The sequence below is a fragment of the Pseudomonas sp. P5_B3 genome (assembly GCF_056400405.1).
Window position 1 is genome coordinate 1 of the sequence record NZ_JBFULI010000016.1, and the last position, 56,018, is coordinate 56,018.

Sequence of the window (56,018 nt, forward strand, 5' to 3'; positions counted from 1 at the left end):
ACCCTGGCCTTGCTGGAGGTCTGGAACCTGAAGCTGAAGGCAGAAAAGGCGGACAAAGGCACGCGCGAGTACATCGAGCTGACGGCCGCCATGCTCGCGGTGTCGGCGGTCGGGCTGGAGTTGGGGGCGGTGGCGGTGGGGTTGGCCGAGCGAAGTCATAACACGGCGATTCGCCAGGCCGGGCGGGTGATGGGGAGTCAGTTGAAGTTGATGGCGGGGGTGTTGGCGGGGGGGGCGGCAGCAGCCGGGATGGTTTTTGATTTATCCGACGCCAAAAAAGCCCATCTTCGAGAAAACCACTCTTTATCCCTAGTATATTTCATGCGTGCTGCTGCCCAAGCTGGATCCGCCCTCTTTTCAATAGCCATCGGATTGGCAGCTGCTGCCCCGTATTTGGAACGACTAATCCAGATACATGGACGAAATCGTTTTTTGGTATATGCMCATCAGACGTCCACACAACTCGCATTGAAAATGGCTTTTATGCTGCGTTGGTGCATACGAATCAACCTGGTGATTTTCGCCGCTTCCGTCGCGTTAGAAATGCTGCTCCCCAATGAGCTTCAGAATTACTTGAACCACTGTACTTTTCGAAAAGATCGAGACAATGGAACCCCCAAATCCGTAGAGCAAGAACTAAAAAATTTCCACAAAGCTATCGAGGCAACCCTCTAATGTATTTTTTTGAATGGCTCATGTATGACGGACGTGCGACGACTGATTACGAAGCATTAGGAAGAGAAGCCGACCTACAAAAAGAGACCAATGAAAAGCTGCCTCCCATTCGTGTAACACAAACAATTTCGAAAGCTATTACAGATAATGAGTCACTGTATAATTACAATCCAACTTACATTGATGTCCGCACTCCAAACGATGAGAAGCGCGGACTGATAACCTTAATAGTGGGCGGAGTCGGCGCAGGACTACTATGGATGTTCTTCCTTGCATTTTATTTCCTCGCCACGTATTACTATAACGAACACAAAGGTTCCGAGAGTACTCCGCTTAGCATTATTGATTTTATTTCGCTGCATATCATTCCATTAATTCCTATAACTTCTCTGTATCTTTACATAAAATACGTCTTTCGCTACTTACGACTCGAAGCATTCACCGCCCGGCGCCTGATCGTCCGCTTCAACCGCATCACCCGCAAGATCTACCTGCTTCGCCCCAAACACCTGGGAGGCATTGTCGCCTTGGACTGGGACACCGCCGAAGTCTGTATCAACCCGAAGATGTCCGAACTGGACGGCACCGGAGGCTTCGTCATGCTGGGATGGGACAAAGAAACCCACTCCGTCCGTGACGCCGACGGCCATCTCAAGGACGACTTCGAAATCACCTTCGTGGGCAAGCCAACCCGTAACGCCTCCGAACTGTTGGCGTTCTGGGAATACATCCGGCGCTACATGGAAGAGGGGCCGGAAGCGGCGCCCAAACCCAAAAAACTCATCGGCAAATTTCCCTGGCCGTGGCGCTCTTTCATGGCCGTGTGGCAACTGGACAGCCGGTTCGTGAAAATTCCTCAGCTGTGGATCTTCGTGCCGATCTATGGCCTGTTACTGCCGTTGATCCTTGTGCATGCCTGTGGCCATTGGGTCTCCCTGCTGTTGTGTTACGAGCCAAGGTTTCCTCGTTCCATTGAGGATGCAGGCCGCTGATCCCATGAAATATTGCGTCACGCGCTGGTGCCACGCTCACCCTGACAAAAAGGTGACGGATTTATTTTCGTCACGAGGGCTATGCGGCGCTCACCCTGACTACCTACTCCAACCTCTAACCCTTCCGGAGGTCAATGATGTTCTTCACCGAACCTTTGCTCGACCCACCGGCCCCCGGCTGGAAGCGCGATCTGCCAAAACCAAACGAGGCACCTAACCTCAAGCCTTATCCACCAGTACTGTCAAACTCACCCAATCATGTAGACCACACTTACCTTGAATTGCGGCGCTCTACAGTCCGAACACGAGGGGCCGGACCATGGCTTGCAGCATTATTTTTCGCATTGTCCTGTGCTCCATTCACGATCTTCTTTCCACTTGAAACATGGGAATCTCCCTCCTTAATCGTCACTCTTACCATCCCGATATTGTTCATTATTGGAATTTGGGGTGGTGTGTACGCTTGGCGAATGGACGTGCAAGCCCCCCGCGACGAACCCATCCGCTTCAACCGCCTGCGCCGCAAAGTCTACGTCTATCGTTTCCACCACGATGGGCTACGGCCCTTTAGCCGCAGTGGCTGGGGAGTGCGCACGGAAGTCTACGACTGGGATGACCTGCGCGCCGAGGTATGCAGCGTTTATGGTCCCATGGGCACCGGCGGCTTGATCGAATCGGTCAGCATTGCCGTGGTGAAACCCGGCACACATCAGGTCATCGACCGCTTCCATTTCGCCCACGGAACCATGCAAGGCGAGATGTACTGGGCCATGGCCCTGTTGTTCATGCAGCAAGGCCCTCAGGCGCTACCTCAATTCCCTCGCCCACCTCGCGACTGGAACAACGAAGGTGTGAACTTCAATCTCGCACGCCACCTGGCCCCCAAAGTGCGGTGGCCGACGGAAATAGACCTGGAATCACGCTCCGCACCCTAATGTCGCCGTAGCAGGGCGGACAATGCGGACTTGTGATCAGTTCCGAGTCTTCCCGAAAGGGAATAGCTGCCATGATGCGCCGCTCGTGGGAAAAAACGCCCCGTCCACCGACAGCCCCGGACAAGCATGAACGTCCATTGAATGGCGCACATCGTTTGATGGTCGATTTGATAGTCGCGTGATTTTTCAGCAGGCAAAAAAAATCCCGCAGAGCGTCTAACTCGCGGGATTTCTTAAGTATTTATGGCGGAGAGATAGGGATTCGAACCCTAGGTACCGGTGAAGGTACAACGGATTTCGAATCCGTCCCATTCGGCCACTCTGGCATCTCTCCAACGGCGCGCATCATAACAACACTTTCGCAGGAAGCGAACCCCCTAAGCGAAATATTTCTGTGCTATCAGATGCTTGCGTCGGTTAAAGCGGTACGCCAAGACGATTGGCGACTTCTTCGTAGGCTTCGATAACGTCACCGAGGCCCTGACGGAAGCGGTCCTTGTCCATTTTCTTACCGGTCGCCTTGTCCCACAGGCGGCAGCCGTCCGGGCTGAATTCGTCGCCCAGCACGATGGAGCCATCGTGGAACACGCCGAATTCCAGCTTGAAGTCGACCAGCAGYAGGCCGGCGTCGTCGAACAGTTTGCTCAGGACTTCGTTGACCTTGAGCGACAGCTCTTTCATGCGAACCAGTTGCTCGGCGGTGCCCCAACCGAAAGCCACGACGTGGGATTCGTTGATGAACGGGTCGCCCTTGGCGTCGTCCTTCAGGAACAGTTCGAAGGTGTAAGGATTGAGCTTCATGCCCTCCTCGACACCCAGACGCTTGACCAGGCTGCCCGCAGCGTAGTTACGCACGACGCATTCGACCGGGATCATGTCGAGTTTTTTCACCAGGCATTCATTGTCGCCCAGCAATTTGTCGAATTGGGTCGGCACGCCAGCAGCTTCGAGCTTCTGCATGATGAAGGCGTTGAACTTGTTGTTCACCATGCCTTTGYGGTCGAGCTGCTCGATGCGCTTGCCGTCGAACGCCGAGGTGTCGTTGCGAAACAGCAGGATCAAACGGTTAGCGTCGTCGGTCTTGTAAACCGACTTGGCTTTGCCGCGGTAGAGTTCTTCACGTTTTTCCATGATGGGCTCCGCTTGCTAAGTAGATGGGCTAGGCGATGTGGCGCCAGTCGAGCCCTGAATCTTGATCGGCCAGTTGCAGCCAGTCCGGGTCGCACCCGAGGGTGTCGACAAAACATTGCCGGGCCAGCTGCGGCAGGTTGTTCTTGCTGCTCAGATGGGCCAGGACCAGGTGTTGCAGGTCTTTCCAGCCCAACTCGGCCACCAGGAATGCCGCCTGATGGTTATTCAAATGTCCCAGTTCACCGCCCACCCGTTGCTTGAGAAAGTACGGGTAATGACCGCGAGCCAGCATGTCACGACAGTGATTGGACTCGATCATCAACGCATCGAGGTCCCGATAGCCGTCCAGCACCTTGTCGCAATACGAACCCAGGTCGGTCAACAGGCCGAAGCGCCGCTCACCGTCACTGAAGACATACTGCGTCGGTTCCTGTGCATCGTGGGCCACGGCAATGACACCGATGCTCAAGTCGCCGATTTGCAGTTGCTCGCCGCCGGCCAGAAAGCCTGCGGGTTCAATCGGTTTGCGCATCCCGCGCAAGGTCCCGCGACTGAGGTAGACAGGCAGATTGTAGCGCCGAGACAGCAAACCCACGCCATGCACGTGGTCGGCATGTTCGTGGGTCACGAGTATCGCGCTCAGCTGCGCAGGGTTCACACCCAGGCGCAGCAGGCGTTTTTCGGTTTCCCGCAGGGAAAAACCACAATCCACCAATACGTACGTATCAGCGCTGGATATCAGCGTGCCATTCCCTTGACTGCCGCTGCCGAGAACGGCAAAACGCATAGGATCAGCCCAGGTTGTCCTGAATCTTGCTCAACACTTTACGCGCTACCTCTGGCGGCGCCACGGTGTTGATGTTTTTCTCGACGGTGACCTGGACGTTCTCGCCAACCTTGCTCAGGCGAACCTGATAACGCTCGGCGCGGGCATCCAGCTCTTCCTTGCTCGGCGCGCTGCCGAACAGGCTGCTCAAGAAGCCTGGCTTGTCGTCTTTCTTCTCGGCTTTTTCGGCCAGGTTGATGTAGTACAGGCCCAGGCTGCGGTTGATGTCTTCAACACGCCATTCGCCTTGTTCCAGCGCACGACCGACGCTCGACCAGGCACGATCCAGGTCGGTACCGACGTTCAGCACAGGGTTGCCGCTGCCGTCTTCGCTTAGGCTGACACGGCTTGGCGCGTCGAAATCACGTGAAGCCAGCATGGAAACCGAACCGCCCTTCTCCGAGATACGGCTCATGCTCGCGAGCATGTCGTCGACCAGTGCCGCGTCCAGGCCAGTGTTGACCGAACGGTTGGTGAAAGCCACGTCAGCGGTACTGCCGGCAGGACGCTCGGCGCTGACCACATAGACTTCACTGGTGTTGCGCTGCACGCCCGGCTCGATGCGCACCCGCACGCGGGTTTCGCTGTCCGTGCTGACGCCGGCCGCGCTCAGGCGTTTGCCCATGGCGGCGGACAGTTCGTCGGAATGCTGCCAGGTGGTGGTGAATTCGCCGGTTTGCGGACGTTGTTCATCCAGACGAAAGCCGTTGTCCTGAAAGAACTGAACGGCCACAGGCCAGACTTCGGCCGGCGGGTTCTGCGCCAGGATGGAGCTGGAGCCGCCGCTCTTCTGCAGGGTGTAGGGGCTGGCGTCCGCAGCCGCCGTCAGTGGCTGCGGACGAGGCACGGTGTACTCGCCCTTCTCAGTGTCATCAGCCACGTTGCGCGGGATCGGCAACAGCGGATCCAGACGCTTGGCGGTACGGACATCCTGCGGTATTTGCATCGGTGCAGTCTGTTGCGCTTGCAGGTAATCGCTACCACGGTCACGGAAATAACCTTCCGGGCCCCAGACCCATCCACAGCCACTGGTGCTGGAGATAATCAAGGCAAGTGCGGAAAGTCCGGCCATTCGCTTCATGCGTTGTACTTCCTCAATTAAACCAGGACGCTGCACTGGCGCAGGGCCGTGCGCAGCGTTTCGTGACAAGGTGCGCTCAGCCAGGTCAACGGCAGGCGAATGCCTTCGTGCATCAGGCCCATTTCAACCAAAGCCCACTTCACCGGAATCGGGTTGGCTTCGATGAACAGGTCCTTGTGCAACGGCATCAGTTTTTCGTTGATTGCCCGTGCAGTCACGGCATCACCCTTGAGGGCGGCCTCGCACAGATCGGCCATTTCCCGCGGAGCGACGTTGGCGGTGACGGAGATGTTGCCCTTGCCGCCCATCAGGATCAGCTCGACCGCGGTCGGATCATCGCCGGACAGGACGATGAAGTCCTTGCTTACGCCATCGAGGATGGCTTTGGCGCGCTTGAGGTCGCCAGTCGCTTCCTTGATACCGATGATGTTCGGCACGGTGGACAGGCGGATCACGGTCTCGGCCTGCATGTCGCAGGAGGTGCGGCCGGGAACGTTATAGAGAATCTGCGGAATGTCGACCGCTTCGGCGATGTGCTTGAAGTGCAGGTACAGGCCTTCCTGGGTCGGCTTGTTGTAGTACGGCACGACCAGCAGGCAGGCGTCGGCGCCGGCTTCCTTGGCATTGCGGGTCAACTCGACGGCTTCGCGGGTCGAATTGGCGCCGGTACCGGCGATCACCGGAATGCGGCCATTGACCTGCTTGACCACGGCGCGGATGACTGCGATGTGCTCGTTGACGTCGAGGGTTGCCGATTCGCCGGTGGTACCGACGGCGACAATGGCATGGGTGCCGTTTTCAAGGTGGAAGTCCACGAGTTTGCTGAGGCTGTCCCAGTCAAGACGCCCCTGTGCATCCATGGGTGTGACCAGTGCCACCATACTGCCCGCAATCATGAAACCGCTCCTGCCGGAAAAAGAGAGCCGTAATGGTACTGGCGCCAAGATGCTTGCACAAGCGAAGTACTGTGCTGCCGCCATTCCCCTTGGCGCCGGTTTTCGCTACCCTTCAGACTTTGATCGATACAGACAAGCTCGTCCGTCGGGTTTCAGCCTCCATTTTCGGCATCACAAGCCCTGGTCCAGCGTTGCCACGCCTCGCTCCCGCCCTGCCGGAGCACGTCGCAACCTGTCACTTGGGGCTTTCTGAGTTCGCATCCGCAGGCTCGCTCCCGATAATTCAGCCCTTTGACGTATCGACCGCTCATCGCTTTAGGAATGCTGCATGTCCACCCCCACAGTTCGCGAACAATTCCTTGTCATCAGTGCCCTCGGCGCCAACCCCATGGAGCTGACCAACGTCCTGTGCCGCGCCAGCCATGAAAACCGCTGCGCCGTGGTCACTTCTCGCCTGACCCGTCATGGCGAATGCAGTGCGCTGGTGCTGGAAATCTCCGGTAGCTGGGATGCCCTGGCACGCCTGGAAGGCAGCCTGCCAGTGCTGGCCAAGCGGCATGCGTTCACGGTCAACGTGGTGCGCAGCGCCGCCCTGGAAAACCGCCCCCAGGCCCTGCCGTACGTCGCTTATGTCAGCTCGGCCTACCGCTCGGACATCATCAACGAGCTGTGCCAGTTCTTCATGGACCACAATGTCGAGCTGGAAAACCTGACCTGCGACACCTATCAGGCTCCGCAGACCGGCGGCACCATGCTCAACGCCACGTTTACCGTGACCTTGCCGGCCGGCGTGCAAATCAGCTGGCTGCGCGATCAGTTCCTGGATTTTGCCGACGCGCTGAACCTCGATGCCCTGATCGAACCCTGGCGCCCACAGAACCCAATGTAAGGAAGCTTTCATGGCCGTTGCCATCGACCAACCGGTAGCCGATTTCCAAGCCCCCGCCACCAGCGGGCACACCGTCAGCCTCGCTGGCCTGAAAGGCAAGCAGGTGCTGATCTACTTCTACCCCAAGGACAGCACGCCGGGTTGCACGACCGAGGGGCAAGGCTTTCGTGATCAGTACGCAGCGTTCAAGGCCGCCAATACCGAAGTGTTCGGTGTGTCTCGCGACAGCCTGAAATCCCACGAGAACTTCAAATGCAAGCAGGAATTCCCCTTTGAGCTGATCAGCGACAAGGACGAAGCCATCTGCCAGCTGTTCGACGTGATCAAGCTGAAAAAGCTCTACGGCAAGGAATACATGGGCGTGGATCGCAGCACCTTCCTGATCGACGCCAAAGGCGTGCTGCGCCAGGAATGGCGCGGCGTGAAGGTGCCGGGGCATGTTGATGCGGTGCTGGTTGCTGCTCAGGCCCTCAACAAAGCCTGATTTCTTCGAGGCCTGTTCCGACGCTATCGCGAGCAGGCTCGCTCCCACAGTTGACCGAGTTGTTTTGACTGACGCGATCTGATGTGGGAGCGAGCCTGCTCGCGAAGAGGCAATCAGCCTCACTGAAGAATTAAAGCAGCGGCGCCACCTCCGGCTCCTTGCGCGGCCACGCATCCAGCACGGCCTTGAACAGCGTCGCCAGGGGAATCGCGAAGAACACACCCCAGAACCCCCACAAGCCACCAAACAGCAACACCGCGCAGATGATCGCCACCGGGTGCAGGTTGACCGCCTCCGAGAACAGCAATGGCACCAGCACGTTGCCGTCCAGCGTCTGAATGATCCCGTAGACCGCCATCAGATAAATGAACTGATCGCTCCAGCCCCACTGGAACAGCGCAATCAGAAACACGGGCACGGTCACCACCACGGCGCCGACATAAGGCACCACCACCGAAATTCCCACCAGCAGAGCCAGCAGCGCCGCGTAGTTCAGTTCAAGAACAACAAAGGCGATGTAGGTCACGCCACCGCAAATGATGATTTCGATGACCTTGCCGCGAATGTAATTGGCGATCTGCCGGTTCATTTCATGGGCCACCCGGGTGATCAACGCCCGCTCACGGGGCAGGTAACCGCGCACCCACTGGCCGATCATGGCCCGATCCTTGAGGAAGAAAAACACCAGGATCGGCACCAGCACCAGGTAGATCATGATGTTCACCAGCAAAGGCAGGCTCGACAGCGAGAACGTCAGTGCCCACTGACCAAACTTGCCGATTTCGCCCCGCGCCACTTCGATGGCCCGCAATACTTGCTCATCGGATACCAGGTGCGGATAACGCTCGGGCAGCAGCAACAACAGCGACTGCCACTTGGCAAGCATGCCGGGCAACTCGTTGAACAACGTGATCAGTTGGTGCCACAGCAACGGCACGACAACCACGATGAATACCAGCAACAGCCCCATGAATAACGCAAAGACCAGCCCCACCGCGGCCCAACCCGGCACGCGCAGGCGCTCGAGGGCCACCACCAGCCCCTGCATCAGGTACGCCAGCACCATCCCGGCGAGTACCGGCGCCAGCATACCGCCCAAGGTCAGTACGACGGTGAATGCCAGAAACAGCAGGACAGCCAGCACCACCGCTTCTTCATCGGAGAAATAGCGCTGAATCCAGTCGCGTAACACTTTGAACATCAATAATCCTTAGGGGCAAACGCAGCCGAATTCAGGCTTTTTTCAACCAGTAGCGGTAAACACCCGCATCTTCTTCTTCAAGAAGCAGGGTATGACCGGCCAATCGGGCAAAGGTGCGAAAGTCGCGCTGCGAACCTGCATCGGTGGCGATGACCTTGAGCACCGCACCACTGGCCAGCCGGTTGAGCTCCATCTTGGCCTTGAGCAACGGCAACGGGCAATTCAGGCCGCTGGCGTCGAGTTCAACGTCATGCTCTACAGCGTCGGTCATTGCATCACTCCGGGTCAGGTGGTTGAGTTGCCTAGAATATCTGGTCGCAACGCCTGTGTCCGGCTACAGTAAGGTCTTTGTCGACTAAGGCTTTGTGCATGACATTTTTGCGCCCTACCCTGCTGACGCTCGCTTGCCTGCTCGCCTCACCGGGCTTTGCCGACGACCTGCCGTCACTCGGCGACGCCAGTTCTGCCATTGTCTCGCCGCAACAGGAATACCAGCTCGGCCGCGCCTGGCTGGCCATGTTGCGCAGCCAGGTTTCACAGCTCAACGATCCGCAACTCAAGAATTACGTGGAATCCAGCGTCTACCGACTGGTGGAGACCAGCCAGGTCACTGACCGGCGCCTGGAGTTCATCCTGATCAACAGCCCGCAGCTCAACGCCTTTGCGGCACCCGGCGGGATCGTCGGGGTCAACGGTGGCCTGTTCCTCTACGCCCAGACCGAAGGCGAATACGCTTCGGTACTGGCGCACGAACTGGCTCACTTGTCGCAACGCCACTTTGCCCGGGGCGTCGAAGCGCAACAACGCATGCAAGTACCGATGATGGCTGCATTGCTGGCCGGCATCGTGGTTGCAGCCGCAGGTGGCGGTAACGCCGGGATTGCAGCCATTGCCGGCACACAGGCCGCAGCCATCCAGGAACAGCGGCGATTCTCCCGCCAGAACGAGCAGGAAGCCGACCGTATCGGCATCCTCAATCTGGAAAAGGCCGGTTACGATCCCCGCTCGATGCCCAGCATGTTCGAGCGCCTGGGGCGTCAGTACCGCTACGATGCCAAGCCACCGGAATTTCTGCTGACTCACCCGGTCACCGAATCGCGTATCGCCGACACCCGCAACCGCGCCGAACAGTTTCCAAAGGGAGGTATCGAAGACAGCATGCGCTACCAACTGATCCGCGCACGCGTTCAACTGATCTATGAAGAAACCCCGGGACTTGGCGCCAAGCGCTTCCGCGCCCAGCTCGACGAGAACCCGAAAAACGACGTAGCACGCTACGGCCTGGCGATCGCCCAGATCAAGGGCGGCCAACTGAACGAAGCACGGGAAAACCTCAAGCAGTTGCTGGCCAAGGCACCCAACGAAATCATCTACAACCTGGCTCAGGTGGATCTGGACATCACCAACAATCGCCTGCCCGATGCCCAGTCCCGGGTTGACCGGTTGATGGGCCAATACGCTGGCAACTACCCGCTGAACCAGATTCGAGTCGACCTGCTGCTCAAGCAGAACCGTACTGCGGATGCGGAGAAAGCCCTCGAAGGCCTGCTCAAGTCCCGCCCGGATGATCCGGACGTGTGGTATCAGGTTGCCGAGACACGCGGCCTGTCAGGCAATATCATCGGCTTGCATCAGGCTCGCGCCGAATACTTTGCACTGGTCGGGGACTATAAACAGGCCATTCAGCAACTGGACTTCGCCAAACGCAAGGCCGGCACGAACTTCCCGCTGTCTTCGCGGATCGACGCACGGCAACGTGAGCTGATGGAACAAGAGCGCATGATCAAGGACATGATGGGCTGACGCCCTCGCAGACAAAAAGTCCGGACACAAAAAAACCGCCTCTTTCGAGGCGGTTTTTTATTCAACCAACTACCGGGTTATTCAGCCAGTTTGAAGGTGATGAAGCTCGCTCGACCCTGACGCAGTACCCGCATCGACACCGAGCGGTTCTTTGGCAGCGCCTTGGCGATGTCCGCGAACTCCTTGGTGGAACCGATGGCCTGGTTGTTCAGGTGGGTGATCACATCACCCGGCTGCAAGCCGATCATGGCGGCAGGACCGTCCTGCACTTCCTTGATCATCACACCGCCTTTGAGGTCATAGGTTTTCTTCTGGTCGTCAGTCAACTCGACCACAGAAACACCGAGGCGATTGCTACTGCGCTCGATGCTGGATTTTGGCTCGGCATCCAGCTCTTTAGCTTCTTCCGGAATGGCACCGACGGTCAGCTCGACTTTCTTGCGCTTGCCGTCACGAATCACTTCCAGATTGGCTTTTGCGCCAGCCTTCAACGCACCAACGAGATGCGGCAGGTCGGCCGACATGACGATTGGCTGACCGTTCATGCTCAGGATCACGTCGCCGACTTGCAGGCCACCCTTGGCAGCCGGGCCATCATCCTGAATCTGAGCAACCAGCGCACCCGCCGGCTTCTCCAGACCGAACGACTCGGCCAGGTCCTTGCTGACTTCCTGAATCACGACACCCAGCCAGCCTCGGCTGACTTTTCCACCGGATTTCAGCTGATTGGAAACATCCATGGCCACGTCGATCGGGATCGCAAACGACACACCCATGAAGCCACCGGAGCGGGTGTAGATCTGCGAGTTGATCCCGACCACCTCACCGTTCAGGTTGAACAGCGGGCCGCCCGAGTTACCCGGGTTGATCGGTACGTCGGTCTGGATGAACGGTACATAGTTTTCGTTCGGCAGGCTGCGACCGACGGCACTGACGATGCCCTGGGTCACCGTGTGGTCAAAGCCGAATGGCGAACCAATCGCGACAACCCATTGGCCAGCCTTCAGGTCCTGGGATTTACCGAGCTTCAGCACTGGCAGATCCTTGCCTTCGATTTTCAGCAGCGCCACGTCGGAACGTGGATCGGTACCGATCAGCTTGGCTTTCATTTCGCTGCGATCAGCCAGGCGGACGAGGATTTCGTCAGCATCGGCGATCACGTGGTTGTTGGTCAGGATATAGCCATCAGTAGAGATGATGAAACCCGACCCCAGGGAAGTTGCCTCGCGCTGACGGTCGCGAGGTGAACGCGATTGCGGCGGCATGCCTCGCTCGAAGAATTCGCGCAGCATAGGCGGCAAGCCTTCGAGGTCGGGCATTTGCTGGCTGACTTGGCGATCCGGCAGCTTTTGCGTGGTACTGATGTTCACGACCGCAGGCGAGGCCTGTTCGACCAGTTGCGTAAAGTCAGGCAATTCGACCGCTTGGGCGGTGACCGCCTGACCAAGCACCAGTACGGTGGCAATAATGGAAAGGTAGGACTTCAAGCGTGGTATCGACATACGGCTCCCGTTACGACGAGCATGGTTAAGCGATATGGAGCAAGAAACACCGGGAACAATACGCCGGTATTTTTGTTCCGGGAACAACAAACAAGGCCAGAGCCGAGGGACTCTGACCTATATGAAATTTACGGGATTTTAGCAAATTGAAATGCTCACGAAACATTTCGAATTCAGCTCACTGCTTGGTCGCAGCGGCGTCGGTACGCATCGAAAGCGCTATCCGCTCAGCGGTACCGACCGGTATCTCACCGACGACGGTCACCATCATCTCACCCTGTGCCGTGGTCAAGCGCCGGGAAACCGCAACGGTCGGCCCCAACTGAGTGCGGGTATCGGTGACTGTTGCGCCATTGAGCGGCTCGAGGAATACCGAAAAGCGCGTCAGACCATCGTCATACATCAGGCTATTGACCTGGGTTTTGGTCTCCGGATCCTTGCGAGCGGTGCTGCTGGTCAGCTCGAAGCCGGGCGGCAACCAGTCGGAACGCCAGACCTGGGCAGCCTTGACGGCAGAAGCCTTGTCACTTTCGAGATTGACGGGCTTGCAATCATTACTGGCCTGCAGGTCTTTTTCGGAAGGAACGTCAGCGGTATCCAGTTGCGTAAACTGGAAACGCTCCAACAACCGTCCCTTGTCGTCCAATAGCAAAGACTTCAGAGGCAGGCCGGTTTCTTTATCCAGATGCAGTTCAAAACCGTAGCGGTGTTGATCGCGGGGTGTCAGCGATACGATCACCGCCGAACGCCCGGCGACACGCGACTTGCCGATGACAGCGAGGTCATACCAATTCTTGAGCTTTTGAGGATCAAGTGCACGGGCCGCGGAGTTCGGGGAGTCCCCAAGCCCTGCTATCAGCGTGCCACTGACGCATTGGGTTTGCCCATCAATGCGAACGACTTCCTGAGCGGAGCCGTCGAGCTGGATCAAACGCTCGCGGACTTTTCCATCCTGGACACGGTGCCAGATGTTATGGGTAGAAAAACTACCGTTACGCTCGTAGACGAAAGTACCCTGAAAGCTTTGCTGTTGCTCTGCCTGGCCCAGGCGGGTCAACCAGTCCTGGGCATCATCGGCTTGGGCTGGAACGATGAACCAGCCGCTGAGCAGAAGCGAAAGTAGAGGTATGGCGCGCATGATCCTCCTTAACGGTTTTCCAGACTTGCGGCACGAGCGTACGGCAGAGCGCTCTCAGTACCTTTCAGTGCAGCCTGTTGTGCATGTTGGCGCAAGTAGCCTGGCAGACGCTGATCGTGCCACCCTGGCTGACCTTGCAAAACGCCGTTGGCCATTGGGCCAGTAGCTTGCGAACTCTCATTGTAGCCTGCGAGAACAGCAGGGCCTTTTACTTGAGGAACGGCCAGTCCGGGTTGACTGGATTGCTGGGCCAATTCGACACCGGCGATCTCGTCCTGGTTGTACAGACGCACACCGGCCAGTACCGCCAGGGTCACGGAAGCTGCGACCGCCAGACGACCCAGGCTGCGCCATGGACCACGGGAAGGTTTTGCCGGCACGGCTTCGTCAGCCAGAGCAGCAGAAACAGCCGCCGCGATGTCCAGACGTGGAAGCAGCAGATCCTTGTGCATCACTGCCCGAGCGATCTGATAACGAGCCCAGGTTTCACGGGTTTCAACATCGTCACAGGCATTCAATACCCGACGCAATTCAAGTTCGTCCGCTTCGTTATCCATCACTGCGGACAGCGATTCCTGCAGGGCTTCACGACTCATGGCGTTCCTCTCTTGGCTGTCGCCGCTGTCTTTAGTTTTCCTGCAACAACGGCTGCAGGGCTTTATCGATGGCCTCCCGGGCGCGGAAGATCCGGGAGCGCACGGTGCCTACCGGACATTGCATGACGCTCGCAATGTCCTCGTAACTCAGACCATCAAACTCACGTAAAGTTAAAGCCGTACGTAAATCTTCCGGCAGTTGCTGAATGGTTCGATGGACGGTGCCTTCGATCTCATCCCGCAGCAAAGCCCGTTCTGGCGACTCGAGATCCTTGAGGCCATGATCGCCATCGTAGAACTCTGCATCCTCGGAACTGACATCGCTATCCGGCGGCCGACGGCCGCGTGAAACCAGATAGTTTTTCGCCGTGTTGATGGCGATGCGGTAAAGCCACGTATAAAACGCGCTGTCTCCGCGAAAATTTCCAAGTGCACGGTACGCCTTGATAAAGGCTTCTTGTGCCACATCCTGGGCTTCATGGGTGTCGTGCACAAAACGCACGATCAACCCGAGAATTTTGTGCTGGTATTTCAGCACTAGCAGATCGAAAGCACGCTTGTCGCCGCGCTGAACGCGCTCGACCAGTTGCTGATCCTCTTCCTGGGTTAGCATGAACACTCCTCGATGAGCTCGGAGGAGGCTTGCAGAAGTAATCCACCAGACTTGCAAACATAGACTCGGGCTTTTCGCAAAAGTTCTCCCCCTCCAGGCAAGTTTCCTGCGGGCTCTGATTTGGCACGCACGAAAAGCGCAGCACGAGTTGACCCGGCTGCGCGGATAATCTTGTCATCGGACTCTTCAGCAAGGATCAAACCGCAATCCCGCACTGAAGCCGACGCTGTCCCTTGTTTCAGGCAACCGTCTATTGATCTTGGCCCTTTGGCAAAAGTTCCAAATATTTATAGCGGCGCCGCCCCGACATTGTGCAACCGTGAAGGGAAAAACACTGTTAAATCGGCGATACAGTCATTCTCGCGCCCAACGGGCAGAAAAACATCCGACGAAGCGTCCGATGTTTTGCGTCACAGTAGTTTCACAATGCCATGCCAGCTCGGGTATTGTGCCGCTCCCCCCCTCTATATACTAGTAGGCTGTGCGGCTGCCTTGACTCGCCTGTCCAGCTGCGCCACCCCCGACCCGGGTCGCTTTGAGCGGAATCCTGAAATGAGCCAACAGTTTCAACACGATGTTCTGGTAATTGGCAGCGGTGCTGCCGGTTTGAGCCTTGCGCTGACCTTGCCCGGTCATTTGCGCATTGCCGTACTGAGCAAGGGCAACCTCGCCAATGGCTCGACGTTCTGGGCCCAGGGCGGCGTTGCGGCCGTGCTGGATGACACCGATACCGTTGAATCCCATGTCGATGACACGCTCAATGCGGGCGGCGGCCTGTGCCATGAGGACGCCGTGCGCTTTACCGTCGAGCACAGCAAGGAAGCCATTCAGTGGCTGATCGACCAGGGCGTGCCCTTTACCCGCGATGAACAGTCGGGTAACGAAGATGGCGGCTTTGAGTTCCACCTGACCCGCGAGGGCGGCCACAGCCATCGGCGCATCATCCACGCCGCCGATGCCACGGGTGCAGCCATTTTCACTACCCTGCTCGACCAGGCCAGGAAACGACCCAACATCGAACTGCTGGAACAGCGAGTGGCGGTTGACCTGATTACGGAGAAACGCCTGGGACTCGAAGGCGATCGCTGCCTCGGTGCTTATGTGCTCAATCGCGCCACCGGCGAAGTCGACACCTACGGCGCCCGTTTCGTGATCCTCGCCTCCGGTGGTGCGGCCAAGGTTTACCTGTACACCAGTAACCCCGACGGCGCCTGCGGCGATGGCATCGCCATGGCCTGGCGCTCGGGCTGCCGGGTGGCGAACCTGGAATTCAACCAGTTCCACCCCACTTGCCTGTATCACCCGCAAGCCAAGAGCTTCCTGATCACCGAAGCCCTGCGAGGCGAAGGCGCCCACCTGAAGCTGCCCAACGGCGAGCGCTTCATGCAACGCTTCGATCCACGGGCAGAGTTGGCTCCACGGGACATCGTCGCCCGGGCCATCGACCATGAAATGAAGCGCCTGGGCGTCGATTGCGTCTATCTGGACATCAGCCACAAGCCCGAAGCTTTCATCAAGACGCACTTCCCGACGGTGTACGAACGCTGCCTGGAATTTTCCATCGACATCACCAAGCAACCGATTCCAGTGGTCCCGGCAGCACACTACACCTGCGGTGGTGTGATGGTCGATCAACAGGGCCGCACCGACGTGCCGGGTCTGTACGCCATTGGCGAAACCAGTTTCACCGGCCTGCACGGCGCCAATCGCATGGCCAGCAACTCGTTGCTGGAATGTTTCGTTTATGCCCGCTCGGCGGCCGCGGACATTCTCGAACAGTTGCCCCGGATTCCGATGCCAGTCCCCCTTCCCGCCTGGGATGCGAGCCAGGTCACCGATTCCGATGAAGACGTGATCATTGCGCACAACTGGGATGAGTTGCGGCGATTCATGTGGGACTACGTCGGCATCGTGCGCACCAACAAGCGTCTGCAGCGGGCGCAACACCGCGTGCAATTGCTGCTGGATGAAATCGACGAGTTCTACAGCAACTACAAGGTCAGCCGGGATTTGATCGAGCTGCGCAACCTGGCTCAAGTGGCCGAGCTGATGATTCTGTCGGCCATGGAGCGCAAGGAAAGCCGTGGCCTGCATTACACCCTCGACTACCCGAACCTGCTGCCGGTCGCGCTGGACACTATTCTGGTGCCGCCCACCTACGTCGGCTGAACTTGAGCCGGACCCGCAGGCGTCGGTGCACATCCGCCGCCTGCGCATCCCGGGGCACGCAAATGGCCCTGACCCGGCGCTCGCCACGCAATCGAAAACGCAGTACCACCACCAACGGCAGCGCCAGGCTGTCCGGCCTCAGTTGCACGGGCTGCCAGCCCCCGGCCCGACTCCACAACTGCCAGCCATCGGCATCACGCCGCAAGCCGCAAAATGCCTGCGGGTGCGTCAGCAAGATCTGCCGGGGCAACAGCCAGACTCCGTGAGCCACGCACAGCGCGACGCCAAGCGAGCTGGCCCAGAGCGGAATTGACAGTAAAAACAACGAACCCAACGCGAACAGCTGGGCCAGAAGATACGCCGCCAGCAAGTGCCGTGAGGCATGCCAGCGGCATTCGAACGAGTTACTTGGGCTGGACACGGTCCAGGATCATGCGAACCATGCGCTGCAGTTCAGGATCTTCGGATTCGCTGCGTTCCATGAACCAGCCGAACATGTCCTGATCTTCGCATTCGAGCAACCTGACGTAGCAGGCGCGATCAACCTCGTTGAGGTGCGGGTAAACCTCTTTCACAAACGGCACCAGCAGCACGTCAAGCTCAAGCATGCCGCGGCGGCTGTGCCAGTAGAGGCGGTTCAGTTCAACATCTTCGACCATGGAGCGCTCCTCAAATAGGCCGCAAGTATACAGGCCCGCGCTCCGTCGAACAGTCGGCTTTGGTCGGGCACCGGTGATCCTTTGTGAACTACCCATTTCGAAGGCGCCCCCTTATGATGTCCGCCAGACTCTTTACCCTGCGATGACCCATGGCCGATTCTGCTTTTTTCTGCACGCTTTCTCATGAAGGTGTTCTCGCGGTCCGCGGCGCGGACGCCAGCAAATTCCTGCAAGGCCAACTGACCTGCAATCTCAACTACCTGAGCGATTCCCGGGCCAGCCTCGGTGCGCGCTGCACCCAGAAAGGCCGGATGCAATCGAGTTTCCGCATCCTGCTCGAAGGGGATGGCGTGGTCCTGGCCATGGCCACTGAATTGCTCGAACCGCAACTGGCGGACCTGAAAAAATACGCGGTGTTTTCCAAGTCGAAACTGACCGATGAAAGTGCCGCCTGGGTCCGCTTCGGCATTGACCATGGCGACGCCGCCCTGGCCAGCCTCGGTCTGGGCCTGCCGGCAGAAACCGACAGCGTCGTGCGCAACGATGGACTGATCGCCATCCGTGTCTCGCCGCAACGCGCCGAGTTGTGGGTTGCCGCCGGTCAAGCCAATGCGGTCAAAGGCAAGCTATCGGCGGTGCTGAGCGAAGCTGATCTGAATCAATGGCTGCTGGGCCAGGTCCGCGCAGGGATCGGCCAGGTCATGCCGGGTACCCGCGAGTTGTTCATCCCGCAGATGCTCAACCTGCAAGCGGTCGGTGGCGTGAGTTTCAAGAAAGGTTGCTACACCGGGCAGGAAATCGTCGCGCGCATGCAGTACCTGGGCAAACTCAAGCGCCGTCTGTATCGCCTGCAACTGGCTGCCAGCGAATTGCCTGAGCCGGGTACCCCGCTGTTTTCCCCGACCCACGGCAGTTCCATCGGCGAAGTGGTGCTGGCTGCCCGCGCCGGGCAGAACATTGAACTGCTGGCTGTGTTGCAAGCCGAAGCAGCAGACAGTGGAGACATCCACCTGGGCGAGCTCGAAGGGCCGTCCCTGCAGCTGCTCGACCTGCCTTATGAACTGGACCGCGATCGCGAAATCCAGCAATAACGGCAGCATTTGGCGCAACACCTAGAGAGACTACATGAGCGAACTGGCGGAAAAGGTCCAAAAGGATTTGGTTGAGGCCATCAATAACGATGACCTGGTTCTGCCAACGTTACCGGAAGTGGCCCTGCAGATTCGCAAGGCCGCAGAAAACCCGGAAGTCAGCGTCAGTACCCTGAGCAAAGTGATCGGCCGCGATACCGCGCTGTCGGCACGCCTGATCAAAGTGGTCAACAGCCCACTGTTGCGCGCGACCCAGGAAGTGACCGATCTGCATACCGCGATCACCCGCCTGGGCATCAACTACAGCTGCAATCTGGCGATCGGCCTGGTCATGGAGCAGATTTTCCATGCCCGCTCCGACGTGGTTGAACAGAAGATGCGCGATGTCTGGCGTAAAAGCCTGGAAATCGCCGGCGTCAGCTACGCCTTGTGCCGCAGCTATACCCGACTCAAGCCCGACCAGGCGGCCCTTGGCGGGCTGGTGCATCAGATCGGCGTGCTGCCGATCCTGACCTACGCCGAAGATCACTATGAGCTGCTGTCCGACCCGGTCAGCCTCAACCATGTGATCGACCAGATTCATCCGCTGATCGGCGAAAAACTGCTCAGGGTCTGGGAATTTCCCGACATGCTGGTGCAAGTGCCGCAGCTGTACCTGAACTTCAAACGCCAGTCTGCGCAGGTCGATTATGTGGATCTGGTGCAAGTGGCCAGCCTGTATTGCCACAAAGACACCGACCATCCGATCTCGCGCATCGATCCCTTCAGCGTGCCTGCTTTCGTCAAACTCGGGATCGATCCGGACGACAAGGCGATGTGTGCTGACCTGGAAGAAACACGCTCGATGTTTTACTGATCCAAAACCGCGCCGCCCCCATCGCGAGCAAGCTCGCTCCCACAGGATTTGTGGTGCTGCATAGATCCAGTGTGGGAGCGAGCTTGCTCCGGGCGGCGTTCCGACGATGGGACCAGAACAAGCCCCATCAATCTCCCGCAATAAAACTCACCCGCACCTTCAACCCTGCGTGCTCACCGTCGTGCAGGCTGATCTGCGCCAGATGCGCGCGGCAGATCTCACCGACAATCGCCAACCCCAACCCTGAACCGGCCACTTGCTGATTGCGTCGGTAAAAGCGCTCGAATACCCGATCGCGTTCCTCAAGAGGAATGCCGGGGCCATCGTCTTCGACTTCCAGCACTGCCGGCGCCGAAACGCGCAAAATCACGTTGCCACCCGGTGGCGTGTGAGCCAGTGCGTTATCCACCAGATTGCTCAGCAGTTCGTTCAATAACGTCGGTTCGCCCCGCAACCAGACGGGTTCATCCGCTTCCAGCGCCAGCGCGATGCCGCGCTTGTGGGCCAGCGGCGCCATGGCCATACCCAGGTCCCGAGCCAACTGACTGAGGTCGAGTAACTGCGCGCCGCCCTCGGCGATCGCCCGGGCGCCATTTTCGACCCGAGCCAGGGAAAGCAACTGATTGGCCAGATGAGTCAGGCGATCAGTGCCTTGGGCGGCGGTCTCCAGGGTGCTGCGCCAGGTGTCGGGCTCGGCCGAACGCATGCCCAGCTCCAGTCGCGCCTTGAGTGCTGCCAATGGCGTGCGCAGTTCGTGGGCGGCTTCGGCAATGAATTGCGCCTGCTTCTCGAACTGTCCGCGCAAGCGCTCGGTAAAGTGATTGAGGGCGCGCACCAGCGGCCACAATTCGCGCTGCACTTCCACCAGCGGCAAGGGGCGCAGATCGTCCGGCTGGCGCTCTTCCACCGCCGTGCGCAAGCGCTCAAGCGGACGTAACGCGGCACTCACCGCAAACCACACCAGCATCAACGCACCGATTGCCAGCATGCCCAGGCGCAGCAACGTATCCGCCGCCAGACTGCGGGCCATGCTGACGCGCGCTTCATCGGTTTCCGCCACGCGAATTTCCGCCATGCCGTTCATGTTCGGCTCACTCACGGGCTTGAGCAGGCTCACCACTCGCACGTTCTGCCCGCGGTACTGGGCGTTGTAGAAACGTGCCAGCGCCGGATAGTCATCAGTGCGCGGCGTTCCCGGCGGTGGCGCGGGCAGGTTTTCGTAACCGGAAATCAGCTTCTGATTGATGTCGTTGACCAGGTAGAAAATTCGCCCGGCACTGTCGTAGGCAAAAGTATCGAGGGCCACGTAGGGCACGTCGGCACTCAGGGAGCCATCGCGCTGGGAGACGCCGGCGGCGATGGTCCGCGCCGACGCCAGCAGGGTCCGGTCATAAGCCGTGTCGGCGGCTTCACGACCGTTCCAGTAGGCGCTCAATCCGCTGGCCAGCATCAACACCACCAGCAACAGCGCCAGGTTCCAAAGCAACCGCCAGCGCAGACTGCTCGGACTATGCATCGCGGCTTTCCAGCAAGTAACCGAGGCCGCGGAAGGTCACGATGGCGACCGGTTGGCCATCGAGTTTCTTGCGCAGGCGGTGCACGTAGATTTCGATCGCATCGGGGCTGGCCTCTTCATCGAGACCGAACACCTGCGAGGCCAGTTGCTCCTTGCTCATCACCCGACCGGGGCGCGCGATCAGGGCTTCGAGCACGGCTTGCTCGCGGGAGGTCAGGGTCAGCAACTCTTCGCCGAGGGTGAAGCGCCGGGTTTCCAGGTCATAGGCCAGCACACCGCAACGCTGAATGCGCTCACCACCCAGCACGCTGCGGCGCAACAAGGCTTTGACCCGGGCTTCGAGTTCGGTCAGTTCAAATGGCTTGGCCAGGTAGTCGTCGGCGCCGAGGTTCAGGCCGTGGACCCGGTCCTTGACGTCGCTGCGGGCGGTCAGCATCAACACCGGCAGGTTCTTGCCCCGCGCCCGCAAGCGCGCCAGCACTTCGAAACCATCCATGCGCGGCAAGCCGACGTCGAGGATCGCCATGGCGTATTCCTCGCTGCCCAGCGCCAGGTCGGCTGCCACGCCATCGTGCAGAACGTCCACGGTCAGCCCGGTGCTCTTGAGCGCCTGAGCGACACTTTCGGCGAGCTGCAGATGGTCTTCGACGAGCAGAACACGCATGGATCTTTACCTCATTCAGGGATGGTCGACGCCATTCTTTGGCGCGGAGTTTACAGCGGCATCCGTCGCTGTGAAGCCCGAAAAATCGTGAAAGCCTTCTGAAAGGTTAGCGAAAGGTTAGCCCGTTAGAGTCGGACCACGGACAGTTTCGACTGCCGTCGCTGCAGCCACACAGCGATACGAAAAACGCCTCGAAGCGTTTTCGACAAATAAGAACAATAAACGGAGTAAGTCATCCATGCAGTCCCTGCAGACCCAGGCTATCGCGCCTGCCCGCCTCTCCCGTTTCAGCCACGCTGCGCTTGCCAGCGCTGCCGCCCTTGCCGGTTTTTCACCGTTGAGCCAGGCCGCATTCTTTGACAACAGCTCGGCCACTTTCGAAACCCGCAACATGTACTTCAATCGCGATTATCGCGACGGTACCAGTGCCCAACAGTCCAAGCGTGACGAGTGGGCCCAGGGTTTCATGCTCAATCTGAAATCAGGCTACACCGACGGCACCGTGGGGTTCGGTGTCGATGCGCTGGGCATGATGGGGGTCAAGCTCGATTCAAGCCCTGACCGCACCGGTACCGGCCTGCTGCCGACTGACGATGGGCGAGCCGTCGACGAATACTCCAAACTCGGCCTGACCGGCAAAGTGAAAATCTCCGCCAGCGAGCTGAAAATCGGCACCCTGATTCCGGAACTGCCGATCCTCAAACCCAACGATGGGCGCATCCTGCCGCAGACGTTTGAGGGCGGCATGCTGACCTCCAGGGAAATCAAGAGCCTGACCTTCACCGGCGGGCGTCTGGACAAGGCCAAGGATCGCGACAGCACCGACTTCGAGGACATCGCCCTCAACAACAAGAACGGCCGCTTCGCTGGCACCGTGGCCGGCAAGCACTTCGACTTTGGCGGCGTGGACTACAAGTTCACCGACAAAATCACCGGCAGCTACCACTTCGCGCAACTCGATGAAGTCTACAACCAGCACTATCTCGGGCTGGTTGCTGCGCAGCCGTTCGGCCCTGGCACCTTTGCCAGCGACCTGCGATTTGCCATCAGTGATGACCAGGGCGAGGCCCGCGGCGGCCCGATCGACAACAAGTCCCTCAACGGTCTGGTGAGTTACGCCTTGAGCGGGCATAAGTTCAGCGCGGGCTACCAGCACATGTCCGGCGACAGCGCGTTCCCCTATGTGGATGGCAGCGACCCGTATCTGGTGAACTTCGTGCAGATCAACGACTTTGCCGGCGCCCAAGAGCGCTCCTGGCAAGCGCGTTATGACTTCGACTTCGTCACCCTCGGCGTCCCCGGCCTGACCTTCATGAGCCGTTACGTGAGCGGTGACAACATCAAGCTCAAGAACGGTGACGAAGGCAAAGAATGGGAACGCAACAGCGAGATTAAATATGTTGTACAAAGCGGCGCGCTCAAGGATGTCGCCGTGCGTCTGCGCAATGCCACCTACCGTTCCAACTACTCCGCTCGCGATGCCGATGAAGTGCGTCTGCTGGTGAGCTATAGCGTTGCCCTTTGGTAATTCAGTACGTCAATAACAACAACTCCCAAGGAGACTTGAATGAACCTGTCAATGCGTAAACTAGCCCTCGCCGCCAGCGTCCTGCTGCTCACCGGCCAAGCGCTCGCCGAACCCAAACGTCCGGAATGCATCGCCCCGGCCTCGCCCGGCGGTGGTTTCGACCTGACCTGCAAACTGGCGCAAAGCGCGCTGGTCAACGAAAAACTGCTGACCAAGCCAATGCGCGTGACCTACATGCCCGGCGGTGTCGGCGCGGTAGCGTACAACGCGGTGGTCGCCCAGCGTCCGGCCGATGCCGGCACCCTGGTGGCCTGGTCCAGTGGTTCGCTGCTGAACCTGGCGCAAGGCAAGTTCGGTCGCTTCGATGAAAGCAACGTGCGCTGGCTGGCCGCCGTTGGTACCAGCTATGGCGCCATCGCGGTTAAAAGCGATTCTCCTTACAAGACTCTGGACGATCTGGTCCAGGCACTGAAGAAAGATCCGAGCAAAGTAGTGATCGGTTCCGGCGGCACCGTCGGCAGCCAGGACTGGATGCAAACCGCGCTGATCGCCAAGGCTGCCGGGATCAACCCGCGCGACTTGCGTTACGTTGCCCTCGAAGGTGGCGGCGAGATTGCCACCGCCCTGCTCGGCGGCCACATCCAGGTTGGCAGCACCGACATCTCCGACTCCATGCCGCACATCCAGAGCGGTGACATGCGTTTGTTGGCAGTGTTCTCCGACAAGCGTCTGGACCAGCCGGAAATGAAGGACATTCCGACAGCACGCGAGCAAGGCTATGACATTGTCTGGCCGGTGGTGCGCGGCTTCTACCTCGGGCCAAAAGTCAGCGATGAAGACTACGCCTGGTGGAAAGCGGCCTTCGACAAACTGCTGGCCTCCGAAGACTTCGCCAAGCTGCGCGATCAGCGCGAGCTCTTCCCGTTCGCCATGACCGGCCCGGAGCTGGACACCTACGTGAAGAAGCAGGTCGCGGACTACAAAGTGCTGGCCAAAGAGTTCGGCCTGATCCAGTGATCGTCTCTGTCTAGCGGTTGCGGCTCCGTTTTGGCGGAGCCGCAGCCCAGGAGTTCCTCATGCTCTTACAACGCATTTTTGCTTCGGTGCTGTTGCTGGTCTGTATCGGCCTGGCACTGATGGCGTGGCCGTATCAAGCGGCTTTTTCCTACGAACCGGTGGGACCTCGGGCCTTCCCGTTGTTGATGCTCGGCCTGATGGGCTCGGCACTGTTGTACATGGTGTTCCGTCCTGCGCCGATCAAGCACAGCGATGACGAGCCGCCGCTGGATCGCGAGACCCTGACCAAGATCGGCATCTGCGTAGTGCTGTTGCTGGTATTCGCCGGCACCTTCGAACCCCTGGGCTTCATCGTCGCCAGCATCCTGACCGGTGTGCCGATGGCGCGCCTGTATGGCGGCCGCTGGGTACCCAGCATCGTGATCATCAGCCTGATGGCCGTCGGTCTCTATCTGCTGTTCGACCGCGTGATGGACGTACCGCTGCCCCTCGGCCTGCTCGACGTTCTGGAGAACTGATATGGATACTCTTGGCTATTTGGGTCAGGGCTTCGGCGTCGCGCTGAGCCCGTACAACCTGGTGACCGCACTGTGCGGCACCCTGATCGGCACCGTGGTCGGCCTGTTGCCGGGCCTGGGGCCGATCAACGGCGTCGCACTGTTGATCCCGATCGCATTCGCCCTCGGCCTGCCACCGGAGTCGGCACTGATCCTGCTGGCGGCGGTGTACCTGGGTTGCGAATACGGCGGCCGGATCAGTTCGATCCTGCTGAACATTCCGGGCGAAGCGTCCACCGTGATGACCACCCTCGATGGCTACCCGATGGCCCGCCAGGGCCTGGCCGGTGTCGCGCTGTCGCTGTCGGCATGGAGCTCGTTCATCGGTGCCTTCATCGCGACTTGCGGCATGGTGCTGTTCGCCCCACTGCTGGCGAAATGGGCGATTGCCTTCGGGCCGGCGGAATACTTTGTGCTGATGGTGTTTGCAATTGTCTGCCTTGGCGGCATGGCCGGTGACCGTCCGTTGAAAACGTTCATCGCGGCGCTGATCGGCCTGTTCCTGTCGACCGTCGGCATCGACGCCAACAGCGGTGTGTATCGCTTCACCGGGGACAACATCCACCTGACTGACGGCATCCAGTTCGTCGTGCTGGTGCTCGGTCTGTTCTCCATCAGCGAAATCCTTCTGCTGCTGGAAAAAACCCATCACGGCCAGGAAGCGGTGAAAGCCACGGGCCGCATGATGTTCAACTTCAAGGAAGCGGCGTCGGTGTTCACGGTGAACATCCGTTGCGGCGTACTGGGTTTCATCATGGGCGTATTGCCGGGTGCCGGCGCGACCCTGGCCAGTGCCGTGGCGTACATGACCGAGAAACGCATCGCCGGTGCTGGCGGCAAATTTGGCCAAGGTGACAAGCGCGGCCTCGCCGCCCCGGAAACCGCCATCGGTGGCGCAGCCTGTGGTGCGTTGGTGCCGATGCTGACCCTCGGTGTTCCAGGCTCCGGCACCACGGCGGTGATGATCGGCGCCCTGTCGCTGTACAACATCACCCCGGGCCCGTTGCTGTTCCAGGAACAACCCGACATCGTCTGGGGCCTGATCGCTTCGTTGTTCATCGCCAACGTGATGCTGGTGATCCTCAACATCCCGATGATCCGCGTGTTCACCCGCATCCTTGCCGTGCCGAACTGGGCACTGGTGCCGGTGATCGCCATCATCACCGGGATCGGCGTCTACGCGGTGCACGCCACCACGTTCGACCTGTTCCTGATGATCGGTATCGGCATCTTCGGCTACATCCTGCGCAAGCTGGACTTCCCGTTGTCGCCGCTGCTGCTGGGCTTCATCCTCGGCGGCCTGATGGAGCAAAACCTGCGTCGCGCCCTGTCGATTTCCAACGGCGCGCTGGAAATCCTCTGGTCGAGCCCGATCACCTTCGGTGTCTGGGTACTGACGGCGATCATGCTGTTGATGCCGATCATCCGCATCTGGCGCAAACGTTCGGCCACGCAGCGCGCTATCGCCGATGTCTGATCGGTCACCCTTCAGAAACTGGTGGGGAACCCCGCTGGTCGGCCTGCTTGGCGGCTACCTCGCCAGCCAGGTCGGCTGGCCTTTGCCGTGGATGGTCGGCTCGTTGCTGGCGATCATCCTGGTGCGCTGCCTGACACCCTGGCAATTGGCCGAAATCCCTGGCGGGCGCAAGTGCGGCCAGTGGATCGTCGGCATCGGTATCGGCCTGCACTTCACCCCGCCGGTGATGGAGCAGGTGCTGAGTCATTTCGGTCTGATCTTCTTCGGTGCGTTGGTCACCAGCCTGTCTGCCGTGGTCGGCGTGTGGCTGATGCGCCGCACCGGTGAAGATCGCGCCACGGCTTTCTTTTCCAGCATGCCCGGTGGTTCCGGGGAGATGGTCAACCTCGGCGCCCGCAACGGCGCGGTGCTCAGCCGTGTGGCGGCGGGGCAGAGTTTGCGGGTGTTGGTGGTCGTGCTGTGCGTACCGGCAGCCTTCAAGTATTTGTTGGGCGACGGAGCGCCGATTTCCCATGTTGGCAGCATCGATTGGCGCTGGCTGGCGGTGTTGTTTCCCGTTGGCGCGTTGGCCGCCTGGATCTGGGAACGCCTGCGTCAACCCAACCCCTGGCTGTTCGGGCCATTGCTGGTCAGTGCGGCAGTCAGCATCGGCTGGGACCTGCACATCGGTTTGCCCAACGGCGGTAGCCAGATCGGCCAATGGTTGATCGGCAGCGGTCTGGGCTGTCACTTCAACCGGCAGTTTTTCCGGCGTGCGCCATCGTTCATGGGCCGCACCTTGATTGGCACGGCGTTGACCATGCTGATCGCCACGGTGGCGGCATTGGGCTTGAGCGCGCTGACCCATCTGGACCTGCGCTCGCTGACGCTGGGCATGATGCCCGGCGGCATTGCCGAGATGAGCCTGACGGCAGAGACCCTGCAACTTTCGGTGCCGCTGGTGACGGCGATGCAGGTGATGCGCCTGTTGTTCGTGCTGTTTCTGGCGGAGCCGTTGTTCAAGTACTGGAACCGCGATCCAGAGTAAGACTGAGTCGACTTCATCGCGAGCAGGCTCACTCCTACAGGGGAATGCATTTTCCTGTAGGAGCGAGCCTGCTCGCGATGGGGCCGGCCCGGTCAGCACATCAAACCGGCGGCAAGCGCCACTCGATCGGCGTCTCACCATTCTGCTCCAGAAACTTGTTGGTGCGGCTGAAGTGCCCGCAACCGAGGAAGCCGCGATAGGCCGACAGCGGTGACGGGTGCACCGAGGTCAACACCAGATGCTTGGTGGCATCGATGAGCTTCTGCTTGCTCTGGGCATGGGCGCCCCACAGCATGAATACCAGGTGTGGTTGCTGTTGGCTGACCACTTCAATGACCCGATCGGTGAAAAACTGCCAGCCCTTGTCCTTGTGCGCATTGGCGTTGGCGCGCTCGACGGTCATGGTGGTGTTGAGCATCAGCACGCCCTGATCGGCCCAGCTCTGCAGGTAGCCATGGTTGGGGATGTCGATGTTCAGGTCGCGCTTGAGCTCTTTGTAGATGTTCACCAGCGACGGTGGCGCCGGCACGCCGGGTTGCACCGAGAAGCACAAACCATGAGCCTGGCCCGGGCCGTGATAAGGATCCTGGCCGAGGATCACCACTTTGACCTTGTCCAGCGGCGTGGAATTGAGCGCGTTGAAGATCATCGGCCCCGGCGGATAGATCTCCTTGCCGGCCGCCCGCTCCTGTTGCAGGAAGTTTCGCAATTCTGCCATGTAGGGCTGGTCGAATTCGGCACGCAGTGCCTCCTTCCAGCCCGGTTCGAGTTTGATACGGTCGTCAGCAGTCATGGTTACATCCGGCAAAAACAATTGGCGCGAACCCTAGGAAAGCTCGCCACACTTGTCAATTGATCTGACGCAGATCCGGCACTTTCCCATATAGCGATCATACTTAACCCTCAAATTCCCGATCGAGGTCACGATGAATCTGCACTTCGAAGAACTCACCGGCACGGACGGCGCCCGCATCGGCATCGCCAGTCTGGATGCCGAAAATTCCCTCAACGCCCTGTCCCTGCCGATGATCAACGCCCTGCGCGACCGCATGGAGGCCTGGGCCAAGGACCCGCAGATCGTTTGCGTCCTGTTGCGCGGCAAAGGCGCCAAGGCTTTTTGCGCCGGTGGTGAAGTGCGCAGCCTGGTGGAAGCCTGTCGCGTCCATCCAGGTGAAGTACCGCCACTGGCCGCGCAGTTTTTTGCGGCGGAATATCGCCTGGACTTCAAACTTCACACCTACCCCAAACCGTTGATCTGTTGGGGCCACGGCTATGTGCTCGGCGGCGGCATGGGACTGTTGCAAGGGGCAGGCATCCGCATCGTCACGCCGAGCAGCCGGTTGGCCATGCCGGAGATCAGCATCGGCCTGTACCCGGACGTTGGCGCCAGTTGGTTTCTGTCGCGCCTGCCCGGCAAGCTCGGGTTATTCCTGGGCCTGACCGGTGCGCATATGAACGGCCGCGATGCCATCGATCTGGACCTGGCGGATCGTTTCCTGCTCGATGAGCAGCAGCCGGAGTTGATCGAAGGTCTGCTGCAATTGAACTGGCAGGAACAGACACCGATGCAGCTCAACAGCCTGCTCAAGGCCTTGCAACAGGAAGCCGTGGCGCAGATGCCCGAAGCCCAGTGGCTGCCGCGCCGTCAGCAGATCGACGAGCTGCTGGATGTCAGTGACGTGCGTTGCGCCTGGAAGGCCATCAGCACCTTGCGCGATCACAGAGATCTATTGCTGAGCCGCGCAGCCAGGACCATGAACGAAGGCGCCCCGCTGACCGCTCATCTGGTGTGGGAGCAGATCATCCGCGCCCGGCACCTGTCGCTGGCCGAAGTCTTTCAGATGGAATACACCCTGAGCCTCAATTGCTGTCGTCATCCGGAATTCAGCGAAGGCGTACGTGCCCGGTTGATCGACAAGGATCAGAAGCCGCACTGGCACTGGCCGGACATCAAAAACGTGCCGGACGCGGTAGTAGAGGCGCATTTTCACAAGGCGTGGGAAGGTCGGCATCCGCTGGCGGACCTCTCCGAGTACTGAACGAACTGTGGGAGCGAGCCTGCTCGCGAWGRCGGAGTGTCTGACACACCGYCWTCGCGAGCAGGCTCGCTCCCACAGGAATTGTATTTAACTGAATGATTAGCGGTGGTTATCCCGCCAGTTGTGACCGCCACGCTCACTACGATGGTTGCGCCCGTCTTGACCGCGATAGTCGTTGTTCCAGTTCCCGCGGTTATGGCCGTCCCAGTCATGGTGCTGATGCATGCGGTAGTCACCCTGCGACGGCTGATAGTAACGAGGGGGCGACTGGTACTGGCGCGACGGTTGATACATCCGCGGCTGCGAGTAATAGCGCGGTGTCGGCTGGTAATACCGCGCTGGTGGCACGTAATACCGGGGCGGCGGTGTGTAATAACCATTGGAATAGTAAGAGCTCCTCCCGGTGTAATAGGTTGGCGCAGGCGAGGTATAGACTTCGGAACTGTAGTAACTGCCTCCTTCGTCGTAGTAAGGCGCGCACCCACCAAGGGACAACCCCAACAGAGCAAGCAGAAGAATTCGGCACAGATTTTTTTGACAGAGCATGGCGGCCTCCTGGACCGCGGATAAGCCACGCCAGCGACGCTGACAGGCGACAATCAAATGTTCGGTGACTGTCGAAATATCAGACATCGAATTCGGAATCTGGTGCGTCTATGAAACAAGTAGAAACATCTGCCCGATGAAAGGTTTTTCATCCATTCACGTCCTGATTAACGGTGGCCACCGCGATATCCACCGCCGTGATAGCCGTGGCCACGGTAATAACCATGCCCACCGTAGTAATAGGAGCGATAACCACCGTAATAACGTGGGCCGTAATAGCCGCCGTGGTAATAAGGCGAGTAGTAACCGGGATAGTAATAAGGTGCCGCGTAGACGTCGGCAGGACTGTCGTAGTAGTAGCAGCCAGACAATCCCACTCCGAGCAATGCACCGAACAACAATCGACGCAACATGACGGCCTCCGTAAAGACCCGTGACAGCAGTCGGCACAGACCGGCTGACATCTGTTTTGACTGGCAAAACTGTGCCAAGTGCAATGCCGCGAGCACCTCCTGATCAGCGGCGGATACGTTCCAATGCGGTGCACTTGCGCACCATCACAAGGCAGCCTGCTTTCCCGATCAAACCCGCCGATCACCCCGCCCCCCACGCTAGAGCCCTCGGGCCGACTTGGCACGCCTCTCGCTTTAGCGCACTTGTTCCAAAAAAATGTGCAGGCGTCACTACAGGTTCGCGGCACCACAATTTGCAAATGGCTGACTAGGGTTCCGGCTCGCAATCGCGAGTGACTGGTCCGAGAGTTGGCGACCTCCAGTTGAGGTTACACGGCGGGACAAAAGCCCGGGAGACAAGCCACCGTTAGCGGTGCCGCTGCCGTCCTGTCCGTCCTTGATCAACTGGAGAACCACCATGTCCCAGCTTCGTTTACCCGCCCTGCTCGCCGCTGCGTTCGCAGCCCTCGTGAGCTTCTCGTCCCAGGCCGCCCAGAAAGACCACTTCAGCGTGTGCTGGACGATCTACGCCGGCTGGATGCCGTGGGAATATGCCGGCAGCCAGGGCATCGTCGACAAATGGGCGAAAAAGTACGGCATCAAGATCGATGTGGTACAGCTCAACGACTACGTCGAATCGATCAACCAATACACCGCCGGCCAGTTCGACGGCTGCACCATGACCAACATGGACGCGCTGACCATTCCGGCCGCCGGCGGCGTCGACAGCACTGCGCTGATCGTCAGCGATTTCTCCAACGGCAATGACGGCATCGTGCTCAAGGGCGAAGGCAAAAAAGTCGCCGACCTCAAGGGCATGGACGTCAACCTGGTGGAGCTGTCGGTGTCCCATTACCTGCTGGCCCGGGCTCTGGATTCGGTGGACCTCACCGAGAAAGACCTGAAAGTGGTCAACACCTCCGACGCCGACATCTCCGCCGCCTTCAACACCGATCAGGTCAGTGCCGTCACCACCTGGAACCCGATGCTTTCGGACATCAAGGCCAAGCCTGCCGTGACCGAGGTGTTCAACTCCAGCCAGATCCCCGGCGAAATCATGGACATGATGGTGGTCAACAGCGCCACCCTCAAAGACAACCCGGCCCTGGGCAAGGCACTGACTGGCGCCTGGTTCGAAGTGGTCGAGTTGATGAGCGCGAAAAACGCCGCCAGCAAAGCCGCGCTGGAACACATGGCCAAGGCCTCGGGCACTGACCTGGCGGGTTTCCAGGCACAACTGGACACCACTAAATTGTTCGCCACACCGAAAGAAGCGCTGGCGTTTTCCACCAGCAAGCAACTGCCGGAGACCATGCGCAAGGTCGCCGAATTCTCCTTCCAGCACGGCTTGCTGGGTGAAGGCGCCAAGGACACCAGCGCAGTCGGCATGGCCTTCGCCAACGGTGTGACCAGCGGCGACAAAGGCAACCTCAAGCTGCGTTTCGACCCGAGTTACGTGCAGATGGCCGCCGACGCCAAGCTGTAATCAGGAGAACTGGCCATGCGCCTGATCAACCGTCACCCGGACCGTCCGAGTCGCCTGTTGCTGGTGATCCTGCCGTTCGCCCTGGTGCTGTTCGCCTACTTCACAGGCTCGGCCGAGCGACTGGCGGACAACCCCAACGACAAGCTACTGCCCAGCGCCGTGCAGATGACCGATGCGGTGAAACGCCTGGCGTTCGTGGCCGACACCCGCACCGGCGAATACCTGCTGTGGCAGGACACGGCGTCCAGCCTGCAACGCCTGGCCATCGGCCTGGGCATCAGCGCCCTGGCCGGGCTGTGCCTGGGCATCGCCGCCGGTACCCTGCCGCTGTTCGGTGCGCCGTTGTCACCGTTACTGACGGTGCTGTCGATGGTGCCACCGCTGGCGATCCTGCCGATCCTGTTCATCGTCTTCGGCCTGGGGGAATTGTCGAAAGTGATGCTGATCGTCATCGGCATCACCCCGGCCCTGGCCCGTGACCTGGAACAGCGCGCCCGGGAAATCCCCGTGGAGTTGCTGATCAAGGCCCAGACCCTCGGCGCTTCGACCTGGACCCTGATGCTGCGGGTGGTGTTGCCGCAACTGTTGCCCCGCTTGTTGATCTCGCTGCGACTGATGCTCGGCTCGGCATGGCTGTTCCTGATCGCCGCCGAGGCCATCGCCTCTACCGACGGTCTCGGCTACCGGATTTTCCTGGTGCGCCGCTACCTGGCGATGGACGTGATCCTGCCCTACGTGGTGTGGATCACCCTGCTCGCCTGGCTGATGGATTGGGGGCTCAAGCACCTCACTCACCGCGCCTTTCCCTGGTATGAGGGGGCTGCCAAATGAGTTTCATCACCGTTAAAAACGTCTGGCAGCAATACGACGATCAGGTGGTGCTCGAAGGTCTGAACCTGAGCGTCAACGAAGGTGAGTTCTGCACACTCGTCGGCGCGTCCGGCTGCGGCAAATCGACCTTCCTGCGCCTGCTGCTCGGCCAGGAGCGCGCCAGTCGTGGCGAGATCCTGCTCGACGGTCAGCCCTTGGCCGCAGAGCCGGACGCCAGCCGTGGCGTGGTGTTCCAGCGCTACTCGGTGTTCCCGCATCTGAGCGTGCTGGACAACGTCGCCCTCGGTCTCGAACTGCCGCGCTCACCCTTGCTTGGACGACTGTTCGGCGGCGCGAAAAAAGCGGCCCGCGAACAGGCTTCGGTGTTGCTGCACAAAGTCGGCCTGGGCCACTCGCTGGACAAGTACCCGGCGCAGCTCTCCGGCGGCATGCAACAGCGGCTGGCCATCGCCCAGGCGCTGATCATGAAGCCGCGGGTGTTGCTGCTCGACGAACCGTTCGGCGCCCTCGATCCGGGCATCCGCAAAGACATGCACGCCTTGCTGCTGGAGCTGTGGCGCGAGACCCGACTGACGGTGTTCATGGTCACCCATGACCTGTCCGAAGGTTTCAGCCTCGGCACGCGGCTGCTGGTGTTCGACAAGGTCCGCCTCGATCCGCACGCCCCCGGCGCCTATGGCGCACGCATCACCTACGACATCCCTTTGAACAGCGACCGCCGCGCCCGGAGCAAGGCCGTCGACGCCTTGCCGGTGCAACTGGCTGGCACGCTCCGTATCGCTTGAGAGGATTCTGCCCATGACCGATTCAACCCAACTGTTCCCGCCCTTCGCCGAAGAAATGCTCCCCGGCGGCGGCCATCGTTCCTTCGTGCTCAAGCGCGGCCAATTGCTGCGCCTGACCGACCTGCGCGGCGGCGCCAACGTCAGCCTGACGTTGCTCAACGCCAATGAAAAAACCGAGCGCCTGAACCTGCCCGACAGCCTCAAATGCCAACACACCGCCAAGCTCACCGCCGGCCATTGCCTGTACTCGGACATGGGCCGCGTGCTGGCCGCCATCACCGCCGACACCTGCGGCTGGAGCGACAGCCTCGGTGGCGTGCTCTGCGCTGAAGAAGTGGCAGAAAAATACGGCGTCGGCCGCTATCAGGAATTGCGCAACGGCTTCTTCCGTAACGGCACCGACAACCTGTTGGTGGAACTGGGCAAGTGGGGGCTGGGCCTGTCCGACCTGCTGATGACCCTCAACCTGTTCAGCCGCGTGAACGTCGATGACGCCGGACGTTTCCACTTCGTCGAGGGCAATTCCAAGGCTGGCGACTACATCGAGTTGTACGCGCCGATGGACACCCTGGTGGTGCTCACCGCCCTGCAGCACCCGATGGACCCGACGCCGGACTATGCACCGAAACCCTTGAAGCTCAGCTGGATGAACGCCGACGCCAGCGTCGCCGAACACTGCCGCACCTCGCGCCCGGAAAACGAGCGCGGCTTCATCAACACCGACCGTTTGTTTGCCTGAGGATCGCTGCCATGTCACTCGCTATCGCTACCGTTCACAAGCAACCAGACACCGCGATCTACCGCGCCACCATCCCCGCCGGCGAACCCTGGCTGATGGAGGTCAAGGCCGGCCAGACCCTGCGCATCCTCGACCTTGAGGGCAATCAGGCCGTCGACACCTTGTTCTACAGCGTTGCCAATCCCAGGGAGCGCTACGACGTGCAGCGCACCCTGCGTCGGCAGAACAGCGTGTACCTGAGCACTGGCAGCGTGCTGTATTCCAACCTCGGCAAGCCGATGCTGACCATCGTCGCCGACACTTGCGGGCGTCACGACACCCTGGGCGGCGCCTGTGCGCAAGAGAGCAACACCGTGCGCTATGCCCTGGAAAAACGCTACATGCACAGCTGCCGCGACAACTACCTGCGCGCCTGTGCTCACGATGGCCGCCTGGGCAAGGGCGACATCGGGCCGAACATCAACTTCTTCATGAACGTGCCGGTCACCGCTGACGGGGGCCTGACCTTCGAAGACGGCATCTCGGCACCGGGCAAGTACGTCGACCTGCGCGCCGAGATGGACGTGATCGTGTTGATCTCCAACTGCCCGCAACTGAACAACCCGTGCAATGCCTACAACCCGACGCCTGCGGAGCTGCTGGTATGGAACTGAAATTCCCGAGATTGCGGCGCTGGTTGTTTGCCTTGTGCCAGGCCCGATCCGGCCAGTGCCTCAAATCTACAGAACACCAATAAACCCTGTAGGAGCGAGCCTGCTCGCGATGGCGTCAGCGCATTCACCACATATGTTGACTGACCCACCGCTATCGCGAGCAAGCTCGCTCCCACAGGGGATCGGCGGTGTTGCGAAGTGAACTGATTTGTCACCGGGGACGGCCCAGGTGCATCAAAAAAACTGCGGGACGGCCCGCATCCCAGTCGAGGCTGATGCGCTATCGCCTCCGGGGGTTATGCCATGTTCGAAAAAGTCCTGATTGCCAACCGTGGCGCCATTGCCTGCCGCATCCTGCGTACCTTGCGCGAGCTGCAAGTGCAGGGCGTTGCCGTGTACTCCGAAGCCGATGCCGCCAGCCTGCACATCCTGCAAGCCGACGAGGCCCACAGCCTCGGCGAAGGTGCGGCCGCCGGCACTTACCTGATGGTTGATAAAATCCTCGCCATCGCCAAAACCACCGGCGCCACCGCGATCCATCCCGGCTACGGATTTCTATCGGAAAACGCCGCGTTCGCCGAAGCCTGCGAGGCCGCCAACATCGCCTTCATCGGCCCGACGCCCGAACAACTGCGGGTGTTCGGCCTCAAGCACACCGCCCGCGCCCTGGCCAAACAACACAGCGTGCCCATGCTCGAAGGCACCGGACTGCTCGACAGCCTCGATGCCGCATTGATCGCCGGCGAACAGGTCGGCTATCCGGTGATGCTCAAAAGCACCGCCGGCGGTGGCGGCATCGGCATGCGCGTGTGCCGCAGCGCGGCCGAGTTGAGCGAGTCCTTCGAGGCCGTCAAACGCCTGGGCCAGAACAACTTCAGCGACGCCGGGGTGTTCATCGAGAAGTACATCCAGCGTGCCCGTCACCTGGAAGTGCAGGTATTCGGCGATGGTCACGGTGAAGTGATCGCCCTCGGCGTGCGCGACTGCTCGGTGCAGCGCCGCAATCAGAAAGTCCTCGAGGAAACCCCGGCGCCAAACCTGCCCGACGGCATGGCCGATGAACTGTGTGCGGCGGCGATCAAACTGGCCAAGGCAGTGAACTACCGCAGTGCCGGCACCGTGGAGTTCGTCTTCGACAGCGATGCCCGGCGCTTCTATTTCCTTGAGGTGAACACTCGCTTGCAGGTGGAACACGGTGTCACCGAACAGGTATGGGGTGTCGATCTGGTGCGCTGGATGGTGCAACTGGCGGCCGGTGACCTGCCGCCGCTGAGCGATCTGGCACAGGGTTTGAAACCGCAGGGCCATGCGATTCAGGCACGGTTGTATGCCGAGGATCCGGGTCGCGATTTTCAACCCAGCCCGGGCTTGCTCACCGCCGTGGATTTCCCGGCGGCCAATGGCATTCGACTGCGCATCGACACCTGGGTCGAGGCTGGCTGCGAGATCCCGCCCTACTTCGACCCGATGATCGCCAAGGTCATCAGTTGGGCGCCGACTCGCGAAGAGGCCCGCGCCGATTTGCATCAAGCCCTCGGCGACAGTCAGCTGTATGGCGTGGAAACCAACCGCGACTACCTGCGGCAGATTCTGCTCGATGTGCCTTTCGCCAGCGGCCAGCCGTGGACCCGTTGCCTGGAAGGCCTGGTCTATCAGGCCAACACTTTCGAGGTACTCAGCGCCGGTACGCAAACCAGTGTTCAGGACTATCCCGGCCGTCTCGGTTACTGGGCGGTCGGCGTGCCGCCATCGGGGCCGATGGACAGTCGGGCGTTGCGTCTGGGTAACCGTTTGCTGGGCAATGACGAAGGCGCGGCGGCGCTGGAAATCACCATGAACGGGCCGTTGCTGCGCTTCAACTGCGAGGCGGTGGTGGCGGTGACCGGGGCGGTGACTCCATTACTGCTCAACGGTGAAGCCGTGCCGATGAACACTGCGCTGTTGGTCGCCGTAGGATCCACCTTGAGCCTCGGCACCATTGCCGGTGCGGGCGCGCGCAGCTATCTGTGCCTGCGCGGCGGCCTGCAAGTGCCGGACTATCTGGGCAGCAAAAGCACCTTCACCCTCGGTCAGTTTGGTGGCCACGGTGGTCGCGCCTTGCGGGCCGGCGACATATTGCATGTGCCAGCGCTGGATGACCGTAGCGCCGGTGAACAACTGGTTGAAGAACAGGTCGCCGAGTTGCCGGCGGTTCGGCAGATTCGCGTGATCTACGGTCCCCACGGGGCCCCGGAATATTTCACCGAAAACTACATCGGCACCTTCTTCGCCACGCAGTGGGAAGTGCACTTCAACTCCAGCCGCACGGGCGTGCGCCTGATCGGACCGAAACCTGAGTGGGTGCGCACCGACGGTGGTGAAGCCGGTTTGCATCCGTCGAACATCCACGACAATCCGTACGCGATCGGCGCGGTGGATTTTACCGGTGACATGCCGGTGATCCTCGGCCCGGATGGCCCGAGCCTCGGCGGGTTCGTGTGCCCGGTGACGGTGATCGAGGCGGATCTTTGGCAACTGGGGCAACTCAAGGCGGGGGACAAGGTGCAGTTCTCCCCTGTCGACCTCAAGACCGCCCGCACCCTGGCCTTGAAATGGACTCCCTCCTGTAGGAGTGAGCCTGCTCGCGATGACGGCATCACATCCGACATCTCTGTGACTGAAACACCGCAATCGCGAGCAGGCTCACTCCTACAGGGAATTGTGTCGCCTGTGGTATTGGATTTGGGGCAGGATGACACGCGGCTGGTGGCGAGGCTGTCCGGCGACACCCACCTGCTACTGGAAATCGGCGCCCCCGAACTGGACCTGGTTCTGCGCTTCCGCGCCCACGCCCTCATGCAGGCGCTGGAAAGCAAACACCTGCACGGCGTGATCGACCTGACGCCAGGCATCCGTTCCCTGCAAATTCACTATCAGCCCGAACAACTGCCGCTGTCCGACCTGCTCGGCATCGTCGCCGGCGAATGGGACGCCGTATGCGCCGCCAAAGACCTGCAAGTACCGTCGCGCATCGTTCATCTGCCGTTGTCCTGGGACGACCCGGCGTGCCAGTTGGCCATCGAGAAATACATGACCACCGTGCGCAAGGACGCGCCATGGTGCCCGAGCAACCTGGAGTTCATCCGCCGCATCAATGACCTGCCGAACCTCGATGAAGTGCAACGCACGGTGTTCGACGCCAGCTATCTGGTGATGGGCCTGGGCGATGTCTATCTCGGCGCACCGGTCGCCACCCCGCTCGACCCGCGCCATCGCCTGGTGACCACCAAGTACAACCCGGCGCGCACCTGGACCGCGGAAAACTCGGTGGGCATCGGCGGCGCCTACATGTGCGTCTACGGCATGGAAGGCCCCGGCGGCTATCAGTTTGTCGGGCGCACGCTGCAGATGTGGAACCGCTACCGCGAAGTCGCAGCCTTCGATGGCAAACCGTGGTTGCTGCGGTTTTTCGATCAGATCCGTTTCTACCCGGTCAGCGCCAATGAACTGCTGCGCATCCGCCGGGATTTCCCCCTCGGGCGCTTCGACCTGAACATCGAGCACAGTCAGTTGAATCTGGCGGATTATCAGGCGTTTCTGGCGCAGGAAGCCGAGACCATCGGCGCGTTTCGCAATCAGCAAAAAGGCGCGTTCAACGCCGAACGCGAGCGCTGGATCGCCAGCGGCCAGGCCCATTTCGACAGTGAAGAACCGGCCCCGGAGGCGACCGCAGAGGCGCCGCTGGCCAGCGGCCAACAGAGCGTCGACAGCCATATCGCCGGCAACCTCTGGCAGGTTCAGGTCGAGGCCGGTTGCCACGTCGAGGCCGGTGACGTGCTGGTGATCCTGGAGTCGATGAAGATGGAAATCCCCCTGCTCGCACCGATGGCCGGCGTGGTGCGCGAGATTCGCGTGCAACCGGGTTCGGCGGTGCGCGCCGGACAGCGCGTCGTGGTGCTGGAACTCGACTGAACCCATTTTGCCAAGGACTCATGCCATGAACATCAACCTGCAACTCGACGCCCTGCGCAGCGCTTATCGCCACGGCAACCTTACCCCCCGGCAACTGCTGCTGAACCTGCGGGACAAAGCCGCCGCGCTGAACCCGGACTATCACCTGTTCATCCACTTGCTCAGCGCCGAAGAACTGGAACCTTACCTCGCCGCCCTCGACGATCGCGCTCCCGACAGTCTGCCGCTGTATGGTGTGCCGTTCGCGATCAAGGACAACATCGACCTGGCGGGCATTCCGACCACGGCGGCGTGCCCGGCATTTGCCTACGTGCCGCAGCGTTCGGCGACCATCGTCGAGCAACTGCTGGCCCTCGGTGCGATTCCGTTGGGCAAGACCAACCTCGACCAGTTCGCCACGGGGCTCAACGGCAGCCGCTCACCCTACGGCGCGTGCCCCAACAGCGTGCTGCCGCAGTACCCATCGGGCGGATCCAGCGCCGGTTCGTCGCTGGCGGTGGCGCTCGGCGTCGCGAGTTTTTCCCTGGGCACCGACACCGCAGGGTCCGGACGCGTGCCGGCGGCGTTGAACAATCTGGTCGGGATGAAAGCCACCAAGGGCCTGATCTCGACGGCCGGCGTCGTACCGGCCTGTCGTACGCTGGATTGCGTCACCACGTTCACTGCCACCGCCCGGGAGGCCAGTCAGTTGCTGGCACTCACTGCGCGCCTCGATCCACGGGACGAATACAGCCGCAGCAACCCGTTGTGGAACGACGGCTCGGCGTTCGGCACACCGCGGCCGTTCCGTTTCGGCGTGCCGCGCGCGCAGGATCTGCAATTTTTCGGTTGCCCTGAAGGCCCGCTGTTGTTCGGTGATGCCATCGACCACCTCAAGGCCTTGGGCGGCGAAGCGGTGGAACTGGACTTGTCACCGTTTCTGGAGGCCGCCCGCTTGCTCTATGAAGGCCCGTGGGTGGCCGAGCGCTACAGCGTGGCCGGGGAGTTGATGGCGCAAAATCCCGAGGCCGTGTTGCCGGTGATTCGCGCCGTATTGGCCAAGGCGTCCGCCGTCGACGGCGTGCAAACCTTCCGCGCCCAATACCGCCTGCAAGCGCTCAAAGCCCTGTGCGACAACGCGCTGGAAGGCCTCGACTGTGTCGTCACGCCGACCATCGGCCGCCCGGTGACGCTGGCTGAACTCGAGGCCGAACCGGTGCTGCGCAATTCGGAACTGGGCTACTACACCAACTTCATGAACCTGCTCGACTACGCCGCTGTCGCCGTGCCCAGCGCCTTCATGGACAACGGCATGCCTTGGGGCGTGACGCTGTTTGGCCGGGCCTTCACCGATCAGTATCTGCTGAGCGTGGCGGATGCCCTGCAGCGTCAGCAAGGCCTGGCCGCACCTGCCCCGGCGCCGGTTGCACGCCATGATCGGGCGCGGCTGGTGGTCTGCGGCGCGCACCTGGACGGGCTGGCGTTGAACTGGCAGCTCAAGCAGCGCGGCGCCCGCCTGGTGGAATCGACATTCAGTTCGCCGGACTATCAACTCTATGCCCTGGCCGGCGGCCCGCCGTTTCGTCCGGGCATGGTCCGGGTGAAGGGTGGCGGCGTGGCGATTGCGGTGGAAGTCTGGGAGTTGCCAAGCAGCGAGTTGGGTTCGTTCCTGACCGGGATTCCGGCACCGCTGGGATTGGGCAAGGTACAACTGGCGGATGGTCGCTGGGAAAGCGGGTTTATCTGTGAGGCCTATGGGTTGGAGGGTGCGGTGAACATCAGTCATTTGGGCGGGTGGCGGATGTATCTGAAAACCCTGCGATAAACACACATCCCCTGTGGGAGCGAGCTTGCTCGCGATGGCGTCAGCACATTCACGATTGATGTGACTGACATACCGCAATCGTCGGATCGCCGCTCGGAGCAAGCTCGCTCCCACAGGCTCCTGCACGAAGCCTTGCAACTGACCGTGAACATCGGCCTCACCACCCTGCAGCCCGATGACACCTTGCACAGCCTGCTGTCGCGGGCGGATCATGCGATGTATCGGGCCAAACAAAGTGGCCGCAACCGAACCTGCGTAGAGAAGTCTCACTCCGTCCATGAACCAGCCTGAGCTCTGCCCCGCCTGCGGCGCCCCCAACGACTGCACCCTGGCCGACCCGCGAACCGCTGACCGCGCCTGCTGGTGCTACGGCGTCAGCATCGACCCGGCGGTGCTCCAGGCGCTGCCGACGGAACTGCGCAACGCCTCGTGCCTGTGCCCGCGTTGCGCCGAAGTCGAGACGCAGTTGCAAGCAGCGCCCGAATCGTTCTAGTAAGATGCGCGCCCCTTTCCTCACTGATCCTTAGTCATGCGCGTCGACCGTTTCCTCAGCAACCTGCCGTGCTTCAACCGTAAGCAGGTACGCCTGTTGCTGGTGGAAAAACGCGTCAGGGTTGACGGAAAAGTCGTCAGCGACCCGCACAGCGAAGTCCGCGAATTCAGCCGCGTCGAAGTCGACAACGACGTGCTGCAAGTCGGTAAACCGCTGCGCCACTTCATGCTGCACAAACCTGCCGGTTGCGTCAGCGCTACCAAGGACCCGCAGCACCCAACCGTGCTCGACCTGATTGATGAACCGGACAAGGAAGAACTGCACATCGCCGGACGCCTGGACTTCAATACCACCGGTCTGATGCTGATCACCAACGATGGCAGCTGGTCGCGACGCTTGACCCAACCACAGACCAAACTGCCCAAGGTCTATTACGTCGAAACCGAACAGGACATCGGCCCCGAATACGCGGTCAAGTTCAGCCAAGGGCTGTACTTCGCCTTCGAAGACCTCACCACGCAACCGGCCGGGCTAGAGCTGCTCGGGGCAAAATGCGCACGCCTGAGCATCGTCGAGGGTCGCTACCACCAGGTCAAGCGCATGTTCGGCCACTTCAACAACAAGGTGATGCGCCTGCACCGCGAACGCATGGGGCCGCTGGTGCTCGACGACGCGTTGAAACCGGGCGAATACCGCTCACTGAGCGATGCAGAGATCGGATTGATCTAAGCAGGCGACCGCCGAGCAGAAAGTTGTCGAACAATTTACCAATGGCACTTGCGCGATGACGTGACCCCTGCTTGAATCAGGACGTCGGCCGAAATGTGACCGACGAGTCACCACATACTTCCAAGAAACTTTTTGCCGGTAGGAACCCAAGGGTTCCGGCCTCATCCGGCAGACTGCCCGCCAATAACAATACCCGTCGACCGGACTGCAGTGGATCGACATGGGCCTCTCAAATTCCAGGCGTATGCCTACCTGTCACAAAGCTCGTGCAATCTCTATTTGCGCGCATACCCGCTTGCCAGGAGTCTTATGACATGAGGCCAGAAATCGCTGTGTTGGATATACAGGGTCAGTATCGGGTTTACACGGAGTTCTATCGCGCAGACGCCGCAGAGAGGACCATTATCCTGGTCAACGGCTCGATGGCCACGACTGCGTCGTTTGCACAAACCGTGAAAAACCTCCATCCGCAGTTCAACGTCGTCTGCTACGACCAGCCCTACGCGGGCCGGTCAAAAGCCCACAACCTGCATGAAAAAATGCTCACCAAGGAAATCGAAGGGCAGATCCTGCTCGAGCTGATCGACCACTTCGCCGCCGAGCACGTGCTGTCGTTTTCCTGGGGCGGTGCCGCGACCATGATGGCGTTGTCGCAACGGCCACGGCGCATCGAAAAAGCCGTGATCAGCTCGTTCTCCCCGGTGATCAACGCGCACATGCTTGACTACCTCGAGCGTGGCGTCGAACACCTCAGCAACCTGGACCGCGACCGGGTCGGGCATCTGGTGAACGACACCATCGGCAAACACCTGCCGTCGTTGTTCAAGCGCTTCAACTATCGCCACGTCAGCTCCCTGGCCGAACATGAGTACGGGCAGATGCACTTCCACATCAACGACGTGCTGCACAACGATCGCCAGTGCTACCTGCACGCGGCAAAAAAAATCGACGTGCCGGTGCTGTTCCTCAACGGCGAATGGGACGAATACACCGCCGCCGACGACGCCCGGTTGTTCGAAAGCCACGTGCAACACAGCACGTTCAGTACCATTCAGGCCACCGGCCACTTTCTCGACATGGAGCACAAAGCCGCCTGCCGAGACAGCCGCAACGCACTGATGGGCTTCCTGAAGCCAGCGCAACACGAAAGCCGACCGCGTTACCACAAAGCCCAGGAACACCATGCATTGGCAAACTGAAGTAGCGTCATCGCGAGCAAGCCCCACCCTGCTGCGTTAAACGTATTCTGCAGGCGCGAGGCTTGCCCGCGATCGACCGTCATGCGATTCGGGCTTTTTTGTCACATTTGCGTTAAACCCGCTCCACGTAAAGAAAAACTTCAAATCCGCGGCCGTATCTGGTACAAAGTCAGCGCTCTGAGCGGGTGTCGTATAATGGCATTACTCCAGCTTCCCAAGCTGATAACGAGGGTTCGATTCCCTTCACCCGCTCCAATCGAATTTTGATCTCACGTCAGGGTGGTTTTGACGGGGGATGCAGAGACAGAAAAAACCGGTCTTGATGGCCGGTTTTTTTATGCCTGAAATTCGAGTGTCACGTGTTTACGGCAAAACCTCGCAATACACAAAATAGGTAATGACAGGCTTACCCAAAGCCTTTGCCACAGCGCCCTCCTAGACTCGAAGCCTATCGCTTTCCCGCCGAACCCAGGAAGGTTTGGTAGGTATAGTGTTGATAACAAAATCTTAGTAGGTATAGTAACCACAAGCACACCACAGGGAGGTGATGTGAATAGCCGATTTTTGATAAGCCAACTCGTTGCGGACGGCTGGTATCTGGTACGAATCAGAGGCAGCCATCATCACTTCAAGCACCCGACCAAACCGGGGCTGGTGACAGTCCCTCACCCGAAGAAAGATCTGCTCAAGAAAACGGCCATCAGTATTTTGCAACAGGCGCTGCTCTAAGGAGCCCGATGCGCTAGGTCCGTGGAGGACAATGAACATGCTGTACCCAATTGCAATTTCAATGGGCGACGACCAACACGCCTGGGGTGTGGAAGTCCCCGACATTCCGGGCTGCTTTTCCGCTGGGGAAGACCTGGATGACGCGATGGCCATGGCGCGGGAAGCCATTGAAGGCCACTTCGAGATTCTGGCCGAAGACGGTTCGCCAATTCCCCCCGCCAATAAAGTGACCTTACATGCTGCCAACCCAAAGTACGCGGGGTGTGCGTGGGCGCTGGTGGACATCGACGTAACCAAATATCTGGGCAAGGCCCAGAAGCTGAACATCACGTTGCCTGGCTACCTCCTCAACCGGATTGATGAGTACGTACTGCATCACCCGGAAGAGAAAAGCCGTTCGGGCTTTCTGGCCTCGGCGGCACTCAAGGTCTTGCAACAGAGCTGAAAACCTTGCTTTTGACATGAATAAACCGGTCCCAAGTGGCCGGTTTTTTTGTGGGCGGGATTTGATGAAGGGCCCGTCGAAGTCAGTGCAAAGACCCACTTTTAAAGGCCCAACGGAGATCAACGCTAGAAAAAGCAACGTCCTACACGACACTGGGAAATGTCCGTACACTTGCGCATTGCTGTGCCTTTGTCATGAGACCTATAGTCCGACCGCGCCCAAATGGCGTATCGGGTTTGGCGACTCGGTAACAACGGTACAGAAGGCTCCGAGGATTTCTCGGAGCACTTTTGATCACGCTTGGCTGCTTTTTCGGTAGCTGTGCGTGGGAGACCTTCGGGTCTGCCGGTTTTACCATTGTCCGGTTCGCCAACCCGCGTACAGCTACCACCCTATTGTTTGGCGACAATTGAGTGGTAGGTCTTCCACCTACAATTGGTACTCACTCATGAAAGAATTCATGGCTTTAACCAGCAACGCCGACGACCTCCCCTCCCTCTACGTCAACACCACCCAACCCCTACACTCCCTGCTCAGCACCGCCAGCTACAGAATTCGAGCCGTGACGCAGCTGCTTGAAAATCTCGCAATGCGCGGCGACCTTACCTCTGACTCAGTTGTACTCAGTGACTTCGCATTGCTGTGCTGCGTGCCGTTGCGTGATGGTTGCGATGTGCTGGATGTGATCGCTCGACGAATGGACGCAGAGCCGTCCTGAGCGATCGCGGCCAGTTAAGAGATAGCACGGACGAACAGTCATTGTGGCGAGGGAGCTTGTCGGATCGCCGCACCGTCCCGCTGGGGCGGTCCGCATTCGGGCGAAGCGACCCCGAATAGGGACCGCTACGCAGTCCAGCGGGAGCAAGCTCCCTCGCCACGGGTTGCCATCCTTCGCCCCGAGATCAAGACGCTCTTCAACTGTCCCCTTTTCGCATCAGCGGGTCGCGACGATAAACAGTCGCGGGAATGGCAACAGCACCGAACCATCGGCCATGGCCGGATACGCCCGCTCGATAGCAGTCTGATATTGCTTCAGATACTGCGCCCGTTCCGCCTCGTCCAGCGGATCGAGAAACGGCCGTAAGCCACTGCCCTTGAACCACTCCACCACCCCAGACGCACCGCCCGCGAGCGGATGATGGTATGTGGTGCGCCACACATCGACGCGGGTGCAGCAGGCTTTGAGTATCGAGTAGTAGCCACTGGCATCGGCCATCTCGGTCCGCTGCCCGGCGGCGCCTGCCAGTTTGCCGACCCAAGGGCCATCAGCGGCGACTTCACGCATCAAGCGGTGCGAGTGTTCATTCAGGTTGTCAGGCATCTGGACGGCCAGGCTGCCACCCGGCGCCAGTTTGCTCACCAGCGACGGCAACAACGTGGCGTGATCAGGCACCCACTGCAATACCGCGTTGGCGAAAATCACATCGAACGGGCCCCCGTCGTTCCAGGTGTCGATGTTCGCGACATCAAACTGCACCTGCGGCAGACGCTTGCGCGCGGCCTCGATCATGTCGATCGAACTGTCCAGGCCTCGGACCGTGGCGTTGGCAAAACGCTCCACCAGCAACTCGGTGGAGTTACCGGGCCCACAACCGATATCGATGGCCGAGCGCACGTCCCCGGCGGGGATGGCCGCCAACAGGTCGCGGGCGGGACGGGTGCGTTCATCTTCAAAAGCGACGTACTGTTTGGCGGACCAACTCATTGCGTTCTCCTGTCGGTACGTTGTCGTGATCTGGGCAGACCACCAGTTCACTACGATACATCGGCCAATAGGCTCTGCTCTATTCCACCTTTGTTGCGAAAACTTCTGTGGGAGCGAGCTTGCTCGCGATGGCGATTGCACAGTCAACATCGTCGTCGACTGACATGGCGCTATCGCGAGCAAGCTCGCTCCCACAGTTTTTCAACTTAACTGATCGGCCTAGGCTCTATTGACCAGTTTTTTCGTCGCTAGACAGCAATCTTAATCATAGTACCCGACAGTCTTCTTCAAATGATCCGAGTACTCGTAAATGTCATCAACGGAGTTGATTGCATGCCGGGTTTCATTCTTCTCTTCGTCAAATATGCCAATGTATTTCTGCGATCGGTTGAAGTGCAGTCGGCAGATCGGTTTGCGGTTGTTGTCATCGAGCAGGATGCCAAAGTAACTCTGTGTGTCGCGCTGAACAATCCGCTTGGCGTCAACAACCGACCGGACCACGGCACGGACGATGTGATATCCCTCCAGCTCTTCCAATGTCGTCAGTACCTTGTCCTCTGACTCGTCTCGAACATCTGATTGCTCAGTGCCACCGGTAGCGACCGGTACAGAGGCGAGCGCAGGCTGGATGACGCCACTCATAGCCGACTTGAGCCGGTCATTGATTTGGTCGTTGAGAAACTGCACCACGGCCTTTCTCGTCAGTTCCTGGAACTGCTCGCGGACCTTCTGAGTAATCACCCCGTCGTAAACACGTGAAGCGAAGACCTTCACAAAATCGTCGTCCGGCTTGCTGACCTGAGATGCAATCACCTTCTTGATTTGGCTGACGTACTTCAACTCACCTGCGGCGCTGATGATCGACTCCACATCGAATGCAGACTTGGTGAGTTTCACCAGTTCAGGAACGGAATACTCGTCTATATCCAGCAGATCGAGTTCAAGAAACGGCTTCTCGTCCATTTTGTTAGGCGCGTCCAGATCAGTGAAAAACTTATAGACCTGGCCATTGGTGAGAATGGAGATTCGAGCGCTGGTGACATGGAAATAACGAAACAGTTGGGAGGCATGATTGATGTGCAGTGGCTCGCCTATTTTCTTGCACTCGATGAGGATCTGTACCTCGCCAGCCTTCATGATTGCGTAGTCAATTTTCTCCCCTTTCTTCGTTCCAATATCGCAAACGAATTCAGGTGTCACTTCCGTCGGATCGAAAACATCGTAGCCCAGTACCGTGCTGATAAAGGGCATGACAAAAGCATTCTTGGTCGCTTCTTCCGTTTGAATGGCAGCGCTCTGCAAACGAACTTTGGCAGCGAGACTTGCTAACTTTTCGAAGAATTCCATGAGTAGCCTCTTTTCCGGTTTCGATCCGTGTGAATACATGCTGGCAAATTGACTGCCATTGATACTAGACACAAACCGGCACAAAGGAAGAATCCCACCAAGAATTAAGATCTTGCCCACCGCCATGCTTCATTGGGTCGCAACCCCAGCCGAATTTTCATCTAGCCACCTATGCCTGAACTTCAGGTTCATCCCCTACAAGGAGCACGGTCATGAAACTCGCAAAAAACGCGCAGACACTCGCCCTCTGGGCCTGTAGCCCCGGACGTTCCTGGAGACGCTGCGCAGGCATTACCGTGCCATGGACGAGAACGAAGTACTTGACCTCAATGGCCTGAATCCACTGCATAACCTCAATCCGCATCTGAATCAGTGCTGAAAAGAAAAACGGCGCGTGACCGAAGTCCCGCGCCGTTTTTGTTCAATCCTTATGCTCAACTTTTAGCCTGCAACGCCTTGGCCATTTGCAGATGATTTTGCAGTTTTGGCAGGGTCTCTTCGGCGAACGCCTTGATTTCCGGCAGGTCGGTGGTCTGTGCTTCCTGCTGCAATTGATCGATGGCTTCCTGGGTGGTCTTCACCTGACTGGCTGCATAGGCCTCGTCGAAGGTCACCCCATCCATGACTTGTGGCATCAGGGCTTTGGCCTTTTCGACAACCTCTTCGCGTGGAGCGACCGGTAAGTCGAGTTTCTTGGCGATTTTCGCCAGGTGCTGGTTCGCAGTGGTGCGGTCGTTGATGACAACGATGGTGTAGTCCTTGACCTCTTTGGACTCGGATTTCTGGTGCGCCACGCGGCTCGCTTCGATATCGGCGATACCTTTTGCCGAGGCCTCGTCGATGAATTCGGCGGGCGACTGGGCAAAGGCGCTGCTGGCAATCAGGCCCAGCAGCGTGGCAAAACTGGCATTACATAATCGGGTGGCCATCCGGTTCATGGTCGCGCCCTCCTTTTCAAATTCAAACGGGAGCGTTCGCCCCCGCCTCTCAATCAAAACCACCTGCATCCTTTAGCGGGTTTTCTGACCGCCCTTGCGGCTCATGTCGGGTTTCGCCGGGTCTTTATCGACGGTCGTGGTGGTGGTTTTCCCACCCTTGCGACCGGCTTCAGAGGCCTTCGTTCGATCGTTGGCGAAGTTTCCCGAGTTCGAGTTTCTTGAATCAGGCATGATTCTCTTCCTCCTGGTGATGATCGCGGCGAGCTGTAACCCCCATAGAATCTGAAGTTGCGCGTCCCAAAAGGTTTAGAAAATTGCATGGATACCACGACGAACGGTGCCCGGTTTTCAGACCAGTCGCAGGTGATGCTCGCGTTTGGCGCAGTACATTGCCTCGTCGGCATGCCGGAACAATTGCTTCTCTTCGGTGCCGTGATCGGGGTATCGGGCGACGCCGATACTTGGCTGGATGTTCACGCTGTGCCCGTCCAGGCGCAGGGGCTGGACCAGGACCTGACGGATTTTCTCGACCACGATGTCGGTATCGTCCGCAGCGCGAATGCTGTGCAGCAACACCACGAATTCATCGCCGCCGATGCGGGCCACGGTGTCGGTTTCCCGCACGCAACCCTTGAGCCGGTTGGCCACCGCTTGCAGCAGCATGTCGCCGACCGCGTGGCCATGGGTGTCGTTGACGTGCTTGAAGCGGTCGAGGTCGATGTACAACAGCGCCATGCGCCCGCGGTCCTCCCGGGCCACTTGCAGTGATGCCTTGAGCCGGTCGCGCAGCAGTTCACGGTTGGGTAACTGGGTCAGCTGGTCGTACTGGGCCATGTATTGCAGGCGGGCATGCAGTTGTTTGCGCTCGATGGCGGTCGCGACCTGGGCGCAGACGTATTGCAGCAGTTCCTTGTCTTGCTCGGTGTAGCGCTCGCCGCCCGGAATGCTCTTGACGATCAACGCACCGATGGTGCCTTTTTGCGAGTTCAGCGGCACACCCAGCCAACACGGTGCGTTCTGCCCGGTCACCAGCGCTTCGAAGCCGGCAGGCGGTGGGCACTGGTCCGGGGTCAGCAGGATCGGCTGCCCCGTACGGATCACTTCGGTGCACAGGCGCCCGGTCATGGTTCCAGGCTGCTCGGGCTGTGGCTCGTGGTCATCGACGTGATAAGGGAAGTTCAGCTGTGCGCAGTGCTCGTCGTACAGCGCCACGGAAAAATTCAGTGCCGGCAGCCATTCGCCGATGATCATGTGGATGCGTTTGAACAACGCCAGCAGATCCTCTGCCGCATGGGCTGCTTCGGAAATCGCATACAGCGCGGCCTGGCGGGATTCGGCCTGCTTGCGTTCGGTGATGTCGCGGGCCACCGCGATGCGCAACTGATCGTCCTCGGACCAACGTGCAGACCAGAGGATGTGCACCACGCTGCCGTCCTTGCGCAGGTAGCGGTTTTCGAAGTTGAGCTTGGGTTCGCCACCCATGATTTCCCGCGCGGCGTCGAGGGTGCGCTGGCGATCGGCCGGGTGCACCATATCGATCATCGTCTCTCCGATCATCTCATCGGCGCTGTAGCCGAAAATACGCTCGCACGCCGCACTGACAAAGACGAAGCGGCCCTGTTTATCCACCGCACAGACGGCGTCCAGCAACAGATCGATATAGCTTGCCAGTGGCGCGGAATTTCGGTTTTCCATGGTTCAGCGTGGGTGTCCCGATAATGCAGCGCTTATCAATCATCCCTGCCCTGTCGGCCTTGCATCCTTGTGATCATATTCAAGCCTTGTTCGGCATCAGCCCCGGCAACGCATGGACCAGCGCGTTAATGGCGAAACCGATGAACATCACCCCGCACAACCGGGTGATTGCCAGTTCATGACGCTGGTACAAGCTGCGCACTCGCCGAGCACCGACAACGCCAATGAGAATAGCGTAGGCGAGCAACCCGCCGACGAAACTCAGGGCGATCAGCGCCGGCAACATTGACCAGTTGAGCAGTTCCGCGCGGCTCGACAACAGGGCCGTGAACGTCGCCACCGCCACCGGATAGGCCTTCGGATTGGTCAAACCGAACAGAATGCCGTGCCAGAACGGTTGCCGCGCCGGGCCCTGTGGCGCATCAGCGCTGCTGCGCCGGGCGCGCACCGCACGCCAGCCGAGCCAGAACAGGTACAGGCCGCTGAGCACACCGAGCACGTCGAACGCGGTACTGCCGATCTCCCGCGCACCGACAATCGCGATCAGCGCCGTGCTGCACCAGATCACATCGCCAAGCAAATGCCCGCACAGAAACCCTGCCCCGGCCCGTCGCCCATGGGCCGCGCCAATGCCGAACACCGCCAGCACACCCGGCCCCGGGGTGATGCCGTAGATAAAACCCGAGGCAAGCACGGCCATTAGCAACGATGGGGTCATGGGGAGTCCTTTTGAACTGCTTGGTGAATGGTGGCCAGTCTATATCAGGTCTTCAGCTGTCGACTGCCTGATCGCGACAGAAATTCTTCAACGGTGGGTCCCCTGCACGATCCGCTCATTCAGCCAGTTCAACGCCTGATCCCCGCCTCGACGCTTGTGCCAGGCCAGTACAAAGGTGAACGATGGAATGTGAAACGGTGGAGGCACGACAACCAATGAGGACTCATCGATATCGCGCAATCCGCGCGACGCGACGGTGAGGATCAGGTCGGTGCCGCTGATGAGCTGTGGGGCCACGCGCCAATGCGGCAGGCTGATGGCGACACGCCGACGCTCCCGCAAGGCGGTCAGCGCACGCTCGATCTCCGGGGTACCGCTGCCGCGCATTTCCAACAGTACATGGGGCCGAGCCAGATAGGTGGGCAAGTCGAGGACACCATCGGCGGGCAGGCTGTTGCGGTCCACAAGGCAGGCGTAGTGCTCTTCGAACAGCGCTGTGCTGCGCAATTCGTTGGGCATTTCCGGGAATACACCGGCGGCGACATCAATGTCACCGTTGAGCACCCCTTCGAGCATGCTTTCGCGGCTGCCATGGCTGACTTGCAGGTCAATGCCTGGCGCTTCACGGCGCAAGGTTCGGATCAGTCTCGGCAAGACAATGGCGGCGCCATAGTCGGACATCGCCAGGCGGAAGGTCCGCCGGGTGGTCGCGGGATCGAAGGCGTTCGGCGCCAGCAGCGCTTGCACCTGGGCCAGGGCTTCGGCCAGCGGGGCCACCAGTTCCAGCGCTCGCGGTGTCGGTACAAGGCCGGCCCCGGCGCGCACCAGCAGCGGATCGCCAAGCAGGTCACGCAAACGCGCCAGCGCATGGCTGACTGCTGGCTGGCTCAAGTGCAGACGCTCGGCTGCCCGAGTCACGTGTTGCTCGCTGAGCAGGGCGTCGAGGATCACCAGCAAGTTGAGGTCGATGCGTCGAAGATCATTCATTTGCTGCATGTTCTGGATAACAAAACGGAATTTAAATCTGCGCGATGAATACCCTAGAGTCCAGCAAAACCTGTTGGAGCATGAACATGAGTACGTTGCATTGGGCCGGTCTGATAGGGCTGGCGATGATCGCCGGGGCGGTGGTGCCGTTTCAGAGCGCCATCAACGTCAATCTCGGGCGCGGGTTGGGCCATCCGTTGTGGGCGACGCTCGCCTCGTTGCTGGTGAGCGTTGTGGTGTTGTTGCCGATCATCATTGCGATGCGCTTGCCGTTGCCGTCACTGGCGTTCATCAGCAAGGCGCCGCTCTGGATGTGGGCCGGTGGTGCTTTTGGGGTTTGTTTTATTTCCCTGGTGTTGGTGCTGCTACCCAAGCTGGGTGCCGCGGGGTTCATGGCATTGGCGCTGGCGGGGCAAGTGGTGGCGTCGTTATTGCTGGATCACTACGGCTGGTTTGGGTTGGTGGAGCGGCAGGTCACCTTGCCGAAGGTGTTTGGGGTGGCGCTGTTGATGGCAGGGGTGGTGTTGATTCAATTCGGTGCCACACCGAGCAAAACTTTGGTTACGGGGTAAGGCGACAGTGCTGTGGTGCTTGTCAGGCAGTCATCGCGAGCAAGCTCGCTCCCACAGTGATTGTGGTGAATGCAAATAACCTATTCGACGCAGAACCAATGTGGGAGCGAGCTTGCTCGCGATGGCGTCAGCGTTGTCACCACAGACTTCAGACCTTTGATCACAGCCTTCGCCAGCCCCGGCACGGATGCGTGGTCCGTACAGGAACCGGCGTAGCCTGCGAACCGTTTAGAACTTGTCCAGAGTGCGCAACTTCTGCGGCAACCCCCACAGCAACAGCGCCACCGCAATCAGCGCACAGACACCAATGACATACAGCGCCGGCGTGGTGCTGCCGGTCAGGTCCTTGATCCGGCCGACCATMACCGGGCTGACGATGCCGCCGAACTGGCCCAGGGTGTTGATCACCGCAATCCCGCCGGCAGCGCCCGCGCCGGCACCGGCCAGCAGTTTCGGCGGCAGGGTCCAGAAGCTCGGGATGGAGGCGATGATCCCGGCACCGAGCAGGCCCAGTGCGACAATCAGGAAGGTCGTGTGGTTGGCGAAAATCCCCGCACAGAAGAACCCGATCGCACCGACCGCCACCAGACCGGCGACAAACTTGCGGCGCTCGCCGGAAGCATCGGACAGGCGTCCGATCACTACCATGCTGATGGCACCGCAGATGTACGGGATGGCCGTCAGCAAGCCGATCATCACCGGGCTTTCGGTGCCGGCGCTGCGGATCAGTTGCGGCGCCCAGAAGTTCAAGCCGTAGGACGCCACCTGAATCAGGAAATAAATCAGGCCCAAGGTCAGGAAACCCGGAATCCTGAGTGCGGCGAGCAGCGAACCACCGCTCTTGTGCGGCTCATGCTGGGCGATGCGACTGGCCAGCAGGGTCTTCTCCGAAGGCGTCAGCCAATGGGCGTCTTCGATGCGGTCCTTGAGCAGGGTCAGCACCAGCAGACCGAGCCCGATGCACGGCACGCCACCGAGCAGGAACAGCCAGTGCCAGCCACGCATTTGCAGCACACCGTCGAGGTGTTGCAGCACCAGCCCGGAGAACGGCGCGCCCACCAGGCCGGCGAACGCCGACGACAGGAACAGCATCGAGGTGATGCGTCCGCGGTAGTGCTGCGGGAACCACAGGGTCAGGTAATACAGCACGCCCGGGGCGAAACCCGCCTCCATCGCACCGATCACGAAGCGCAGCACGTAGAACTGCCATTCGCTGTTGACGAACACCATGGCCGCCGTGGCCAGGCCCCAGGACATCATGATCCGGGCGATCCAGCGGCGTGCGCCGACCTTGTACAGCATCATGTTGCTCGGCACTTCGAAAATCACATAGCCGACCACAAACAACCCGGCACCCAGGCCGTAAGCGGTGTCGCTCAGGCTCAGGTCGGTCTGCAGCTGAAACTTGGCGAAGCTGATGTTGATGCGGTCGAAAAAAGCGAACAGGTAGCAGACCATGATCAGCGGCATCAGGCGCCAGGCGACTTTGCTGACCAGGGCTTTTTCGGTGTCGTGGCTAACGGCCGGGCTCGCGCCCGCCTCCAGTGCATTAAGGCTCATTGCGGTTCTCCAGGCGGACTTCCCGTGGGTGTCCGATTGTTTTTGTTGTCTGGTTGAGGTGCTTTTTTACTGTGGGAGCGAGCATGCTCGCGATGGCTGAGTCACATCCAACATTGATGTTGACTGACCCACCGCTATCGCGAGCAKGCTCGCTCCTACAGGGGATTGGTGTCAGGTGGGGATCGGATGCAGGTCGCAATTGCGCCCGGCCTTGGCCAGTTGACCGGGTACTTCGTGGCCGAGCAGCGCCGGCAATCCTCGGGACAATTTCAGCAACAGCGGCAAATCGATACCGGTGTGAATGCCGACTTCGTCGCACAGGTTCACCAGATCCTCGGTGCAGATGTTTCCCGATGCTCCCGGTGCAAACGGGCAGCCACCGAGGCCACCGAGGGCCGCATCGAAGCGTCGGGCACCGGCCTCGTAAGCGGCCAGCACGTTGCACAGGCCAAGGCCGCGGGTGTTGTGAAAATGCAGGGTCAGGTCCGCTGGGGACACCCGTTGCAGCACCCGGCGCACCAGCCGGTCGACCTGACGCGGATTGGCCATGCCCGTGGTGTCGGCCAGGGTGATGCCCTGGATGCCGAGTTCCTGATAGGCCTCGACGATTTGCAGTACGCGGTCTTCATCGATCTTGCCTTCGAACGGGCAGCCGAAGGTGGTGGCGACGCTGCCGTTGAGTCGCACAGGACTGTCACCAACGAACTGCACGATCTCGCCGAACGCTGCCAACGAATCATCACAACCCATGCGCATGTTCGCCAGGTTATGAGTCTGGCTGGCGGACATCACCAGGTTCAGTTCATCGGCACTGCACGCCAGTGCCCGTTGCGCGCCCTTGAGGTTGGGGATCAACGCGACATAGATCACCCCCGGTTGTCGGGTAATGCCCTTGAACACCAGTTCACCATCGCGCAGCGCTGGAATGGCCTTGGGCGACACGAACGAACCGGCTTCGATACGGCTGAATCCGGCCTGCGACAGTTGATTGATCAATGCAATCTTGTCGTCGGTTTCAACCCAGGTCGGCTCGATCTGCAAGCCGTCGCGCGGGGACACTTCCTGCACGATCAGGCTATCGGAATAATCGGTGATCATTGCACCACTCCTTCGACTTTCAGGCGCTCTATGTCGGCAACGGTAAGGCCCAGTTGCGCGAGGATGCCGTCGGTGTGCTGGCCCAGACCGGGACCGGACCAGTTCACGCCGCCGGGGGTTTCGGAGAGTTTCGGCACGATGCCCGGCATCTTCACCGTGGCGCCACCGGGCAGCTCGGCATTGAGCAGCATGTCCCGCGCCTGGTAGTGCGGATCGGCGACGATGTCGGCCACCGAATAGATGCGCCCGGCCGGGACTTCGGCGGCCTCCAGCGCGGCCAGTACCTCGTCGATGGGCAGGCTGCTGGTCCAGTGGGTGATGGCGGCGTCGAGCACATTGCTTTTGGCTGCACGCCCGTCGTTGTGGGCGAACTCCGGGGCTTCGGCCAGATCCGGGCGGCCGATGGTTTGCATCAGGCGCTTGTAAATCGGATCGCTATTGCCGGCAATCACCACGTAGGCGCCGTCGGCGGTCAGATAGGTGTTGGACGGCGCGATGCCCGGCAAGGCGCCACCGCTGCGCTCACGCACATGGCCAAGCATGTCGTATTCCGGCACCAGGCTTTCCATGACGTTGAACACGCTTTCGGCCAGGGACACGTCAACGATTTGCCCGCCGCCCTGCCCGGTCTTGACCCGCAGCAATGACATCAGTGCGCCGATCACCGCGTGCAGCGACGCCAGGGAATCGCCAAGGCTGACGCCGACCCGCGCCGGCGGCGAACCGGGCGTGCCGGTGGTGTAGCGAATACCGCCCATGGCTTCGCCGATGGCACCGAAACCCGGACGATCGCGGTACGGGCCGGTCTGGCCATAACCGGAAATCCGCACCAGCGTCAGGTTGGGGTTGAGCGCATGCAATACGTCCCAACCGAGGCCGAGTTTCTCCAGGGCGCCGGGGCGCAGGTTTTCGATCAGCACATCGGCGCTGGTTGCCAGTTGCTTGACCAGTTCGATGCCTTCGGGGGATTTGAGGTTCAGCGCCAGGGACTTCTTGTTGCGCGATTGCAGGTACCACCACAGCGAGGTGCCTTCGTGCAGCTTGCGCCATTTGCGCAAGGGATCGCCCTGGCCCATGGCTTCGATCTTGATCACCTCGGCGCCGAACTCGGCCAGCATGCGCGCCGCAAACGGCGCGGCGATCAGCGTGCCGATCTCGATCACTTTGATCGCACTCAAGGGGGCAGTCATCGCG

General features: G+C 60.0%; 56 protein-coding genes, 2 tRNA genes, 1 pseudogene and 1 riboswitch. Of the genes and pseudogenes, 31 read left to right on the plus strand and 28 right to left on the minus strand.

The window, feature by feature from the left end; genetic code table 11:
• The 3 genes from AC1DRN_RS11940 to AC1DRN_RS11950 all read left to right on the plus strand — a co-directional run.
• Positions 1–675 (plus strand): hypothetical protein (locus AC1DRN_RS11940; RefSeq protein ID WP_477786720.1); only part of this gene is annotated, 675 nt, incomplete at its 5' end.
• Positions 675–1,667, plus strand: a complete 993-nt coding sequence (locus AC1DRN_RS11945) for a DUF6708 domain-containing protein (protein ID WP_223463007.1) — start codon at positions 675–677, stop codon at positions 1,665–1,667. The genes AC1DRN_RS11940 and AC1DRN_RS11945, both read left to right, overlap by 1 nt.
• A 137-nt stretch (positions 1,668–1,804) precedes the next feature.
• A complete protein-coding gene (locus AC1DRN_RS11950) occupies positions 1,805–2,602 on the plus strand; it encodes a DUF6708 domain-containing protein (RefSeq protein ID WP_457266121.1) in 798 nt (265 codons plus the stop codon).
• 244 nt (positions 2,603–2,846) lie between these two features.
• Here the strand turns inward: AC1DRN_RS11950 and AC1DRN_RS11955 are convergent.
• The 5 genes from AC1DRN_RS11955 to dapA form a co-directional block, all read right to left on the minus strand.
• Positions 2,847–2,936: transfer RNA gene (locus AC1DRN_RS11955), tRNA-Ser, on the minus strand.
• Between the two features lie 83 nt (positions 2,937–3,019).
• Positions 3,020–3,733 (minus strand): phosphoribosylaminoimidazolesuccinocarboxamide synthase, encoded by a 714-nt coding sequence (gene purC / locus AC1DRN_RS11960; protein WP_477786721.1) that lies wholly within the window; start codon positions 3,731–3,733, stop codon positions 3,020–3,022.
• A 28-nt stretch (positions 3,734–3,761) separates the two neighbouring features.
• Positions 3,762–4,520 (minus strand): MBL fold metallo-hydrolase, encoded by a 759-nt coding sequence (locus AC1DRN_RS11965; protein WP_223463005.1) that lies wholly within the window; start codon positions 4,518–4,520, stop codon positions 3,762–3,764.
• 4 nt (positions 4,521–4,524) lie between these two features.
• Positions 4,525–5,640: an outer membrane protein assembly factor BamC gene (bamC, locus tag AC1DRN_RS11970; protein ID WP_223463004.1), complete on the minus strand. Its 1,116-nt coding sequence runs from the start codon at positions 5,638–5,640 to the stop codon at positions 4,525–4,527.
• A 17-nt stretch (positions 5,641–5,657) separates the two neighbouring features.
• On the minus strand, positions 5,658–6,536 hold the full coding sequence (gene dapA / locus AC1DRN_RS11975) for a 4-hydroxy-tetrahydrodipicolinate synthase (protein WP_223463003.1): 879 nt from the start codon (positions 6,534–6,536) through the stop codon (positions 5,658–5,660).
• Between the two features lie 328 nt (positions 6,537–6,864).
• Here dapA and AC1DRN_RS11980 point away from each other — a divergent pair, with 328 nt between their 5' ends.
• On the plus strand, positions 6,865–7,425 hold the full coding sequence (locus AC1DRN_RS11980) for a glycine cleavage system transcriptional repressor (protein ID WP_007979776.1): 561 nt from the start codon (positions 6,865–6,867) through the stop codon (positions 7,423–7,425).
• A gap of 10 nt (positions 7,426–7,435) precedes the next feature.
• Entirely contained in the window at positions 7,436–7,909 is a 474-nt protein-coding gene (locus AC1DRN_RS11985) for a peroxiredoxin (protein WP_223463002.1), read from the plus strand.
• A gap of 130 nt (positions 7,910–8,039) precedes the next feature.
• On the opposite strand, the gene AC1DRN_RS11990 is transcribed toward AC1DRN_RS11985, so the two are convergent.
• A complete protein-coding gene (locus AC1DRN_RS11990) occupies positions 8,040–9,110 on the minus strand; it encodes an AI-2E family transporter (RefSeq protein WP_223463001.1) in 1,071 nt (356 codons plus the stop codon).
• Between the two features lie 31 nt (positions 9,111–9,141).
• The gene (locus tag AC1DRN_RS11995) at positions 9,142–9,381 is read right to left on the minus strand and encodes a sulfurtransferase TusA family protein (protein WP_223463000.1); all 240 of its coding nucleotides are present in this window, start codon (positions 9,379–9,381) and stop codon (positions 9,142–9,144) included.
• A 98-nt stretch (positions 9,382–9,479) separates the two neighbouring features.
• On the opposite strand from AC1DRN_RS11995, the gene AC1DRN_RS12000 reads away from it, so the two are divergent.
• Positions 9,480–10,913, plus strand: a complete 1,434-nt coding sequence (locus tag AC1DRN_RS12000) for a M48 family metalloprotease (RefSeq protein WP_108216831.1) — start codon at positions 9,480–9,482, stop codon at positions 10,911–10,913.
• 77 nt (positions 10,914–10,990) lie between these two features.
• Here the strand turns inward: AC1DRN_RS12000 and AC1DRN_RS12005 are convergent, their stop codons facing one another.
• The 4 genes from AC1DRN_RS12005 to rpoE form a co-directional block, all read right to left on the minus strand.
• Entirely contained in the window at positions 10,991–12,415 is a 1,425-nt protein-coding gene (locus tag AC1DRN_RS12005; RefSeq protein WP_108216830.1) for a DegQ family serine endoprotease, read from the minus strand.
• Between the two features lie 178 nt (positions 12,416–12,593).
• Entirely contained in the window at positions 12,594–13,553 is a 960-nt protein-coding gene (locus AC1DRN_RS12010; protein WP_223462999.1) for a MucB/RseB C-terminal domain-containing protein, read from the minus strand.
• 8 nt (positions 13,554–13,561) lie between these two features.
• Positions 13,562–14,149, minus strand: a complete 588-nt coding sequence (locus tag AC1DRN_RS12015; RefSeq protein ID WP_223462998.1) for a sigma-E factor negative regulatory protein — start codon at positions 14,147–14,149, stop codon at positions 13,562–13,564.
• A 31-nt stretch (positions 14,150–14,180) separates the two neighbouring features.
• A complete protein-coding gene (gene rpoE / locus AC1DRN_RS12020) occupies positions 14,181–14,762 on the minus strand; it encodes an RNA polymerase sigma factor RpoE/AlgU (protein WP_003172477.1) in 582 nt (193 codons plus the stop codon).
• Between the two features lie 552 nt (positions 14,763–15,314).
• Between rpoE and nadB the strand changes: the two genes are divergently transcribed.
• Positions 15,315–16,931 carry an L-aspartate oxidase gene (gene nadB / locus AC1DRN_RS12025; RefSeq protein ID WP_223462997.1) on the plus strand — a complete coding sequence of 539 codons (1,617 nt, stop codon included), beginning with the start codon at positions 15,315–15,317 and terminating at the stop codon, positions 16,929–16,931.
• Here the strand turns inward: nadB and AC1DRN_RS12030 are convergent.
• Both AC1DRN_RS12030 and AC1DRN_RS12035 read right to left on the minus strand, forming a co-directional pair.
• Positions 16,900–17,352 (minus strand): protein YgfX, encoded by a 453-nt coding sequence (locus AC1DRN_RS12030; protein WP_223462996.1) that lies wholly within the window; start codon positions 17,350–17,352, stop codon positions 16,900–16,902. The genes nadB and AC1DRN_RS12030 overlap by 32 nt on opposite strands.
• Positions 17,336–17,590: an FAD assembly factor SdhE gene (locus AC1DRN_RS12035; RefSeq protein ID WP_003184348.1), complete on the minus strand. Its 255-nt coding sequence runs from the start codon at positions 17,588–17,590 to the stop codon at positions 17,336–17,338. The genes AC1DRN_RS12030 and AC1DRN_RS12035 overlap by 17 nt, the downstream gene beginning before the upstream one ends.
• 149 nt (positions 17,591–17,739) lie before the next feature.
• Here AC1DRN_RS12035 and ygfZ point away from each other — a divergent pair, with 149 nt between their 5' ends.
• Entirely contained in the window at positions 17,740–18,681 is a 942-nt protein-coding gene (gene ygfZ / locus AC1DRN_RS12040) for a CAF17-like 4Fe-4S cluster assembly/insertion protein YgfZ (RefSeq protein ID WP_223462995.1), read from the plus strand.
• A gap of 34 nt (positions 18,682–18,715) precedes the next feature.
• Positions 18,716–19,537: an HDOD domain-containing protein gene (locus AC1DRN_RS12045; RefSeq protein ID WP_223462994.1), complete on the plus strand. Its 822-nt coding sequence runs from the start codon at positions 18,716–18,718 to the stop codon at positions 19,535–19,537.
• A gap of 127 nt (positions 19,538–19,664) precedes the next feature.
• On the opposite strand, the gene AC1DRN_RS12050 is transcribed toward AC1DRN_RS12045, so the two are convergent.
• Together AC1DRN_RS12050 and AC1DRN_RS12055 are read right to left on the minus strand one after the other, a co-directional pair.
• Entirely contained in the window at positions 19,665–21,053 is a 1,389-nt protein-coding gene (locus AC1DRN_RS12050; RefSeq protein WP_223462993.1) for a sensor histidine kinase, read from the minus strand.
• Positions 21,046–21,717, minus strand: coding sequence for a response regulator (locus AC1DRN_RS12055; protein ID WP_007979804.1), 672 nt, complete (start codon positions 21,715–21,717; stop codon positions 21,046–21,048). Before AC1DRN_RS12055 ends, AC1DRN_RS12050 begins: the two co-directional genes overlap by 8 nt.
• Before the next feature lie 238 nt (positions 21,718–21,955).
• Here AC1DRN_RS12055 and AC1DRN_RS12060 point away from each other — a divergent pair, with 238 nt between their 5' ends.
• From AC1DRN_RS12060 to AC1DRN_RS12080, 5 genes are read left to right on the plus strand one after another with little or no spacing between them, the layout of a single operon-like run.
• Entirely contained in the window at positions 21,956–23,245 is a 1,290-nt protein-coding gene (locus tag AC1DRN_RS12060; RefSeq protein WP_223462992.1) for an OprD family porin, read from the plus strand.
• A 39-nt stretch (positions 23,246–23,284) separates the two neighbouring features.
• Complete coding sequence (locus tag AC1DRN_RS12065; protein WP_223462991.1) at positions 23,285–24,262, plus strand: Bug family tripartite tricarboxylate transporter substrate binding protein; 978 nt, start codon at positions 23,285–23,287, stop codon at positions 24,260–24,262.
• Between the two features lie 59 nt (positions 24,263–24,321).
• Complete coding sequence (locus tag AC1DRN_RS12070; RefSeq protein ID WP_223462990.1) at positions 24,322–24,780, plus strand: tripartite tricarboxylate transporter TctB family protein; 459 nt, start codon at positions 24,322–24,324, stop codon at positions 24,778–24,780.
• Position 24,781: 1 nt separating this feature from the next.
• Positions 24,782–26,296, plus strand: a complete 1,515-nt coding sequence (locus AC1DRN_RS12075) for a tripartite tricarboxylate transporter permease (RefSeq protein ID WP_223462989.1) — start codon at positions 24,782–24,784, stop codon at positions 26,294–26,296.
• Positions 26,289–27,323: an AbrB family transcriptional regulator gene (locus AC1DRN_RS12080; RefSeq protein ID WP_223462988.1), complete on the plus strand. Its 1,035-nt coding sequence runs from the start codon at positions 26,289–26,291 to the stop codon at positions 27,321–27,323. The genes AC1DRN_RS12075 and AC1DRN_RS12080 overlap by 8 nt, the downstream gene beginning before the upstream one ends.
• A gap of 100 nt (positions 27,324–27,423) precedes the next feature.
• Here the strand turns inward: AC1DRN_RS12080 and ung are convergent, their stop codons facing one another.
• Positions 27,424–28,116 carry a uracil-DNA glycosylase gene (ung, locus tag AC1DRN_RS12085; protein ID WP_008050720.1) on the minus strand — a complete coding sequence of 231 codons (693 nt, stop codon included), beginning with the start codon at positions 28,114–28,116 and terminating at the stop codon, positions 27,424–27,426.
• A 133-nt stretch (positions 28,117–28,249) separates the two neighbouring features.
• Between ung and AC1DRN_RS12090 the strand changes: the two genes are divergently transcribed.
• Positions 28,250–29,362, plus strand: a complete 1,113-nt coding sequence (locus AC1DRN_RS12090) for an enoyl-CoA hydratase/isomerase family protein (RefSeq protein WP_223462987.1) — start codon at positions 28,250–28,252, stop codon at positions 29,360–29,362.
• A 99-nt stretch (positions 29,363–29,461) separates the two neighbouring features.
• Here the strand turns inward: AC1DRN_RS12090 and AC1DRN_RS12095 are convergent, their stop codons facing one another.
• Together AC1DRN_RS12095 and AC1DRN_RS12100 are read right to left on the minus strand one after the other, a co-directional pair.
• A complete protein-coding gene (locus tag AC1DRN_RS12095; protein ID WP_223462986.1) occupies positions 29,462–29,908 on the minus strand; it encodes a hypothetical protein in 447 nt (148 codons plus the stop codon).
• Positions 29,909–30,075: 167 nt separating this feature from the next.
• Positions 30,076–30,321: a hypothetical protein gene (locus tag AC1DRN_RS12100; protein ID WP_457266122.1), complete on the minus strand. Its 246-nt coding sequence runs from the start codon at positions 30,319–30,321 to the stop codon at positions 30,076–30,078.
• 296 nt (positions 30,322–30,617) lie between these two features.
• Positions 30,618–30,718: riboswitch (guanidine-I (ykkC/yxkD leader) on the plus strand.
• Positions 30,719–30,778: 60 nt separating this feature from the next.
• Here AC1DRN_RS12100 and AC1DRN_RS12105 point away from each other — a divergent pair.
• The 15 genes and pseudogenes from AC1DRN_RS12105 to AC1DRN_RS12175 all read left to right on the plus strand — a co-directional run bounded on the left by AC1DRN_RS12105 (position 30,779) and on the right by AC1DRN_RS12175 (position 44,922).
• Positions 30,779–31,846: a putative urea ABC transporter substrate-binding protein gene (locus AC1DRN_RS12105; RefSeq protein ID WP_223462984.1), complete on the plus strand. Its 1,068-nt coding sequence runs from the start codon at positions 30,779–30,781 to the stop codon at positions 31,844–31,846.
• A gap of 15 nt (positions 31,847–31,861) precedes the next feature.
• The gene (locus AC1DRN_RS12110; protein WP_223462983.1) at positions 31,862–32,677 is read left to right on the plus strand and encodes an ABC transporter permease; all 816 of its coding nucleotides are present in this window, start codon (positions 31,862–31,864) and stop codon (positions 32,675–32,677) included.
• A complete protein-coding gene (locus AC1DRN_RS12115) occupies positions 32,674–33,462 on the plus strand; it encodes an ABC transporter ATP-binding protein (RefSeq protein WP_223462982.1) in 789 nt (262 codons plus the stop codon). The genes AC1DRN_RS12110 and AC1DRN_RS12115 overlap by 4 nt, the downstream gene beginning before the upstream one ends.
• A gap of 13 nt (positions 33,463–33,475) precedes the next feature.
• Entirely contained in the window at positions 33,476–34,201 is a 726-nt protein-coding gene (locus AC1DRN_RS12120) for an urea amidolyase associated protein UAAP1 (protein ID WP_223462981.1), read from the plus strand.
• An 11-nt stretch (positions 34,202–34,212) separates the two neighbouring features.
• Entirely contained in the window at positions 34,213–34,854 is a 642-nt protein-coding gene (locus tag AC1DRN_RS12125) for an urea amidolyase associated protein UAAP2 (protein WP_223462980.1), read from the plus strand.
• A 303-nt stretch (positions 34,855–35,157) separates the two neighbouring features.
• Positions 35,158–38,805, plus strand: coding sequence for an urea carboxylase (uca, locus tag AC1DRN_RS12130; RefSeq protein WP_223462979.1), 3,648 nt, complete (start codon positions 35,158–35,160; stop codon positions 38,803–38,805).
• Between the two features lie 25 nt (positions 38,806–38,830).
• Positions 38,831–40,609: an allophanate hydrolase gene (gene atzF / locus AC1DRN_RS12135; RefSeq protein ID WP_223462978.1), complete on the plus strand. Its 1,779-nt coding sequence runs from the start codon at positions 38,831–38,833 to the stop codon at positions 40,607–40,609.
• A 93-nt stretch (positions 40,610–40,702) separates the two neighbouring features.
• Positions 40,703–40,900 (plus strand): annotated as a pseudogene (locus tag AC1DRN_RS12140) (diguanylate cyclase domain-containing protein); the annotation flags it as partial.
• On the plus strand, positions 40,887–41,102 hold the full coding sequence (locus AC1DRN_RS12145; protein ID WP_223462977.1) for a cysteine-rich CWC family protein: 216 nt from the start codon (positions 40,887–40,889) through the stop codon (positions 41,100–41,102). The pseudogene AC1DRN_RS12140 and the gene AC1DRN_RS12145, both read left to right, overlap by 14 nt.
• Before the next feature lie 36 nt (positions 41,103–41,138).
• Positions 41,139–41,831 carry a pseudouridine synthase gene (locus AC1DRN_RS12150; protein WP_223462976.1) on the plus strand — a complete coding sequence of 231 codons (693 nt, stop codon included), beginning with the start codon at positions 41,139–41,141 and terminating at the stop codon, positions 41,829–41,831.
• 314 nt (positions 41,832–42,145) lie between these two features.
• The gene (locus AC1DRN_RS12155; protein WP_223462975.1) at positions 42,146–43,030 is read left to right on the plus strand and encodes an alpha/beta fold hydrolase; all 885 of its coding nucleotides are present in this window, start codon (positions 42,146–42,148) and stop codon (positions 43,028–43,030) included.
• Positions 43,031–43,211: 181 nt separating this feature from the next.
• A tRNA-Gly gene (locus AC1DRN_RS12160) sits at positions 43,212–43,285 on the plus strand.
• Positions 43,286–43,579: 294 nt separating this feature from the next.
• Positions 43,580–43,759 (plus strand): type II toxin-antitoxin system HicA family toxin, encoded by a 180-nt coding sequence (locus tag AC1DRN_RS12165; protein ID WP_077184214.1) that lies wholly within the window; start codon positions 43,580–43,582, stop codon positions 43,757–43,759.
• Between the two features lie 37 nt (positions 43,760–43,796).
• Positions 43,797–44,204 (plus strand): type II toxin-antitoxin system HicB family antitoxin, encoded by a 408-nt coding sequence (locus tag AC1DRN_RS12170; RefSeq protein ID WP_095945156.1) that lies wholly within the window; start codon positions 43,797–43,799, stop codon positions 44,202–44,204.
• A 448-nt stretch (positions 44,205–44,652) separates the two neighbouring features.
• Positions 44,653–44,922: a hypothetical protein gene (locus tag AC1DRN_RS12175; protein ID WP_007997797.1), complete on the plus strand. Its 270-nt coding sequence runs from the start codon at positions 44,653–44,655 to the stop codon at positions 44,920–44,922.
• A gap of 216 nt (positions 44,923–45,138) precedes the next feature.
• On the opposite strand, the gene tam is transcribed toward AC1DRN_RS12175, so the two are convergent.
• The 7 genes from tam to AC1DRN_RS12210 form a co-directional block, all read right to left on the minus strand.
• Positions 45,139–45,909 carry a trans-aconitate 2-methyltransferase gene (gene tam, locus AC1DRN_RS12180; RefSeq protein ID WP_223462974.1) on the minus strand — a complete coding sequence of 257 codons (771 nt, stop codon included), beginning with the start codon at positions 45,907–45,909 and terminating at the stop codon, positions 45,139–45,141.
• Positions 45,910–46,170: 261 nt separating this feature from the next.
• Positions 46,171–47,256, minus strand: coding sequence for a type I restriction endonuclease (locus tag AC1DRN_RS12185; RefSeq protein ID WP_223462973.1), 1,086 nt, complete (start codon positions 47,254–47,256; stop codon positions 46,171–46,173).
• 434 nt (positions 47,257–47,690) lie between these two features.
• Positions 47,691–48,194: a DUF4142 domain-containing protein gene (locus tag AC1DRN_RS12190; protein WP_223462972.1), complete on the minus strand. Its 504-nt coding sequence runs from the start codon at positions 48,192–48,194 to the stop codon at positions 47,691–47,693.
• Between the two features lie 72 nt (positions 48,195–48,266).
• Positions 48,267–48,425, minus strand: a complete 159-nt coding sequence (locus AC1DRN_RS12195; RefSeq protein ID WP_223462971.1) for a KGG domain-containing protein — start codon at positions 48,423–48,425, stop codon at positions 48,267–48,269.
• A 117-nt stretch (positions 48,426–48,542) separates the two neighbouring features.
• Complete coding sequence (locus AC1DRN_RS12200) at positions 48,543–49,889, minus strand: sensor domain-containing protein (protein ID WP_223462970.1); 1,347 nt, start codon at positions 49,887–49,889, stop codon at positions 48,543–48,545.
• A gap of 79 nt (positions 49,890–49,968) precedes the next feature.
• Positions 49,969–50,607, minus strand: coding sequence for a LysE family translocator (locus AC1DRN_RS12205; protein WP_108227804.1), 639 nt, complete (start codon positions 50,605–50,607; stop codon positions 49,969–49,971).
• Positions 50,608–50,694: 87 nt separating this feature from the next.
• Complete coding sequence (locus tag AC1DRN_RS12210; RefSeq protein WP_223462969.1) at positions 50,695–51,603, minus strand: LysR substrate-binding domain-containing protein; 909 nt, start codon at positions 51,601–51,603, stop codon at positions 50,695–50,697.
• Between the two features lie 77 nt (positions 51,604–51,680).
• Here AC1DRN_RS12210 and AC1DRN_RS12215 point away from each other — a divergent pair, with 77 nt between their 5' ends.
• A complete protein-coding gene (locus AC1DRN_RS12215) occupies positions 51,681–52,166 on the plus strand; it encodes a DMT family transporter (RefSeq protein ID WP_223462968.1) in 486 nt (161 codons plus the stop codon).
• A gap of 228 nt (positions 52,167–52,394) precedes the next feature.
• On the opposite strand, the gene AC1DRN_RS12220 is transcribed toward AC1DRN_RS12215, so the two are convergent.
• From AC1DRN_RS12220 to AC1DRN_RS12230, 3 genes are all read right to left on the minus strand, one after another.
• Entirely contained in the window at positions 52,395–53,726 is a 1,332-nt protein-coding gene (locus AC1DRN_RS12220; protein ID WP_223462967.1) for an MFS transporter, read from the minus strand.
• A 171-nt stretch (positions 53,727–53,897) separates the two neighbouring features.
• A complete protein-coding gene (locus AC1DRN_RS12225; RefSeq protein ID WP_223462966.1) occupies positions 53,898–54,824 on the minus strand; it encodes a hydroxymethylglutaryl-CoA lyase in 927 nt (308 codons plus the stop codon).
• Positions 54,821–56,014 carry a CaiB/BaiF CoA transferase family protein gene (locus AC1DRN_RS12230; RefSeq protein WP_223462965.1) on the minus strand — a complete coding sequence of 398 codons (1,194 nt, stop codon included), beginning with the start codon at positions 56,012–56,014 and terminating at the stop codon, positions 54,821–54,823. The genes AC1DRN_RS12225 and AC1DRN_RS12230 overlap by 4 nt, the downstream gene beginning before the upstream one ends.
• Positions 56,015–56,018 lie beyond the last annotated feature (4 nt).

Coding starts and splice junctions, on each gene's coding strand:
- AC1DRN_RS11990 (WP_223463001.1), bottom strand. CDS start 9,110: ATGTTCAAAGTGTTACGCGACTGGATTCAGCGCTATTTCTCCGATGAA.
- AC1DRN_RS12075 (WP_223462989.1), top strand. CDS start 24,782: ATGGATACTCTTGGCTATTTGGGTCAGGGCTTCGGCGTCGCGCTGAGC.
- AC1DRN_RS12105 (WP_223462984.1), top strand. CDS start 30,779: ATGTCCCAGCTTCGTTTACCCGCCCTGCTCGCCGCTGCGTTCGCAGCC.
- AC1DRN_RS12190 (WP_223462972.1), bottom strand. CDS start 48,194: ATGAACCGGATGGCCACCCGATTATGTAATGCCAGTTTTGCCACGCTG.
- tam (WP_223462974.1), bottom strand. CDS start 45,909: ATGAGTTGGTCCGCCAAACAGTACGTCGCTTTTGAAGATGAACGCACC.
- AC1DRN_RS12045 (WP_223462994.1), top strand. CDS start 18,716: ATGAGCGAACTGGCGGAAAAGGTCCAAAAGGATTTGGTTGAGGCCATC.
- AC1DRN_RS12005 (WP_108216830.1), bottom strand. CDS start 12,415: ATGTCGATACCACGCTTGAAGTCCTACCTTTCCATTATTGCCACCGTA.
- AC1DRN_RS12090 (WP_223462987.1), top strand. CDS start 28,250: ATGAATCTGCACTTCGAAGAACTCACCGGCACGGACGGCGCCCGCATC.
- AC1DRN_RS12210 (WP_223462969.1), bottom strand. CDS start 51,603: ATGCAGCAAATGAATGATCTTCGACGCATCGACCTCAACTTGCTGGTG.
- AC1DRN_RS12060 (WP_223462992.1), top strand. CDS start 21,956: ATGCAGTCCCTGCAGACCCAGGCTATCGCGCCTGCCCGCCTCTCCCGT.
- ung (WP_008050720.1), bottom strand. CDS start 28,116: ATGACTGCTGACGACCGTATCAAACTCGAACCGGGCTGGAAGGAGGCA.
- AC1DRN_RS12230 (WP_223462965.1), bottom strand. CDS start 56,014: ATGACTGCCCCCTTGAGTGCGATCAAAGTGATCGAGATCGGCACGCTG.
- AC1DRN_RS12150 (WP_223462976.1), top strand. CDS start 41,139: ATGCGCGTCGACCGTTTCCTCAGCAACCTGCCGTGCTTCAACCGTAAG.
- AC1DRN_RS12065 (WP_223462991.1), top strand. CDS start 23,285: ATGAACCTGTCAATGCGTAAACTAGCCCTCGCCGCCAGCGTCCTGCTG.
- AC1DRN_RS12070 (WP_223462990.1), top strand. CDS start 24,322: ATGCTCTTACAACGCATTTTTGCTTCGGTGCTGTTGCTGGTCTGTATC.
- AC1DRN_RS12100 (WP_457266122.1), bottom strand. CDS start 30,321: ATGTTGCGTCGATTGTTGTTCGGTGCATTGCTCGGAGTGGGATTGTCT.
- AC1DRN_RS12185 (WP_223462973.1), bottom strand. CDS start 47,256: ATGGAATTCTTCGAAAAGTTAGCAAGTCTCGCTGCCAAAGTTCGTTTG.
- AC1DRN_RS12125 (WP_223462980.1), top strand. CDS start 34,213: ATGTCACTCGCTATCGCTACCGTTCACAAGCAACCAGACACCGCGATC.
- AC1DRN_RS11945 (WP_223463007.1), top strand. CDS start 675: ATGTATTTTTTTGAATGGCTCATGTATGACGGACGTGCGACGACTGAT.
- AC1DRN_RS12050 (WP_223462993.1), bottom strand. CDS start 21,053: ATGCATAGTCCGAGCAGTCTGCGCTGGCGGTTGCTTTGGAACCTGGCG.
- AC1DRN_RS12205 (WP_108227804.1), bottom strand. CDS start 50,607: ATGACCCCATCGTTGCTAATGGCCGTGCTTGCCTCGGGTTTTATCTAC.
- AC1DRN_RS11965 (WP_223463005.1), bottom strand. CDS start 4,520: ATGCGTTTTGCCGTTCTCGGCAGCGGCAGTCAAGGGAATGGCACGCTG.
- AC1DRN_RS11980 (WP_007979776.1), top strand. CDS start 6,865: ATGTCCACCCCCACAGTTCGCGAACAATTCCTTGTCATCAGTGCCCTC.
- bamC (WP_223463004.1), bottom strand. CDS start 5,640: ATGAAGCGAATGGCCGGACTTTCCGCACTTGCCTTGATTATCTCCAGC.
- AC1DRN_RS12080 (WP_223462988.1), top strand. CDS start 26,289: ATGTCTGATCGGTCACCCTTCAGAAACTGGTGGGGAACCCCGCTGGTC.
- rpoE (WP_003172477.1), bottom strand. CDS start 14,762: ATGCTAACCCAGGAAGAGGATCAGCAACTGGTCGAGCGCGTTCAGCGC.
- AC1DRN_RS11950 (WP_457266121.1), top strand. CDS start 1,805: ATGTTCTTCACCGAACCTTTGCTCGACCCACCGGCCCCCGGCTGGAAG.
- atzF (WP_223462978.1), top strand. CDS start 38,831: ATGAACATCAACCTGCAACTCGACGCCCTGCGCAGCGCTTATCGCCAC.
- ygfZ (WP_223462995.1), top strand. CDS start 17,740: ATGGCCGATTCTGCTTTTTTCTGCACGCTTTCTCATGAAGGTGTTCTC.
- AC1DRN_RS11995 (WP_223463000.1), bottom strand. CDS start 9,381: ATGACCGACGCTGTAGAGCATGACGTTGAACTCGACGCCAGCGGCCTG.
- AC1DRN_RS12225 (WP_223462966.1), bottom strand. CDS start 54,824: ATGATCACCGATTATTCCGATAGCCTGATCGTGCAGGAAGTGTCCCCG.
- AC1DRN_RS12000 (WP_108216831.1), top strand. CDS start 9,480: ATGACATTTTTGCGCCCTACCCTGCTGACGCTCGCTTGCCTGCTCGCC.
- AC1DRN_RS12200 (WP_223462970.1), bottom strand. CDS start 49,889: ATGGAAAACCGAAATTCCGCGCCACTGGCAAGCTATATCGATCTGTTG.
- AC1DRN_RS12175 (WP_007997797.1), top strand. CDS start 44,653: ATGAAAGAATTCATGGCTTTAACCAGCAACGCCGACGACCTCCCCTCC.
- AC1DRN_RS12035 (WP_003184348.1), bottom strand. CDS start 17,590: ATGGTCGAAGATGTTGAACTGAACCGCCTCTACTGGCACAGCCGCCGC.
- AC1DRN_RS12015 (WP_223462998.1), bottom strand. CDS start 14,149: ATGAGTCGTGAAGCCCTGCAGGAATCGCTGTCCGCAGTGATGGATAAC.
- AC1DRN_RS12120 (WP_223462981.1), top strand. CDS start 33,476: ATGACCGATTCAACCCAACTGTTCCCGCCCTTCGCCGAAGAAATGCTC.
- AC1DRN_RS12010 (WP_223462999.1), bottom strand. CDS start 13,553: ATGCGCGCCATACCTCTACTTTCGCTTCTGCTCAGCGGCTGGTTCATC.
- AC1DRN_RS11985 (WP_223463002.1), top strand. CDS start 7,436: ATGGCCGTTGCCATCGACCAACCGGTAGCCGATTTCCAAGCCCCCGCC.
- AC1DRN_RS12215 (WP_223462968.1), top strand. CDS start 51,681: ATGAGTACGTTGCATTGGGCCGGTCTGATAGGGCTGGCGATGATCGCC.
- dapA (WP_223463003.1), bottom strand. CDS start 6,536: ATGATTGCGGGCAGTATGGTGGCACTGGTCACACCCATGGATGCACAG.
- uca (WP_223462979.1), top strand. CDS start 35,158: ATGTTCGAAAAAGTCCTGATTGCCAACCGTGGCGCCATTGCCTGCCGC.
- AC1DRN_RS12095 (WP_223462986.1), bottom strand. CDS start 29,908: ATGCTCTGTCAAAAAAATCTGTGCCGAATTCTTCTGCTTGCTCTGTTG.
- AC1DRN_RS12155 (WP_223462975.1), top strand. CDS start 42,146: ATGAGGCCAGAAATCGCTGTGTTGGATATACAGGGTCAGTATCGGGTT.
- AC1DRN_RS12145 (WP_223462977.1), top strand. CDS start 40,887: ATGAACCAGCCTGAGCTCTGCCCCGCCTGCGGCGCCCCCAACGACTGC.
- AC1DRN_RS12170 (WP_095945156.1), top strand. CDS start 43,797: ATGCTGTACCCAATTGCAATTTCAATGGGCGACGACCAACACGCCTGG.
- AC1DRN_RS12110 (WP_223462983.1), top strand. CDS start 31,862: ATGCGCCTGATCAACCGTCACCCGGACCGTCCGAGTCGCCTGTTGCTG.
- nadB (WP_223462997.1), top strand. CDS start 15,315: ATGAGCCAACAGTTTCAACACGATGTTCTGGTAATTGGCAGCGGTGCT.
- AC1DRN_RS12115 (WP_223462982.1), top strand. CDS start 32,674: ATGAGTTTCATCACCGTTAAAAACGTCTGGCAGCAATACGACGATCAG.
- AC1DRN_RS12055 (WP_007979804.1), bottom strand. CDS start 21,717: ATGCGTGTTCTGCTCGTCGAAGACCATCTGCAGCTCGCCGAAAGTGTC.
- AC1DRN_RS12195 (WP_223462971.1), bottom strand. CDS start 48,425: ATGCCTGATTCAAGAAACTCGAACTCGGGAAACTTCGCCAACGATCGA.